This is a genomic window from Aeribacillus sp. SP014 (assembly GCF_054055575.1).
Window position 1 is genome coordinate 3,849,552 of sequence record NZ_JBSRXI010000001.1, and the last position, 57,671, is coordinate 3,907,222.

Sequence of the window (57,671 nt, forward strand, 5' to 3'; positions counted from 1 at the left end):
GCAAACTGTTGAACAGAGGCCATGTCCCAAAGGAGATTCATCCCCCACTTATTTTAGCTTACCCTAAAATAAGTGGGGGCTTCTCCAATCGTTTACGATAATGTTTTCTTGCTTTCACATAGCTTTTGATAGCGTTCGAGAAGTTTTTCATATCGAACCATTCCGGCATCTTTGCTGCCTAGTTCAAAATTTCCATAAAAGCCGTGAAAATCAGATCCTCCTGTTTCGATCAGCTCGAATTGGTCCGCATAATATTTGACAAGTTCTTCGTCCTTAGGTCCATGCAAAGGGTGAACTGCTTCGATGCCTTCTAAGCCAATCTCAACCCACTCGGGGATTGCATCAAAATTGTTGAATTGTTTTGGATGGGCAAGTACCGGCAAACCGCCCGCCTCGCGGATGGCAACAATCGCATCTTCAACATCGACATACTGTATAGGTATGTGCGCTAATCCTTGCGGCTTTCCTTCCCCGCCTTTTGAAAAAAGCTTATTATATAGATCGCCATAGATTTTGTCAGCGTATCCTTTGTTTATTAAAGCATGCATAATATGCTGTTTGTATACCCCTGTGCCGTCTTTGGCGAATTGTTCTACTTCTTCCCATGAAATGTTAAAACCTGCTTTCATAATTCTTTTCGTCATTTCATATGATGCTAGGTGTCTCATCTTTAACAGCGGGCTGCACAGGTTTTCAATCGCTTCGTGATGCGGTTCCACAAAAAAGCCTAAAATATGGGCTCTCCGTTGTCTTTTATAGTCATAAGCCGAAATCTCGATCCCTGGAATAATAGTTACTCCGAGCTGCTCTCCTATATATTTCGCTTCCTTTAATCCTTTTGTCGTATCATGGTCCGTAATTGCCAAATGGGTGATTCCTTTTTCTTTCGCAAGAGAAATCAATTCAAATAGACTCATTGAGCCATCTGATATATTTGAATGACAATGTAAATCAATCATTACGGTCAACACCTGCTTTCACTGTTTTTATAAAATAATTAATGAGTTTCACGCAAATTTACCTTCATTCTTGTCGAAACAAATTCGAAAATGATCGCTAAAACAAGAATGAAGTAAGTAATCATTCCGATTTCCCTTAAATCAAAATAAAATCCGCTCGCCATAAACAAATCAAATCCGATCCCGCCTGCTCCTGCGGCAGCCCCCATCGCAACGGCAACGGAAAAGTTAATCTCAAATCTCATAAACGTCCAAGAAATTAAATACGTCATTGACGAGGGGATTACCGTCTGAAACACAATTTGCCACCAATTGGCCCCGCAGCCCTTTAATGCTTCGATCACACCTTCATCCAACTCTTCGAACGATTCAGAATATGCTTTAATCAAATAGCCAATGGAGTGAAACGTCATGCCAATAACAGCTGCAACACTTCCTAGACCAGCAGCGACGGAAAAAATCAGCACCCACAAAACAGTAGGAACGGCGCGAATAAATGCAACAAATGCTTTAATGGTATTGGAAACAACTTTATTTGATAAATTTTGCGCTGCCAACAGCCCTAGAAAAAGTGCAATAACAGCTCCGAACACTGTCGTCAAAAAAGCAAGCCCCAAAGTTATCAACACTTGATAGATTGCTTCTGTTATAGTTAATCGCGAAAAGCTTGCTTCGAAAAACATTGTTTTAAAATTCGCAAACGTTTCTTTTAATCCAGACATGAAATTTGTATCGCCATAATCAAACACGGTAAAGCCATAAACAGTAATAACGAATAATGCTGTCAATGTCAGCCGGATGGCAATTGCCTGCTTCGTCAACGGTTTCACTTTTATTTTCGAAGAATGCGTTAATTTTCCGCTGTCTTTCAGAGTGCTTCCAGTTTTCATCAACCATTCATTATTCATATCATCACCCTTTCTTCCTTAAATTTTCATTCATCGTTATAAAATGACCCTTCTTATCAAATTCGAAAGATATTCAATGACAAATACCGTCAGTACGATAGTCATGACAACCAAACTCGCTGCACTATAATTGGAGCTTTTATAATACAAGTCAAAAGAAAAACCAATTCCTGTTCCGGTTAAAATTCCAACTAAAGTCGCGCTGCGAATATTCGTTTCAATCTCAAATAATACCCAACTGATCATCTGGGGAAGGCTGGATGGAATGACCGACTGGAAGATGATCGGAAAAAATTGGGCGCCGGTTGCACGCAATGCTTCAACGGAACTATTGCTAACTTCATCGATCGTTTCTATAAATGCTCGCGTTAAAAAACCAAAGGAGGCGAAGAACAAAGCAAAAAATCCGGTAATGGAGCTTTGTCCAAAAGAAAAGAGCAGAATCAATGCCCATGCAGCTACCGGAATATTACGAGAAACAGTTGCAATTCCTCTGCTTATTGCACTTAATAATCCATTCACTTTCGTCGTCTTCGAACCACATATTGCGAAAAAAGTAGCAAAAATAGCTGCAGATGTCGTGGAAGCGACTGATATTAAAACTGTTTCTTGTAATTTACTTAAAATATCCGGAAGCTTTTCCATCGCTTTTGCATCAGGAAAAAAATTTGTCACTCCCCACTCTACTGCCTTTGCGACAGAGGCGAGTCCTTTCACAAGCTGAAAATCTGTTATCAACATAGAAAGATACGTTAACACAATCAACAATAAAAAAAATAAGGAGAAGCTTCTTCTTCTTTTTACAAAGATATCTGCTTGCATGATCTTCACCTACATTAAAGAATCAGATTCTTTACTTCAGACCCATAAATATTGCGAACAATATCTTCCGTTATTTCTTTCGGAGGACCATCGTACACTTTCTTTCCATTATTAATACCGATAATTCGATCAGAGTACTTCAAAGCGACATCGACTTGGTGCAGGTTGACAATACAAGTAATTCCGAGTGTAGAAGAAATATTTTTTAAATGATCCATAATGATTTTGGCTGAATTTGGATCTAAGGAGGCAATCGGCTCATCACACAATAGCATTCTCGGATTTTGAATTAAGGCTCTGGCAATTCCGACGCGCTGTTTTTGTCCGCCGCTTAGCTGATCACACCGTTTATACACTTGATCCTCCAGCCCCAACAATCCGAGAATATGAACCGCCTGCTTTTTCTCCTCCTCGCTGTATAAACCGAATGCTCCTGCCAAAGTTGACTTATAGCCGAGCCTTCCGTGGAGCACGTTTTCAATAACGCTTAATCTAGTGACAAGATTGTAATGCTGAAAGACCATTCCAATGGTTGCTCTCACTTTTCTTAAGCTTTTTTTGCCAAGCTTTAAAATGTCGACACCATCAAATATGATTTCACCGCTAGACGCTTCGATCATGCGGTTAATACACCGGAGGAGGGTTGATTTCCCCGCCCCCGATGGACCAATGATCGAAACGAATTCCCCTTCTTTTACAGAAAAGTTAATGTCTTGAAGTGCCATTGTATTGGTTCCATAACGTTTTGAAACGTTATTTAATGTTAAAATGGCTGTCATCGTTTATCCCTCACCAAATCCTTATTTAGACAATTCTCTGATCGGATCAAACCAAGAATCCTCTACTTCAACGAAACGCTCATTAGCTTTTTTCGTAAACAAACCGCTAAAATCAGAATCCTCCGGCACGAAAATCTTCGTATTGTTGGCTACTTCATCAGAAACAAAAGCTTCCACAAGCTTTTTGCGATCTTCTTCAGATACGGTTTCCGTATTGACAACAAACGGAGCATTCAATACCGGTGTGACTGAAATTAAGACAAATTCCTTTCCAGGCACAGTATGAAACGGCTCAGCAGCATCATTTTTGACTTTATATACCGCTCCCGGTTTATTTTGCTCACCGTCAACTAATTCAATATAGTTGTTCACACATGTGTCGCAAAATGCTGCTACATCTACTTTTCCAGACAGTAAGTTAACCGCAGACCCTTGATGAGAGCCTCCATATTGCACTTCGCTGAAAAACTTGCCCTCGCCGCCTTCTAATAAATCTTCAGCAGTTAAGTCTTTGTACTCTTCTTTTTGGCTAAAGTACGAAACGATTTCGGTCGATGGAACTTTAAAGCCTGATGTGGAGCTGTTAGACACAAATGAAAATTTCTTTCCAGCTATATTATCAATGGAAAACCCGGAGCCGCTTTTGTACTCGTCTTCATCCCCTTTATTTACGGCAAGCCAGCTGTAGTACATGGCATCATCAAGTGTGCCGGATTCACCGCTCGGAACAACGAGAGGAAGCACTTTTTCATTTTTGTCATGAGCCTCTATGTATCCCTGTGCACCCATAAACGCTAAATCAGCATTTCCGTTTGCAATCGCCTCAATGGCAATAATGTAATCAGTTGTCGTCTTATGCTCGACTTTCTTTCCAGTTGCTTCTTCAATCAACTTAGCGATTTCGTCACGTGCCGCTTTCAAATCTTCGCCGGATTCATTCGGGTACCATGCAATTGTAAGCGTATCGTCGCCGTTTTTTTGAGCGGAATCGCTTTCTTTCCCTGCTGATGATGAACAACCTGACAAAAAGATGACCAAGATGAAAGCGATGCTCATAAATCTCAACATTTTTTTCATATTCATTACCCCTTTTCTTGTCAAAATAGATTATTTTTCCATTTATAATTGAATATAAAGGATGAATGTAAAGGCATTGTTAATTCATATCATTGAATTACTAAAGAATTTTTAATGTTTTGTAAAGGGATTTTTTTCAGAATACTTGATGATTTCCCCCTCCAGCATTCGGTATTCTACATCACATAAGTTTTGCATGAACAACATATCATGAAAAATTCCCAGCATTGTTGTCCCTTCGCGAACGAGCTGTTCCATCAATACTCTTACTTTTTCCTTCGATTCATCATCTAAACTTGCCGTCGGTTCATCCAATAAAAGTAGTCTCGGACGCTTTACCATTGCTCTAGCGATGTTCAACCGCAGTTTTTCACCTCCGGAAAAAGTAGCAACATAACTATCCCAAAGCTGCGGATCCAGTTCAAAATGCGTCAATATTTTTTCTGTTTCTTCCTCCGCATACTTATCGTTATGCCCCATTTCTAATATCGCTTGTTTGACTATTTCCCTGGCCGTTATACGCGGCAAAGCATTTAAAAACTGCGATACGTATCCGATCTCATGCTTTCGTAAATAAATCATTTCTCTTTCCGTCGCTTCTCGCAAATTGATTAGGCCAAACTTTTTTGAGTTGTACCAGATGTCTCCACTTTCAGGCAAATATGTGCGATAGATGCATTTTAAAATGGTTGATTTGCCGCTGCCGCTTTTACCGGTAATACCGACAAATTCTCCTTCTTTTACAACAAAGCTAATCTTGTTAATTGCGCGGATTTCCTTGTTTACACTGTGCAATCGAAATGTTTTGGACAGGCTCTCAACCGTTAAAATGTTTTCCACTGAATTCCCTTCTTCCCTCATACTTATCTAGAAATGTTTCAATATGTTGAGACAAGTCGTCGATTCGTTCTTTCAACGTTTCATACGACCAGTCCCACCACTTGATTCGTTCCAATCGTTTAACCGTTTGCTCATCAAATCGGCGCCTTAGCGGTTTGGCTGGTATTCCAGCAACGATTGTATAAGGCTCTACATCCTTTGTCACAATAGCTCCGCTGCCGACTACTGCACCATTGCCGATTTTTACACCAGGCATGATGATGGCCCCATGGCCAATCCATGTGTCATGGCCGATATAGGTGATTTGTGCTTTACGCCATGATAAAAACGCTTCATCGTCATGAGTATCAACTCCATACATTTTTCTCCGATACGTAATATGGTGCAAAGTAGGGCGATTCATCGGGTGAGCGGTTGGACCGATTCGCACCATCGCAGCAATATTGGAAAATTTTCCAACTTCAACATTTTGCAGGATGCAAAACTGCCCTGTATAAGAAAAATCCCCCATTTTTACATTTTCTAAATAATTGTGAGCCCCTATTTCTGTGTATTCACCTAATTCTGTATGAAACAACTGGCAATGTTCATGGATATAAGGTTTTTTTGACAGCTTTTTCTCGATCATAGAAACTCCCTTTCCATCATCTTTAAATTCTATAATTTGTTTTCAAGATTAAACGGCCGTCCACAAAACAAGACGTGATAACCGGAAAATCTAAGTCTATTTTTTCGATGATGACTATATCCGCTTTTTTTCCTTCCTTAATTGATCCAATTTGATCATCCAGTTTGACAGCTTTGGCCGGGTTAATCGTCACAAGCTTAAACATTTCGACTAGGTCGATATCGCTTTTTTCGCTCATTTTAAAAACAGCATGAAGCAGCGATGGAGGATAATAGTCACTACATAAAATATCGATACACCCGTGTTGAATGGCTTCTTGTGCAGATAAATTTCCGCTGTGGGACCCTCCCAAAAGAACGTTCGGAGCCCCGGCCACCGTCAGCATTCCTTTCTTTTTCGCATTTTTAGCAATTTCCAAGGTGATTGGAAATTCACTGATCGAAGCCCCAAAGCTTTGGACAAGCTCAAGTTTTTCCAACGTGTCATCGTCATGAGAAGCGATAGCAATACCTTTTTGTTGTGCCAGCGTTGCAATTTCCTTTATTCCCTCAAGTGTTAATTTTTCCTTATGCTGATGTTTTGTAATGACTCTATCAATCTCTTCATCACTGAGCTCTTGGTAGCCTTTTATCGTTTTTCTGTAAATTTCTAAATCTCTATATTGTCCTTGACCAGGGGTATGATCCATAAACGAAATTAAGTGCACCTTGCTCTCAGCAATGTACGATTTTAAGTTTTCAACTTCTTCGATGCTGTCAATTTCAAACCGTGCATGGAACCGATGTCGTATTAAATGCTTTGTATGATGAGTTTGGTGGATCATTTCAATAAATTTCCGGACATTTTCCGGCTCACGGATCGGTTTATGTGAAAATTCCGAGCTTTTATAAATAGAAAGTGAATGAAACATTGTTGTAATCCCATGGGTGATTAATTCTTTTTCCGCTTCGCGAAGACTTAAATGAAAATTCATTAACGCTGTCGGTCTTGGTGCTGCCATATGTTCAATATAGTCAGAATGAAGATCGATAAACCCAGGAGCGACATATCCGCCCGCCGCATCGATTACTTCCACTCCTTCCTTCCAAGCGATTTTCCCTTTGCCATCAATTTTGCTAATTTTATCTCCTTCAATAAGAAGATCGTAACCATCGAGAATGGTTTCTTCCGTTATAATTCTTCCGTTTGTTATGAGATACACGTTTTTTCCTCCATTCTCACAAGTCCAAAAAATTGATCATAATAATGAATGGACGAGCTGCTGTGTATAAGGATGCTGTGGATCTTCCAAAATTTGATCGGTCAACCCTTGCTCGATAATTTTTCCTTCCAGCATGACGAACGTTCTGTCTGCAAGCATTCTGATAACGCCTAAATCATGGGAAACAACGATCATGCTTATCTTCAGTTCCCTCTGTAAATTCCGTATCAAATCTAAAACATTTGCTTGAACGGACAAATCAAGACCGGTCGTTACTTCATCGAGAAGGAGAATCGGCGGATTATTCGACAATGCTTTGGCGATTTGAACTCTTTGCTGCATGCCCCCCGAAAATTTTTGGGGCTCCTCCTTCATCCTAAATAGCGGAATGTTTACCTCCTCAAGCAGCACTTGTCCTCTTAACACCATCTGTCCAACATTCCTGTTCCCTGCCGCAATTAATTTTTCAGCAATATTGCCGATGGAGGAAAAGTTCATGCGCAAGCCGAGAAGCGGATTTTGGTAAACTTTCCCCATCAGATGGTTGCGAATGTACCGTTTTTGTTGGGAGGACTCGTTTAATACGTTTTTTTTTCCATCATGATAAAATCGGATATACACTTCACCGCTTGTGGCCTCTTGATCAAAATATAGCTGTCTCATTAATGTTGATTTACCGCTGCCGCTTTCACCTACAATGCCTAATACTTCACCGGGATAGAGATCAAACGAAATATCACGGCAAGCATATACCGTACCGCAGACAGGGCAAAAGTTTTTCACCAAAACGGCGGAATCCGCCTTTCCGCATTGGCTGCATCCAGGTCCGAATTGTTTGTTTAACTTTTTGACCGATAATACTGGATTGCTTAAATCATCCATGTTGAACACCTCTTGATTCTGATTGCTCATTTAATCTTGATAAACAATAGCTTGTATCATTGCATTGGTAATAGGTTTCACCTGTTTCCTCATTAAACAATTCATCCAAATATACTCCCGTAGCGCCGCACAGTCTGCAATGTTTATCTTCAAAGCTCTCCACTTCAAACGGATAATCGTCAAACGCAAGTGAAACGACTTTCGTGTATGGTGGTACAGCGTATATCTTCTTTTCACGACCGGCTCCAAGCAAAATTAATGCCTTTGAATAGTGCATTTTCGGATTATCAAACCTTGGTATAGGACTCGGCGCCATGACATACCGATTTTCCACCATCACAGGATGATCAAAATCCGAAGCCATATGCCCGTATTTCATGATTTGTTCAAAAAGCATCAGCCATGCGCCGCTGTATTCTTTCTCCGCATGAAGCCTTTTCGTATTATATTCGCTCGGTTCATAATCGCGCAGCGGTTCAGGCAGTGGTACTTGTAATACAAGTATCTGGCCTTCTGTAAGAGGAATTTCTGGAATTCGATGTCTTGATTGAATGATCGTTGCTTCTTGCGTCTCCTCCGTCGTTTTAATGCCCGCCGTTTTCATCACCAATTTTTTAATGTTTACCGCATTAACGGATTCATCAGAGCCTTGGTCGATTACTTTTAAAACATCATCTTTGCCAATGAGAGAAAGGGTTAATTGCAGTCCACCTGTTCCCCAGCCGCGTGCAATCGGCATTTCTCTTGATGCAAATGGAACTTGATAGCCCGGAATGGCAATTGCTTTTAATGTGGCTCTTCGAATTTCCCGTTTGGAACCTTCATCGAAAAAAGCAAAATTATAATGGATTTGCATGAATTCCTCTCCTTTTTACATTTCTTGCTTGCTTTTTGATTTGCGTACAATATCAAGCTTCGATTGGAAAGTGACATAGTGAGGCAGCTTCAAATGTGAAATAAACCCGGTGGATTCAACCGAATCAATATGATAAAGGACAAATTCCTCGTCTCCTGTCGGATAGTCCCTATTTCCTTTCTCCAAACTATTGTCTAAAATCCCCATTGCGATTGCTTTCGTTTCGTTTTGACCAAAGCAAAGACCATATCCGATTTCAAACTTAATTTCCTTTTTCCCGTCCCCGACCTCAACTGTTTCCGGAATTAACATTTCGACTTCGGTTGCTTTAATTTCCCCAATATAATAAGCATCGTCTTCTCCATTAAATGAATGAAAAGGGCTATCGATGTAAACCGGCAAATAGCCGACACGCAGTTCACCTACTGTTGGATGAAGACTTCCATATCCGCGAATGACGGCATAAGCTAATGAAGTCACCGCCCCTGTCTGGCCTCTCGTTAAAACTTGGAGACGCTGACTGCGGGTGGAAGGAAACGTCAAGCTTTTTCTCGTTACATCATCAGGCTCTGTATTATCCATTACACACTCCGAGAACAAACCTTCTTTTCTTAAGTAATCACTTACTTTTGGCAGTTTGCCAAAATGTTTTTCATCCACTTCATCGAGCGTTTCCTTCTCATAGGCTGAAAGCCAATTTACTGCATCTTCATCTGTTTCCTCCATGAGGTCAAAGTCGAGCAAACGATGAGTGTAGTCAGTTGTAGCTCCTAAAATTTGGCCGCCTGGTATATCTTTAAAACTAGCTGAAATTCTTCTTTCGATACTCATATCCTTTGTATTAACTATTTGCGAATAATGCTTGCGCGGTAAAGTGGATCGATATGCACGAAGCAGAAAAACCGCTTCTTCAAGATTGCCTTCAGCATGTTTGATCGCTAGCGCCGCAAGGGTTTCGTCATATAGACTGCTCTCTGACATCACCTGATCAATCAATCCCCGCAGGCCAGCTTCAATTCTGCCAATGTCAAGAACAACTCCTTTTTTTAACCGCTCATATTTCAGCCGTTTAATCGACTCCTCAATGGCAATTGTTCCGCCTTTCACTGCCACATATCCCATCAAAGCTTCCTCCCTTCTGATAAAATTTGCGTCGTCCTTGGCAGACATAAGAGATTATGATTTTTGTCCACAAAAATTAAATCAACCCCCATTGGAAATTCAGCGTTTTGTTGCTGTCGAACTTCCATCCAATTCCCATTTACTGAAACATTTACATAATTTGCTTCTTCAATGCCCGGACCTGTTAATTTGAAATCGCACCCATCCGTAACAGCATCTGCCTCAACAATAATGGTTGCTGAATCATGGGGATCGATGAGACTGCCGGTTTTTACTCGCTGTAATATTTGCCCAAGTTCATCTTCAGCTTTGTCATAAAGTACAAAAACGAAATCAGCGCGTTCTGCCGCATCAGCTTTTGCATAGGTTAGTTGGTTTATCCAGCGAGTTGTCTCTTCTTCCTTCTCGGAAACTACCTTAAAGGTCACTTCAGTATCTAGAAGCATTGCAGCCAGAACAAGTGTCAAGGGAAAACAGCCAGCCTCAAGATCTACTTTGGCCGCTTCATCTTTTAAATTTGTTATCAATCCAGGCCTAGACATGGAATCAACAACTTTTCGATATGCACGTTGAATATCGTGAATAAAATCTAATTTCATTCAACCTCTGCTCCTTTTAAACATCCATCGTTTCAAAATTTACTTTTGTCTTCAAAATTTTCATGAAGGAGTTCTTTCTTTGCTCATGAATTGCTGCTTCCTCCTTCAACAAAACTTCATTCCATCGTTCCGTTTCTGGCAATTGTGCATTGTAAGCTGCATCGACCACAGCCAAATGGTATGCTAATTCCGGCTCATGTCCTTTTAATATGCCGATGCCGATATACCCGTTAATTTCCACTTTACATTCTGTTACAAAAACTTCTCCTAAGTAGAACAAACTGTTCTTTGCCGTTTCCCGAACCTTTACCATTACTAAACCGTTGTCCGGCTTTTCAATCGTTTTTACCTCATACTTAGCTAAAATTTGTTGTGCTAATGTGGCGGCAACGTTCTTATTTCCGTTGATTAAAATTTCTGTTCTTCGCCTTCTTTCCATTTCCGCCCCTCCATCATGATTTTTTGCTTCCGTTGATTTAAGCATATCTTGTTGCCAAGTGGAAAAAATTTAAAAAAAAGTAAATTCTATTAATTTTTTGCAAACGCATTTTTAAGAAAATGTTAATGAGCACACAAAAAAAGAGAGATTCCTTGAATGAATCTCTCTGCTGCTTTCAATCCAAAATCGAAAGCATATAAAAACAAGCAGAGAAAAACGCATGTTTTCCTCTACTTGTTGGATTTTAGGGACTTATCGGACATACCCGAAAGCAAAAGTTTTTTATATAACAAAGTTAAAGCAATCACTCCGATAAAAAATTTCTGTATGTTCAAGCACCGTTCCGGTTTTTTTATCGATACATCCTGTCTCCAACACTAAAAGCGGAATTAAACTGGTGCATTCAAGAATTTCCCATAGGAATTTAGTCGGAAATAAAACCTTTAACACGCTTGACTTCGATTCAAATTCAGTGAAGCCTTTCTTTTGATAATAATCAAACATGGACGTGATTTCCTTGCCATACAAATCAATATCATCAAATACGGATTTCGCCACGTAGGAAATATGCAAGGCAATTGGTCGATTATTGACAATGCGCAGCCTGCCTATTTTAAATACTCGATCCGTTTCCTCAGCACCGAGAGAATGAAAGATTGCTTTATTATAGCCGATTTCTTCGCAAAAAATGTTTTTCGATCGGAAATGGTGCCCAAGTCTAATCATTTTCCTGCTGAAGCTTTCATCCCCGGAAAGAACAAGCGGAATCTGCATTTGCCGATCTTTTACATAGCTGCCCTTTCCTTGTCTTGAATAAATATATCCCATCTCCTGAAGCCTTTCGTATACTTTGCGGATTGTCATTCGCGGAACGTTAAAATAGTCAGCAAGCTCATTTTCGGATGGTAATTTATCATTGGCCCCATACCTGCCAGAATGAATATCTGATATGATTTTATCAATGATCTCCATTTCTTCTGCCATCTGCATTCTACCCCGCTTTGAAATTGACCTGCTATTTTTTCACACGGCAGTTCAAAAACTGCGCTTTGAAAAATATTTTTTGCTACACTTTCTATTGGTTACATTCAGTATAGTTTAAGTAACTGGAACTGTCCAAGCCCATTTTATAGTCTATAGAGGATCCAACTGCTAATTTGCTTTAGATGCTGATAAATAAAGTTTTGCTGCATTATATTAATCTAATTTGCGAAGATGCTTGCTAATCGACGGCTGACTTATGTCAAACACTTCAAGAAGCTTGCAAACGCAATGTGTAAAACCCTCCTGGAAAGCATTAAGAACGTTTCAATCGAGTTGAAATACGTTCCTTCCATCCATGTTCCATAAAATTCCTTTCTGTTTCTTGTGTAGAGCCGGATCAGTTTTGGAAAATATGAATCAAAAAATACTAAAATTTTCAAGCTCTTTACTAAACCCATTCTATTTAACCCTTATCGGTAAAGGTATTGATCAGTTTTCATCATTTTATTCCACAACTTATCACTATTCTTGAAACAACTTTACTTGATAGTTTTTTATTTCGTTCACCTCTTTGCATATTTTCATATCCAGTATGGTCAACGAATGATTCTATTAGCAAAGAAGCAAAAACTTGAAATAGTTTTTATAAAATATGGTGTTAAAATATTCTGAATTGTTGTATTATTATTTTAACAGCTAGCAAAAAAAGACAACAATGTTTCCAAAATGACGCACTTTTTTCTGTAAAAACCAAGAAGGAGGAATCGAAATGGGGGAGGCCGGGAAAGGAGCGGTTATGGAGACGTCCATTGATCACTTGTTGGTTGAAAAGCTTTCAGATCCGCGAACGATGGAGCAGCTAATCCACTTGCTTGATAAGCTGGAGAATGTAACGTTCCTGCTGGATATGCTGGAAAATTTTCTTCGCCGCGGACCGGAATTTGCTGATTCGATCAATGAACTTGTCGTTCTTTTGCGACAAAGCATATCTAGACCAGAATATGTTACGCGTTTTGAGAATGCTTTAACCGCGTTGCATAAAATGCAAGAATTCCTCGATTCTCCGCAAGTTCAAGAGCTGATCAAGTCCGATGTTTTAGACGTGCGCTCGGTGCAAGTAATTGGAAAGGTGTCGCGTTCATTGTATCAAGCCTCTAAAGAAGCAGCGGAAACGGGAACGAAACGTGTGGGAATTATTGGTCTGATGCGGACATTAAGCGATCCGGAAGTACAGCCTGCACTTAATTTCGTCCTTAATTTTGCACGAAACTTATCGAAGGAGATCAGCGATGCATGAGTTGTCTATTGCCCAAAGCTTAGTTGAATTGGCGGCAGAAGCGGCGGAAAATTCGGGAATAAAGAAAGTTAAAGCGCTGTTTTTAAAGCTTGGAGTATTATCAGGTGTCGTAAAAGAAGCCTTAGAATTTTCTTTTGATGTGGTTGTTCAGGGAACTTCTTTGGAAGGGGCTAAACTCATTATTGAAGATGTCCCCGTGACCATTTTCTGTCCCAACTGCCAAGAAGAACGGATTTTGCCTGAACCGCTTCCTATGCGCTGTCCTACGTGCGGCACAAAAACTGGCCAAGTCCTTGCGGGACGAGAGATGGAATTGTACGCTTTGGAAGGTGGAGAAGAAAATGCATGATTTGACCTTGAATCCTCGAATTGTTGAAATTCGCCAGAATGTTTTGAAGAAAAATGATCTCCTTGCTAGAGAATTAAGAAAGCGGTTTCAAAACGTGGGCGTTTATGTCGTCAATCTCGTTTCCAGTCCTGGAGCGGGAAAAACGACGCTGCTTACAGAAGTGCTTACCCGCCTTGGCAAACGCTATCGAACAGCCGCTTTAGTTGGCGATTTAGCAACTGAAAACGACGCGGACCGCTTGCGGCAAAGTGGAGCAAAAGTACGCCAAATTACTACTGGCACAGTTTGCCATCTGGAAGCGGAAATGATTGAGCGAACGTTGCAAGATTGGGAGTTGGAAACATTTGATTTTCTTTTTATCGAAAATGTTGGAAATCTCGTCTGTCCCGCAAGTTATGACTTGGGAGAAAACCAGCGTGTAGTTCTTTTTTCCGTGACAGAGGGCGAGGATAAACCGGTAAAATATCCGACTATTGTCAACAGTGCTGATACGGCGATTATCACAAAAATTGATTTAGCGGAAGCGGTAGATTTTCAGCGAAAACGATTTTATGAAGCATTGAATGAGGTGCGCCCAGGCATTCGCATTCACGAAGTTTCTGCTCGCACAGGAGAAGGAATTGACGAATGGATTTCACAACTGGAAGCGGATAAATCAGCATTTATTCATTCGTCCGGCTCTCTATAAGCAAAATTTTAGATGAATAGAACGCTGCGAAAGACTATGATTTTGAGTTGTTTGGTTGAAATAGAAAACGATTTGAATCAAGCCGACAAGTCGCCAAACACCAGTGAGACATCTAAACAGGAGAGCGTCTATACGAAGATGTATTTTAAAATATCAGAACCTTCTGACTTAAATCACTCAAGGTATTGAAATTGAAAAATCTTGCCCAAAACTTTTTGGAGGTGGAGAAAATGGTGAATCTCCTTTGGATGCACGGCGGTGCGTGCAATGGAAACACTCAATCATTTTTAAATGCGGAAGAGCCAACGGTCATTGATTTAGTAACCGATTTTGGCATTAACATTTTGTATCACCATTCTTTGTCGATGGAGTTCGGTGAGCAAGTTCGCCGCCTTTATGAGCAAATTCTCAATGACGAAATCCCGCTGGATATCTTGGTGGTAGAAGGGACAATTATTCAGGGACCTGACGGTACAGGGCACTATGATATGCTTATGGACCGTCCGAAAAAAAACTGGATTTGGGATTTCGCCCATAAAGCGCAATACGTTGTCGCAATCGGTGATTGTGCGTGCTGGGGTGGAATTCCGGCGACAAAACCGAATCCGTCTGAATCGATTGGTCTTCAATATATGAAAGAAGAACGCGGGGGATTTCTTGGTACACAGTTCCGTTCGAAAGGTGGACTCCCAGTCATTAACATTCCTGGTTGTCCGGCTCATCCCGACTGGGTGACGCAAATTCTTGTAGCCATTGCTACTGGCCGTTTGGAAGATGTTGTTTTAGACGATCTTCAACGTCCGCAAACGTTCTTTAAAACGTTTACCCAAACGGGCTGTACGCGTGTGCAGTATTTCGAGTGGAAAGAGCCGGTGGAAGAGTTCGGACAAGGTACGCGAAAAGGATGTCTCTTTTATGAGCAAGGCTGTCGAGGTCCAATGACTCATTCGCCATGCAACCGCATTCTTTGGAACCGTCAATCTTCCAAAACTCGGGCAGGAATGCCTTGTATTGGCTGTACGGAGCCTCAGTTCCCGTTCTTTGACCTAGCACCTGGAACAGTTTTTAAAACGCAAAAAGTTCTCGGCTCAATTCCAAAAGAAGTACCACAAGGCACCGATCCGCTCAGCTACTCTGTGAATGCGGCATTGGCACGTGCTGTGGCGCCGAAATGGGCGAAAGAAGATATGTTTGTTCCGTGATATTAACGAAATTCGGATTTTTGTCATCAAGATGAAGTGGAATCAGATATGAGTGAAGCACCAATAAACCGTTTGTGATCTTACTTAACGGAAAAAGTGACATCTCCACAAAGACGTGAAGCTTGTTCCGTGATCATTAACTAAATTCGCAACTTTTGTCATCAAGATGAAGTGGAACCGGATATGAGTGAAGCACCAATAAGCCGTTTGTGATCTTACTTAACGGAAAAAGTGACTATCTACACAAAGACGTGAAGCTTGTTCCATGATCATGATCATTAATGAAAATCACGACTTTTGTCATCAGCATCTAGTGGGAACCGAACATAGGTGAAGCACGAATAAGCCGTTTGTTGATGTTGCTTAACGGAAAAAGTGACCGTCTCGTCTACACAAAGGCATGAAGAAAGTTATTTTGTATGTTTGAAATCGACGATTTCCATTTACTGTGATTCAGATATCTTTTAATGGAAACCATTTTAGAAACGAGGTGCCTAAAGAACATGAAAAAGCAAGAGGCTATTGTAAAAACAAACAAACTGGAAATTAAAGTACATTCCCTCGGTCGTGTAGAAGGAGATTTGGATGTAAAAGTAGCCATTGATGATGGCGTTGTTGTAGATGCTTGGACGGAAGCAACGATGTTCCGCGGTTTCGAGATGATTTTAAAAGGAAAAGATCCGCAGGCCGGTTTGATTGTTACTCCTCGGATCTGCGGCATTTGCGGCGGCAGCCATCTAACGAAAGCAGTTTATGCGCTCGATACGGCTTGGGGGACGGAAGTACCGCCGAATGCTACGCTCATCCGCAATATTGCTCAAGCGGCGGAAACGATTCAAAGCATTCCGCGTTGGTTTTATGCTTTGTTCGCAATTGGTTTAACTCATCGACATTACGCTTCTTCTAAGCTGTACGATGAAGTGGTTCGCCGTTGGGCTCCTTTTGAGGGAGAGCATTATGAGATTGGCGTCACTGTTTCAGCTAAGCCGGTGGAAATTTACGCAATCTTTGGCGGACAATGGCCGCATTCCAGCTTCATGGTTCCGGGAGGCGTTGTCAGCTCGCCGACATTGTCCGATATTACTCGCTCTATCTCGATTTTGGAATATTATCGGGAAAACTGGCTGGAGAAAGTTCTTCTTGGTTGTTCCGCTGAACGCTGGCTGGAAAACAAGACTTGGGACGATGTTCTTGCATGGCTGGATGAGAAGCCGGAACATCGCAATTCTGATCTTGGCTTATTCATTCGCTATAGCATGGAAATCGGATTGGACAAATACGGAGCGGGGCCGGGCCGCTATTTAGCCACTGGAAGCTTTTTTAACCCGCAGCAATACCGCTATCCGACGATTGAAGGACGCAACGCAGCGCTGGTTTCCCGTTCGGGAATATTTGATGGGGAAAATTTCCATGATTTTGATCAAGCACGGATACGCGAGGATCATACCCATTCTTTCTATCGCGGCAGCGGTTCTTACCACCCGTTTGAAGGAGTAACCGATCCGGTGGATCCGATCGAAGGGCAAAAAGAAGGAAAATATACGTTTGCTAAAGCACCGCGGTATGATATTCCAGGCATCGGAGAAACTCCTCTGGAGGTAGGTCCGTTGGCCCGCCAAGTAATTGCTGGCCGCTCTGGTGCTGAGGAGTGGCAAGATTATGATCCTCTCTTTTTGAACTTGATTAAAGAAATCGGGCCAAGTTCGATGGTGCGTGTGTTGGCTCGCCTTCACGAAGCCGCGAAATATTATTTGCGCATGAAGAAGTGGTTGAAGCAAATCGATTTAAACGAAAAATTTTACATCAAGCCGAAAGAATTGCCTGAAGGACGCGGATTCGGAGCTACAGAAGCAGCCCGCGGCGCTTTGGCTGACTGGATTCAAATTAAAGATGGAAAAATTGAAAATTATCAAGTCGTCACTCCGACAGCATGGAACATTGGACCGCGTGATCGTCACGGTCAGCGCGGACCTATCGAAACAGCGATGATCGGCGTACCTATTAAGAATCCTGAAGATCCGGTCGAATTGGCTCATATTGCCCAAAGCTATGATTCATGCCTTGTTTGCACCGTTCATGCTTATGATGCCAAGTCGCATAAAGAGTTAGCCAAATATAAAGTGATAAATATATGCTGATATCTCTAATATGCAACTTTAAGTGACGTGTTTTTCTGCAGTGCAAGCATATCAGCAGACGTTTCATATACAACTGTAAAACTAATAGTCGAGTAAAACAGACAAAGAATGGTAATGGGAACGGTACGCCTGCAGAAGGAGGAATTTTGTATGAACGTTATGATTATTGGATGTGGCAATTTGCTGCGAAGTGATGATGGGGCGGGACCCATGTTGATCCGCAAATTGTGGGAACATGGGGTCCCACCGGGAGTCCGTTTGGCTGATGGCGGAACTGCTGGCATGGATGTAGCTTTTCAAATCGGGGATGCAGAGGAGCTGATTCTAGTAGATGCCTGTAAATCAGGAGATGAACCGGGCACGATTTTTGAAATTCCAGGTGAAGAGGTGGAAACTCCTCCGCTAAAAGATGTTAATCTTCACGATTTCCGCTGGGATCATGCGATTGCCTTAGGCCGATGGCTTTTAAAAAGCCGCTTCCCGAAGAAAGTGACCGTTTTCCTGATCGAAGCCGAAAACATATCGTACGGATTTGGATTGTCTCGAACGGTGGACAATGCCTTAGATCGTTTAGCGGATGAGCTGCTTCAGCGCTTAGGAGGGAAAAAAAGTGAAGCTTGAACTGACACCAACTGGCTATCTTCATATTCCCGCCGAAGAAACGGTGCGGTTTCCTACAGGAACAGCCATCGTTTTAATACGTGACGAAGAACTGTGGGTGATGCCGGTAAGTCATTTGGGAGCGGGCGGATTGCTGTTAAAACTGCGCAATTCTCGTGGAGATCGAAGCATGTTTGTCCAAGAAATTTTGCCTGAAGGTGTGCAGCCGGGAATTCGTGACGCTGTATGGGATGAACGATATGGAGCGCTTCGCATGCCACTTTTTTGTTCCTGTGCGATGTCGGAGAAGTAAAAGTATATAAGCCGCTTCATCCCTTGACTTGAATGGTCATGATGAAGAAACAGTTTTGGACCTGGCCGACAGGACGATAAGATGATATCCATACTAAATGAAACGAGAGTGAGTAATTGCACAATAATCGTTAGTACGTTAGAACATGCCGATCTTAGTTATTTAGAGGTTTCGTTGTTTTTCCAATTACAGTTTTTAAAAGGGGGAATAACAGTGCTGCAGCCACAGCCAATCGGTGTTTTTCCTGGAGCGGCAGGTTTTTTTCTTCTACCACCTGTTCCAAATGCAGATCAATTCATATCCCTTCTTCTCCGCGGACATTTTCCTGATCGTTGGCCGGAGAACTGGCGTTTTTTTGCTGCGGCGATTGAGGGAAAAAGCGAAGACGAGGTGCTAACATTATTGCCGGAAGGACCGGAAGCTGCTTATAACCGATTTATTTTAGATCCACAAACATATACATACACTTTAGCCAAAGAAGTGCTCCCAGACGATTTCTCCTTGCTTTTGGATGCAGCGGCGTGGCGCCTGAAACTGTTTGAAACTCCCCCACCGCTTGGCGATGCGTCAGGAGAAATACGGGCGTTTTTATTGGCGACTCAAGCGTACGACGCGTTTCAACAAAAGGATTGGCCGACTGGGCTTTCGCTTCTTTCCGAAGCCGCCGCTACAGTAGAAAACGTGTCACCTGTTTTTTCCGCTCGCCTTTACGCGGAATATGCGGCGACAAAACAAATGCTTGGTGATCGCGGGAAGGAGACAGTAGAAGGATACCGGAAAGCCCTCTCTCTTTTAGAAACGTCTTCCTTTCAGGAAGCAAGGGCTGAACTGTGGTTTCAATTAGGCACAGTACATCAAACTGGCGCCGATGGACGGAAAGGTTCTCTTCTAGAAGCAGTCAGATGTTATCATGAAGCACTAAAAGTATATCGGAAAGACACTTATCCAGAAGAGTATGCTACCGTTCATATGAATCTTGCTTTAGCGTATTTAGCCATTCCGTCTTTAGACCGCAGCGCCTATTTGCGCACAGCGACAGCGATCCAGTCATTAAGAGAGTCTTTACGCATTTTTAAAAAAGATAAACACCCTGAGCTTTGGGCAAGCGCCACGGTCAATCTAGCCAATGCGCTGCAACATGTAAAATCCTCTCATCTTGAAGATAATCTTTGGGAAGCAGTAGCTCTTTATGAAGATGTGCTCGAAGTACGCCGCTCTAAAGACGATCCAATAGCATATGCCCGCGTTTTAGCTAATCAAGGGAATGCGTTGGCACATCTAGGTGCGTTTTCCCGAGCGGTACCTCGGTTGGAAGAGGCCAGTCAATTGTTTCGTAAATATGGAGAGCATGAGGCAGCGAGTGCCATCGAAGACGTATTAGCGGAAATTGCCCTTAAGCGGAAGCAAGCAGCAGTCAATGAAAAAATGGAACAGTAAAATGTGCGAAAGAGAGGAAGGATTGCATGAATCCCCACGAACAGCAATATTTTAATCTTTTGTTGGGTATGGCGGTTGACCGCTTTTGTGAACGTATCATCCAGCGCAATGAAGGAGCTCAAAAAGCTCTGGAACGGCTTCGCGCAAATCCTCAAAGTGAGGGAATTTGGCTGAACGAATTTGTGGACGCTTTCTTTCGCGATGCCCTTCTTGATAATCCAGCGGGCTCTTGCCTCATTTTGCAGGCTTTAGCCAATCATCGCGTCAATGATTTTATTAACATTGTTGACCGTAATACGGTTGAAGAAATGCTGCAGGAGATGGCCAAACAAACATTTGCCGCTTTATTATATCGGAAAACCGAAGAAGCTCTGGAGCAAACATTGGCTTTTGGAGGTGAGTGATCATGAAAGTTCAGCAGGAAGAGGATTTTCAAGCTTTGGCTGGACGGGTGGATCGCGTGCTGGACTCGATAAAGGGTCTGCCAGAAGACGCTCGGATGAAAGCAATGGAATTGAAAAAAGCCATTGAAGCCTTTCACGAACATGCTCTTAGAAAACTCGTTCGCACGTTTCGTGAAACGGAGGCGGGAAAAGAATTGCTGTTGAAAGCTGCAGAAGACCCTTCTATTTATGCGATGTTTTTGATGCACGGAATCATTAAACAAGATTTATTTACCCGTACCGCCGCCGCGTTAGAAGAAGTGCGTCCTTATATGCGTTCCCACGGAGGTGGCGTGGAGCTAGTTAAAGTGGAAGGAAATACAGTTTATGTCCGCCTTCAAGGAGCTTGTTCCGGTTGCTCGCTATCCGCTATGACGTTGAAAAATGGGATTGAGGAAGCAATTAAAGCCCGCGTTCCAGAAATTGAACATGTTGTCATGGTCGAAGAGGAAGTGACCTCCGGCTACATGCCATTTCACGCTATGAATGATACTGGAAATTTAGAACAAAACGGATGGGTGCAAGGTCCATCCGCTTCGGAACTGGAAGAAGGGAGTCCTGTTCGCTTTTCGCATGAGGAGCTCGATGTTTTGCTGGTTCGCTTAGAAGGAAAAGTAATGGTATTTCGCAATCAATGCCCTCATATGGGGATGTCTCTTGACGGAGGACTGGTGGACAACTCTATTATTACTTGTCCATGGCACGGCTTCCGTTTTGATTTATCCACCGGGGAATGCATGACGGCACCTCACGTGCAGCTAGAACCATTTCCAGTTCGGGTAGAGGATGAAAAAATATGGATACGATTAAGTTAACCGCATATCCCGAACGGTGGTTAGGGGGACCGGCCCCAGGCGGTCTTGTGCTGCCCCCTGCCCATCCAAACAGGATTCATCTTTATGCACCAAGGGGAGTGTATGTAGACGATGATATTGTAGTGGCGGCCGACAGCGGCAACCATCGCGTACTCATTTGGTACAGCTGGCCGGAAAATGATCATGCGCCAGCTGACATCGTTTTAGGTCAGCCTGATTTTGAAACAGAAGGACCAAAGCTGTTTCATCTCCCAACTGGCGTTGCGGTCATTGAAGGAAAGCTATTTGTCGCAGATGCTTGGCACCATCGTCTGCTCATTTGGGAAACATTGCCAAAAATAAATAACCAGCCTCCCGATTATGTCTTGGGACAAGAGGATCTGTCAGGGACATCCCCTAATCGAGGAGGAAAAGTTAGTCCGACTGGATTTTATTGGCCATATAATTTTGCATACATTGATGAATGGTTTTACGTAGCGGATACGGGGAATCGCCGAGTTTTGGGATGGAAAGGTTTACCGGAAGATGGGCGTGTTCCTGATGTCATTCTTGGTCAACCGAATGGTTATGTAAACAGTGAGAATAGGGGAAAAGGCGTAGGAACGGATACGTATCGCTGGCCGCACGCTCTTGCCGGCGACGGAAATACGTTATACGTTGCCGATGCGGGCAATCACCGCATTCTTGGCTATACGCCGCCTCCAGAGACGGACCGCCCAGCTGAGTTAGTTCTCGGTCAACAAGATTTTACTCAGTCATTTGAACTTCCACATGTACCGCAAGGACCCCGGCGCTTCCGGTTTCCTTACGGAATCGCACAATACAACAATTTGCTAGCGGTGGCTGACACGGCAAACAACCGCATCCTTCTTTTTACTGAGTCGCCGCGAAAAGGAGCGTATCATCCTGCTTCGTATGTTATTGGCCAAGCAGATTTCGAAGGAATGGGAGAAAATCGCTGGAAAGCCGTAACAAGGGATTCACTTTGCTGGCCGTACGGGATTTGGTGTCATCAAAATCGTCTGGCAATTGCTGATTCAGGAAATAACCGCGTCATCATTTGGCGCCTTGAATTTACATGATTGTTCTAAAGAATCTCTAACAAAAGTTTCAGTGTTTTAGTGTTCGAATGAACTTCTAGTTTTCTTTACGGACAATAAAATATCTAAATTTTCATATTTATTGCAAATCGGGGGGAGCGATTCATCTATGTGTTTAGCTATTCCAGGCCAAATTGTAGAAATGTTAGATGGTGACCGCCATTATGCTGTGGTGAATGTTTGCGGTGTGCGCCGCAAAATTAACATTGACTTATTAAAAAATGAACATCTCCTTCTTGGAGATTGGGTGCTTATTCATGTGGGATTTGCGATGAGCAAAATCAGTGAAGAACAAGCAAATGAACAATTGAATTTGCTAAGCATGTTAAATGAATCGGATGAAGCGATCGAGGAAGTACAAGGTTACCAATTTGATAACGAAAAAGTTTAAACATGTTAATACACAGCGCTGGAGACTTAAGGCAACAAAAGGCATATGATTGGTCAATCAAAACCCGTTCCGAAAAAGACGATATGCATGCAGGCAGTCGTTGTTGATCTAATTTTAGGAGGTGCAGTTTAATGACGACGATGAAATATGTTGACGAGTTTCGCAATCCGGAATTAATCCGCAAAATATCGGAAGAAATCCACCGTCTCGTCGATCCAGATTATCACTATCGTTTTATGGAGGTTTGCGGAGGACATACCTTTTCGATTTTTCGATTTGGATTGCAGAATCTGCTGCCTGAAAACATTGAGCTTGTCCATGGACCGGGATGCCCTGTCTGTATTCTTCCAATGGGACGTATGGACAATGGACTTTCGATTGCCAAGCAGCAGAACGTCATTTTTACCGCATTCGGTGATGTAATGCGCGTTCCCGGGAAACATGGAACGCCTCTCGAACTAAAAGCTAAAGGGGCTGATATACGTATGGTGTACTCCCCTTTAGATGCTTTAAACATAGCGATGAAGAATCCAGACCGGCAAGTTGTGCTGTTCGCGATTGGCTTTGAAACTACCGCCCCATCAACAGCATTGACGCTCATGCGCGCACGTGAATTGGATGTGCCCAATTTCTCTGTATTTTCCAATCACGTCCTAATTATACCGGCAATGCAGGCAATATTGGATTCTCCGGATATGCGCATTGATGGGTTTATCGGACCTGGTCATGTTTCATCTGTAATCGGCGCCCGTCCTTATGAAAGCATCGCAAAAAAATACCAAAAACCGATAATTATCTCCGGTTTTGAACCGCTCGATTTACTGCAATCGATCCTCATGCTTGTAAAACAAATGCGCGAGGGGCGGTTTGAAGTAGAAAATCAATATAGCCGCGTCGTTCCTTACGAAGGAAATATGTCTGCACTTGATGTAATGAAAGAAGTTTTTGAAGTCCGCTCTCTTTTTGAATGGAGGGGACTTGGGGCTATTCAGCAGTCTGCGCTCAAATTGCGGCCTGAATTCGCCAAGTGGGATGCGGAAGTTCGTTTCCAAGTCGAGGGATCTCGTGTGAGTGATCCGCAAATGGCGCCTTGCGGACAAGTATTAAAAGGTATATTGAAGCCGCATCAATGTCAGCTGTTTGGCAAAGAATGCACTCCGGAACATCCGGTGGGAGCTCTTATGGTGTCGTCAGAAGGGGCATGCGCCGCCTATTATCATTACGTTCATTTGCAAGAAGCAGTGGGTGAATAAAAAAAGAGGAAATTATATAGATTGTTTTCCCTGTTAGGTGAAATACAATGCGTTTCGATTTCGGGCAGTGGCAGGGTTCATCAGCTTACTTTCAGACGTTATATGATTTGGGAGACGCTCACTGAACTTCTTAATTAATCGTTGCATCAGGAAGAAAGGAAGGAACAAGCATGAAGACAGCCAAAGTGAATTTTACTGATTCTTATATCGAATTGGCTCATGGCGCTGGTGGGAAAGCCAGCAGAAGACTGATCGAAGGACTGTTGGTTCCCTATATGATGGGGGACAAACCAGCAGAATTAAATGATGCGGCATATGTTGAGGCAAATGGGAGCCGATTGGCGTTTACTGCAGACAGCTTTGTTGTCAATCCACTCGTCTTCCCAGGGGGATCTATCGGCGAACTTGCCGTCAATGGGACTATAAACGACTTGGCGATGGGAGGAGCAAAGCCGTTGGCTTTGGTGACAACACTTATTATCGAAGCGGGATTGACAACGTCGGAGTTGGAACGGGAGGTGGCGGCTATCGCCAAGGCAGCTCAACGTGTCGGAGTGCCTGTGGTCGGGGGAGATACGAAAGTAGTGGAGCACGGAAAAGCGGACGGTCTGTACATCACGACAGCCGGTATCGGCCTTACCGATCCGCGCGTTTCTCTTTCGTCCAGAAACGTTCAACCGGGTGATCATGTCATTTTGTCTGGTGCAATTGGTGATCATGGGATTACCGTTCTCTTGGCTAGAGGGGAGTTGGATTTAGAAGCTGACCTTACTTCCGATACTCGGGCGGTTTGGCCGTTCGTATCGGCACTTATTGAGGCGGCGGCGCCGGGGCTTAGATGGCTGCGCGATCCAACCCGAGGCGGTGTAGCTACGGCATTAAACGAATTGGCAAGAGACGCTCAAGTAGCTGTTATACTCGATGAAGAGGCAATTCCAGTTCGCCCGGCAGTGCGCGGTGCCTGCGAAATTTTAGGATTGGATCCCCTTCATATTGCCAATGAAGGGCAGTTTCTTGCCGTCATTTCGCCTGAATACGCCGATATCGCATTAAAAACACTTAGAAGCATGCCGGGCGGGGAGAATGCGAAGCGCATTGGTGAAATACAAGCAGAGCCAAAAAAAGCAGTTTTAGCACGTTCTCAATATGGAGGTACACGCTTGATCGATATGCTGATTGGCGATCCGTTGCCTCGCATCTGTTAATCAATCATGAAAATGCTTAATAATAAATCATCTCTTTGGAGGATGAGAAATAATGCTGGAGCTTTATGGTGCGAAAGGATGTCCTTACACGAAGGAATTGCGGGAAAGTTTATTATGGGACGGAAAAGAATTTGTCGAGTATGATGTCGAAGAAGACAAAGCGGCATTGAAGCAGCTTGTTGTTTTGACGGGAGGAGGTACTGTTCCAGTCTTAGTAGAAGACGGGCAGGTCATTCAAATAGGAGTTTCCGGCCGCGGATGCATGGTTGCATTACCGTCCGCAAAGGAGGAGAAGCCGTTTTCTTAAACGGGCGCCCCCTCTCTTCTCTTTAGGTAAGATACGTGCAAAATAAACGGATACATCTCTAGGAAAGTGGAATATGTCGGCATGAAAAGTTCTGTTATGTATACGCCTTCAGTTCAGAATGCGAGAACAAAGCTAAATGCCAGCGCATTAAGTTCAACGGACAATGTTTTCTTATTCAAAGTTCGGACGGTCCACTGAGCTCTATTTATCTGTTCGAAAGCTCGAAAATCTCCCGTTTTATAACGAAAGCAGGTGATTCATCATGAAAATAGCGCAGCGTATTTGCATATATGGTGTTGTGCAAGGGGTCGGTTTTCGTCCTTTTGTCTTTCGTAAAGCAAAGCGGTGGAAGCTCAGCGGATGGGTGCGCAATGGAGAAAGCGGCGTGGAGATTCATGTGGAAGGGGACGCAGATGCCATTCAACAATTTGTTCAAGAAATTACAGATCGATACCCTTCCTCAGCTAAAATAACCAATTTGGAAATTAAAGATGCGCCTTTACAAGAAGCAGCTGATTTCGAAATTTTGGCCAGCACGCTCCATAATCGGCCGACAGTGCAAATTCCTGCTGATCTTGCGGTTTGTCCGAAATGCTTGTCAGAATTGTTTGATCCAGCTAACCGCCGATTCCTTTATCCATACATCAATTGCACGGATTGCGGTCCACGATATACGGTCATTGAGCGGCTGCCGTATGACCGGCCTTATACGACAATGCATATGTGGTCTATGTGTCCGGCTTGTTCAGTGGAATATTATGATCCGGCGGATCGACGGTTTCATGCGCAGCCAACTGCTTGCCCCGATTGCGGTCCTCATTATCATGTGCAGGGACAGGATGGAGAAATACATGGTGATGAAAAAGCAATCAAAAAAACGGCCGAGCTCCTTCGTTCTGGGCGCATCGTTGCGATCAAGGGGCTTGGCGGCTATCTTTTGGCGTGTGATGCTGAAAACGAAGAAGCGGTATGGGAGCTTAGAAGGCGGAAGCGACGCGGGGAAAAGCCGTTTGCCTTAATGGTAAAAGATCTCGAGACAGCAAGGTCGTTTATCGATATATGTGCGGAAGAAGAAAATCTCCTTACATCTTCCGCCCGACCCATCGTGTTGGCACAGGCTCGCCGATTGCTGCCGGGAGTAGCTCCTGATAATTCCGATTTAGGAGTAATGCTTCCATACACCCCTCTCCACCATTTGCTGTTTCATTTCGACGCACCAGAAGTGCTTGTAATGACAAGTGCTAACCGTTCCAGTGAACCGATCATCTATGATGATGAAGAAGCGATCAAGGCACTTGAAGGCATCGCGGACGCATGGCTTATTGGGGAGCGCCCTATTGCCCGCCGCGTCGATGATTCCGTCGTTCGCGTCAGCCCATTTGGCCCTACTGTACTTCGGCGGGCGCGGGGGTATGCGCCGCTTCCTGCTGCCCAATTGCCCAGTGATCGGCCTGTACTTGCGGTTGGAGCTGACCTAAAAAATACCATTACATTAGTGGTCAACGGACAGGCGATCATGAGCCAACATTTAGGAGATTTAATGAAATACGAAGCATATATGTCATTTGAGCAAACGGTCCATGATCTTTTGTCGATGTATGATGTTCGATTGCAAGAAACGATTGTGGCGTACGATCTTCATCCCGACTACCAATCTACCGCCTTTGCCCACAATCTAGAAGCTTATCAACATATTGGCATCCAGCACCACCGCGCTCATGTGGCGTCCGTGCTGGCGGAGCGAAATGCATTGGACAAACGGGTGATCGGAGTGACGTTTGATGGAACAGGTTTTGGCGACGATGGAGCGATCTGGGGCGGCGAGCTGTTTGTCGGAAGCGCTGCGGAAGGTCTAAAACGGCGCGGACATCTTCGTTACGCCATGCTTCCTGGCGGAGATGCGGCGGCACGCATGCCGCTTCAAGCGCTGGCTGGTTTCTTTGTGGATGATCCGAAATGGGCAATAAATGTCGGCAAGCAGCTTTCGTTTCCTGAACGATTTTTCACGGCAGTGAAGATGGTAGAGAAACAATTGCGCACCTTTCCAACAACGTCCGTCGGCCGTTTGTTTGATGCAGCAGCGGCCCTTTTAGGATTTACCGGTCCTATCTCATTTGAAGGACAGGCAGCCATTTGGCTGGAGCATTTAGCACGTACAGCTCCATTAGAGAAGGTATATTCTTTCCCGTGGAATGGAAAAGAGCTAGACTACCGTCCTTTTTTAAAGGAAATGGCAGAAGACCGTCTAAAAGGAAAAGATGCAGCGGTGATTGCTCGCGCATTTCATCGAAGCGTCGCAGAAGGCATATTTAGAAGTGTTCGTTCTTTAGGAGCGGCTTATGAAATTGACACTGTTGTGTTGTCCGGCGGCGTATTTCAAAATTCGCTTTTGTTAGCTGATTTGAAAGAGTTATTTTTTGAAAGCGATATGCATATCTGGGCCGGTGAAGAAGTTCCGCCTAACGACGGCGGCATTAGTCTCGGGCAGGCAGCGCTTGCAGCTGCAGCGCATTCGAATTTATGAGTCGTTATTGCTTCAAAAGCTGTAAATATTGGTCTATCACTTGCTATGTTTTAATTGTTGTACATTCATTTTTCCATTCAATGTATTGTAGACCGCTGACTCGAATTCGAGGAAGCCCAAGTATGACCCCACATCAATTTATGTTTCATTCTTCGCATCGTCTATTAAAAATTTTTTACAAGACATCTTTCGGCGGCTGCACTTAAAGAAGGAAAATTCCTTTTCCGTCCAATTTGTAAAAATGAATAAAAAAGCAGATTCATCAAGGGCTGCTATGCCAAAAATGTGCAGAAAAGCTGTTCAGGCTGCTGCCCTAAACGGATGAATCTGCTTCTTATCTATTTATCTTCCTTTTGCATTAGACCCGTTTAAACACCCATCGAAATATACTTAACTTCTAAATATTCGTCTATTCCATGGTGTCCCCCTTCTCGGCCTATTCCGCTCTCTTTCACGCCTCCAAATGGCGCTTGGGCGACAGCAGGAATCGAATCGTTCAAACCGACGATGCCAAATTCCAATGCTTCCGAAACTCTAACGGCTCGGCTGATATTTTGCGTATAAAAATATGCTGCTAAGCCGTACTCGGTATTATTGGCATATTGAATGACTTCCTCTTCTGTATCAAATGGAATAATCGGAGCGACAGGCCCAAATGTCTCTTCCTTTGTAATCAGCATATCTGTGTTGACTCCAGCTAATACGGTTGGTTCATAGAACAATCCTTCCGACAATTCGCCTCCGATTCTTTGTCCGCCGCAAAGAACGCGGGCTCCTTTTGCCAAAGCATCATGGACATGCTCTTCTACCTTTTCTAACCCTTCAGAGCTTACGAGAGGTCCTACTTGAACGCTTGGATCTAAACTATTTCCAACTTTCAATGCTTGCACCTTTTTCACGAAAATTTCCGAAAACTTGTCTAAAACGGAACGCTGAACGTAAATTCGATTGGCACAAACACAAGTTTGTCCTGTATTTCGAAATTTACTTGCCACTGCACCAGAAGCAGCCGCCTCTAAATCAGCGTCTTCAAAAACGATAAACGGTGCATGCCCGCCCAGCTCGAGCGATAGCCGTTTCAATTGAGAAGCCGACTTTGTCACCAGTAATTTTCCGATCTCAGTCGATCCGGTAAAAGAAATTTTTCTTACAATTGGATTTTCGAAAATTTCATCCGAAATCGGACCCGCGTTGCCTATTACCAGATTGATGACTCCGCGAGGAATCTCTGCCATTTCGACTAATTTGCAAAAAGCAATGGCACTGATTGGAGATTGCTTCGCAGGCTTCACGATTCCTGTGCACCCACTTGCCAAAGCAGGGCCTAGCTTTCTTGTCATCATAGCCAACGGAAAATTCCAAGGGGTAATAGCAGCCACCACACCGATTGGCTGACGGATCACTAGCAATCTTTTATTCGGAACAGATGCAGGAATCGTTTCTCCATAAATCCGGCGGCCCTCTTCAGCAAACCATTCTAAATAGCTGGCGGCAAAAACTACTTCCCCTTTTGCTTCCGTTATCGGTTTTCCCATTTCCAAACTGACGATTTCCGCTAATTCATCTTTGTATTCATGCATCAAATCCCGCAATTTCAGCAAATATTGCGCACGATCGTTTGCAGTTAATTTCGACCAGCTTTTAAAGGCATGCTCTGCCGCTTCAATCGCTTGGCGCGTCTCGAAACGACCGCCATTGGGGACATTCGCTATCGTTTTTCCTGTCGAAGGATTCATAACTGAAATGGTCTTTCCGTCTTTTGCCTCTATCCATTCGCCGTTCACATACATTTTTAGATCTGTTAAATCAACTAAAGAATTAGTTTTTAACACGGTTAACCCTCCTTATGATTGCAAATTAAAGCTTAAGTTTGCAGCAGTGGAATTTTTCCATTCTGTACTTGTTTTTCACCAACTATTAAGTGAAACTCAAACCTAAAAGAGTTGCCATTTCAAATAAACTCATCATCATTTTCTCTGTGTATTTTTTGTCCTTTATGAAGAGCCACCCCAATCAAGCTTGTTCATTTATCACAAAGCTGTGCTTTACATCGATGCTTCAACAATTTTCTAAAACAACACATAGAGAACACATTCGTTCTGCGGCTAATGTATAAGAAGGTCATAGAATCCTTTGAACTTCTTTTTTGGAGCTTTAAGATTGAAGTTTGGAGGTTTGAAAAAGATTCAAACTCCCGATGATTTCGCAAAATGAGAATAATCGATTTTTAGACAACAGAAAATCGCAACCATTCGATTTTTACAATGCCTTTATTCCCTGTTTAAGAAGCAGCTAGACGACATGAACCACTAAGGCTGCTATTTTCCACTATACCCATCACATCAATTTTTCCATTGACAATTGACAATCTGTGTAACTAGGATTTCAGCAAAATATACTAGAAAGTCCACATCAAATAATCCGCTTCGCGACAACGAAGAAGATTGAAAAGCATCCATGCGCCGGAAGTCCGTTTCTCCGCATTACATAAAAGCATGAAATATGATGATAAGAAACCTGATTTTGTAAACTAAATCGTTTATTCTCTCTATTATTAGAACTCTTCTAAAATACCGTCATAAGCTCTCTCAATGATTAATTGAATGTCGGCCGGCCTTGTCAGTCTAGGATTTACATGCACATTTCCACTTCTCATCGAATCCTCCACTAATTTCGGAATCAATTCTTTTGATACACCCAGGTCTTTTATATTGAGTGGAATTTTCATCGTTCGATTCATTTCAATGACAGCGTTTATTGCTTCTTCAGCGGCCTCAATAGTAGATAAACCGGTAACATCCTTCCCTAAAGCGGCCGCTATATCTTTGAACTTTTCTGGACACGCAGGCAAATTGAATTTCATCACAAAAGGTAAAAGCACTGCGTTTGCAATTCCATGCGGAATATTAAAAACTCCTCCAAAAGTATGTGAAATCGCATGCACATTTCCTAACCGAGACTGCGCAAAGGCTATTCCAGCAATCATGGATGCAACCAGCATGTTTTCTCTACTTTTTATATCTGTTCCCACAAAGTAGGCTTTCGTTAAATTTTCGCCAATCATTTTAACAGCGTGAATAGCTAATGCTTGGCTTACAGGATTGGCTGCCTTGGATGTATACGATTCAATCGCATGAGTTAACGCATCCATGCCAGTTGCTGCAGTAATTTCCTGAGGCAGATTGAGTGTAAGAGCCGGATCCAGTATAGCTAATTTTGGATATAAATAAGGACTAATGACTGCTAATTTAAATAATGTTTCTTTATTGGTCACAACGGTTGAGGCCGTTACTTCACTTCCAGTACCTGCCGTAGTCGGTATAGCTGCGATTGGAAGCGGCGGAATGGCAATCTTTCCTACCCCTTCATAATCAAAGATATGGCCGGGATTTTTCGCCATCACTGCGATGCCTTTGGCAGTGTCAATACTGCTTCCGCCGCCTACAGCCAAAACGGCATCATTTTGATACTGCTTCAGATATTCAGTGCCTTTATGAATCGTTTCATCAGACGGATTCGGCTCTACCTCATCATAAATTTCATAATTCACGTTTGCAGCATGGAGCGACTTTTCAATTCCTTCTAAAAGGTTGGCTGCTCTTACCCCTTTATCAGTTACAATGAGTACATTTTTAACGCCTAATTCCTTTATCATTTCTCCCGTTTTTTCAGATATTCCATTACCACATTCTACTCGTGTAGGCATAAAATACGTATAAGGCATTAAAGACATTGCTGATAACTTCCTTTCTACAAGTCTTTCCTGATTTCAAAACTTTTTTTAGTTCATGTTTTTAATCCATTCACTATAAAATGAATTGTTTATTGGCCTTCAGCTAACATTTCATATTGTCAAATTTCATGCAAATATCAAGATTAAACATCAGCTATAGTGTGCGAGCGGCTGGGATTTTTTAATTAGAAATCACTACCTAATTTTGATCTACATTTATGTCACGGGACAATTGGCCCGCATGTTCCTTCCGCATTGCAAATAGCAGAATGCTTGGAATCAAAAGCGAAGCGCTTAAAAAGAACAAGGCAACGTTTACGCTTCCGGTAGCATCTTGAATCATCCCGATCGCATAAGGGCCTGCAAAGCCGCTTAAGTTTCCAATTGAGTTTATGGCAGCAATTCCCACAGCTGCAACAGACGAACTTAAGAATTGAGTCGCTAAAGACCAAAAAGGACCATAGAAGCTGTACATTCCCGCAACTGCTACTGACATCATTAAAATCGACAAGAAAGGAGATGACATCATTCCCGACCCAAACAATCCCACACATCCGACGATTAGAGCAATCGCTGCGTGAATACGTCTCTCTCCTAAGCGATCAGAGCGGCGAGACCAAATATTCATAGCAATTGCACCGAATATATAAGGAATCATCGTCAGTAATCCAATTTGTGTGTTTGATAATACATCTGATAGTGATTTTATAATTTGCGGCAGCCAGAACCCGATTCCATACAAACCGATGTTGAACGTAAAGTAAATGACAGCCAAATACCATACTCTAGGATTAGTCAAGGCATATTTAAATCCATGATGGTTTGAGTTTGCCTCAGCATTAGCCTCTCTGTCTTTCTTTAATTCTGCAATTAACCAATTCTTCTCATCATTCGTAAGCCACTTTGCTTGTTCAGGGCTGTCCGTTAAATAGAAGAGCGTTAAAATTCCTAAAATAACGGCCGGTATACCTTCAAGGATGAACATCCAACGCCATCCGTCCAACCCGAGCCAATTTATATTGTCCAAAATCCATGTTGAGACAGGAGCCCCAATAATATAAGAAACTGCGATAGCTGTCATAAACATGGCAATTGTTTTGGCCCTTTCTTTAGCTCTAAACCAGTAAGTAAGATACAAAATTATGCCTGGGAAAAATCCTGCTTCAAACGCTCCGAGCAAAAATCTGAGTATATATAGATGGATGGCGTTTTCAACAAATCCGGTTAAGACCACAACAATTCCCCACGTTATGAGAATACGGGCAATCCATTTGCGCGCCCCAACACGTTCCAGCATTATATTGCTTGGCACTTCAAATAGAAAATAACTAATGAAGAAAACGCCGGAAGCAATTCCAAACATTTGGCTCGTCAGCCCAAGTGCATCGTTCATATCCAAAGCAGCATAGCCTAAATTCGCCCTGTCAATGAACGCAATAATATACAATAGAATAATAAACGGAACAATTCGCATAGTTACTTTTCGCACTGTTTGCTTTTCCAAAGACACTGCGTCATTCATCATACCCACTCCCCCTAAATTTAAAATGAATATAGAAAAAACTGTATAGATTGAATGAAGTAAATGTTCCGAAAATTATTGAAACGAAATTACTTCACTTTATTTACAATTAGGAATCAACACACCTTAAAGTACACAGGCTGAAGGCCAAAAAATCTTATAAAATGTAAGTGTTTACATTTTCAGACTAGAATAAAGGGTCCCTATTTTGTGTTGGATCCTAATGTAAATAACATGTTCTAACAACTTGTTATTTGTAATACAAATTAGTAATACAAATTTCACTGTATATCTTGTGTTTTTTATTTTTTTTGATTATTATAATCATAAAATAGCGTGTTGTAAATTAAAATTTCAAAAAAATTATTATAAATTTGTTATATAAATCAATAAATTTGTTATACAAATTTCGTCCATTCCCTATTTTAGAACTACGAAAGGAGAGGGAGTCATGGCCAAAAAAGAAAAAGTTTCGCAAATGATATCTCGTGAATTATTGAAACAAATTGAAATCGGAAAATTTCCACCAGGCTCTAAGCTGCCGACAGAAATGGAGTTGGCTGCTCAATTCGGTGTAAGTAGAGTACCTATTCGCGAGGCTTTAAGTATGCTGCGTGCAGCAGGTGTCATTTCCTCGCGTCAAGGCGGCGGGAGTTATGTAGAAGAATCAACAAATTCATCATTATTACAGCGTATTCGAATTGAGAGCGATGATGTGGACAGCATTAAATATTTATTTGAAATGAGAAAAATTTTGGAGCCGGAAGCAGCATATTTAGCAGCACTCCGACGTACACCTGAACAGCTAGAGCAAATGAAACGAATTTTAAAAACAATGGAAAATGAATCTTTAGAAGAAGGAGACATTTCAACAGAGGCCGATATCGAATTCCATCGTTCGATTATTTTGGCTACACATAATCCAGTTTTAATTCAAACACTTGAAAATCTATCCTCTCTTTATGAAAAAACATTAAAGATTACGTTGCGACCTAACGTGGAGTTAAAACAAAAACGAAAAGCTGTATATCAAGAACATTACAATATTTTACAAGCAATCGAAGCAGAAGAACCGGACCTCGCCAAAATCCAATGTCTCATCCATTTAAAAAATGCTGAGAAAAAATTAAGTCTGCTTTTAAGAGATTATACGATATAGAAAATTGGAAAGTGAGAGATTCATATGAAGGTAGTTACACCGAGTCATATTGAAGAGATTAAATCAATAGTTAAAACCGGTAAAGTACTCACTGATGAGAGCGACCGTTTCAGCTATTCATTCGACGGCTCTTTCGGAACATTTCTGCCGGATGTGGTCATTCAAACAAAGAGCGTGGAAGAATTAGCATCCCTTGTGAAGCTTGCCAATCGCGAGAAAATCCCAGTTTATCCTCGCGGTCAAGCCACATCATTAAGCGGTGGCCCGCTGCCTGTCAAAGGCGGTATGGTATTGGATTTATCGGTATTAGATGATGTACTTGAAATTCATGAAGAAGACTTAATCGCCGTTGTATCCCCGGGAGTATTAACAGCGGATATTCACAAAGCAGCCGAGAAAAAAGGATTAATGTATCCTCCAGATCCAAGCAGTTCACATGTGTCTACTATTGGCGGAAATTTAGCTGAGAACTCTGGAGGTCCAAGAGGATTAAAATACGGAGTAACGAAAGATTATGTGATTGGTTTGGAGGTTATCACTCCTGAGGGTGAAATCATTCATACTGGCGGACGCACTGTAAAAAATGTAACCGGTTATGATTTAACAAAACTCATTGTCGGATCAGAAGGAACCTTAGGCATCATTACAAAAGCAATTTTGCGCCTTCTTCCAAAGCCGCCCGCTTCCGAAACCATTATGGCGGTATTTGACAGCCTTGTTGATGCGGGAAGCGCCATTTCAAAAATTTTATCGTCAGGTATTTTGCCTGCCAAAATGGAGTTAATGGATCAAGCTTCGATTGTGGCGGTCGAAAATTACGAGCCTTTAGGCCTGCCTGTAGATGCAGAAGCGATTATTCTCATTGAGCTCGACGGCCATCCTTTAGCTTTAAAGGATGAGATCAAACAAGCAGCGGAACTATGTTATCTTGTCGGAGCAAGAGCTGTTCGCATTCCAAAAAATGAAGCGGAAAAAGCGGAGATCTGGAAAGCTCGAAAGCTGGTATCTCCTGCTATCGTACGTATAAAACCGACCAAAATTTCAGAAGATGCCACCGTACCACGAAGCAAAATACCTCAAATGTGCGCAAGATTGCAGGAAATTCGAGATAAATATAATATTCACCTCGTCGTATTCGGTCACGCAGGTGATGGCAACCTGCATCCAAACATTATTTGCGACAAAAACGACAAAGAAGAAATGCGCCGCGTAGAACAAGCTGTCGCTGAAATTTTCACAGCAGCAGTTGAACTTGGCGGAACGCTTTCAGGCGAACACGGCATCGGAACTATGAAGGCTCCTTTTATGGAAATGGAATTAGGACCAGTCGGTCTGGATATGATGAAGCGGATTAAAAAAGTTTGGGATCCAAATAACATCATGAATCCAGGAAAAATTTTCCCCGAAAAGGGGCAGAAATTGGAGTTGAGTTAACATGAAAGAATCTCTTGAAGAACTAAGGGAAGAATTTCAATATAATAAAACGAACAGCTGTGTACAGTGCGGTTATTGTCTGCCCGTCTGCCCGACATATGTAACTATGCGAATAGAAACACATTCACCGCGCGGACGTATTAATTTAGTCAAAATGGTTGGCGAAGGAAAAATCACGGATCTATCAGTGCTTGAAGAGCCGCTGGATTTATGCCTTGGATGCCGGGCTTGTGAAACGGCTTGTCCGACTGGAGTGGAATATGGTTCCATCCTTGAATCAGCAAGGGCTGCACTTGTGAAACGCAAGAAATTTAAAGCTCCTGTTCGTCTGCTGAGAAAGACAATGTTTCAGAACGTATTCCCTAGTAAAACAGCCATGAATGTGATCGGCAATACGTTTTGGCTCTATGAAAAAAGCGGATTGCAAAAAGCGATGCGCAAAACTGGTATTATGAAAAAGCTGCCTTATCATTTAGGTGAATTCGAAGCGACAATGTCTCAGGCAGTTTCACCAGCAGAACGTAAACAAGCTCCTTCCAGAGTGAAAGCAAAAGGTGAAAAAAAATATACAGTTGCATTTTTCACCGGATGTGTCATGGATGCTATGTTCCATCGCATTAACCGGTTGTCTGTACAGCTGCTTGCAGAAGCGGGTTGTGATGTCATTGTCATCCCTAATCAGACATGCTGCGGTGCACTGCATGCGCACTCTGGTGAAATAGAGGAAGCCAAGCGTCTCGCAAAACAAAACATCGCCGCATTTGAACAAGAGAACGTTGATTTTATTGTGAATAATGCCGGAGGATGCGGCGCTATGCTGCATGAATATGACCACCTGCTCGCAGATGATCAAGAATGGGCTGATAGAGCGGCTGCGTTCACTGCAAAATCAAGAGATATCAGCCAAGTGCTAGTCGCTTGCGGCGGACTGCCTAATCTTCGATCAAATCCGGAAGAACGAGTCACATATCAGCCTTCATGTCATATGACCAATGTTCAAAAAGTGACTGAGGAGCCTTTAAACCTTCTAAAAAGTATTTCAGGAATTAATTTTGTTGAGATGGAGCAAGCAAACATGTGCTGCGGTTCAGCAGGAATCTATAATATCATTAACTATGATGCCTCAATGGACATCCTTGATGAGAAAATGAAGCATACGAAAGCGACCGGAGCATCAGTCGTGATTACGACCAACCCAGGATGTCTCATACAGATGAAGCTTGGTATCGAACGCGAAAAACTGTCTGATTCTGTGCGAGCATTGCATCTAGTCGAATATTTGGCCGAAGCTGCCGGAATTTCATAAATTTTGCTTACACTTATGCTGGATACGTGTTTATTGTACATTTGACAGAAGCATTAAAAATGACATTCCGCACCTGAAAGGAAAACTTCCATCTTTTTTTCAGGTGCGTTTTTTAAAAGTTTTCACTTATCATTTAATTCCTTTTTAATCGACTTCTTCCATCTTCATTCTTTTTTCGATAATTTCCATCGATCATCTATTTTACCTGTTCCGACACACGGATGGAAAGGAAAGATTATAGCCAGCCTCAAGTTCAAATAACCCTTTTGATTGTTAGCCGATGTAATCAAGTCAGCCGGAAAAAAATTCGATCCGCTAATACAATCGGATTTTCTTCACGCTGAAAATCTCCAAAATGTGTCCAGTTACATTGAATTGGACGATGTTTCAGAGCAACGTTTTTCGTATTGGGATAGAGAATCTGTCTGTAAAAGTAAGAACATGAAGCTTTATATGACGTTTTATTAACGTTTCTGTTTATTCATATAGGTTTGTAAATTCCGCATATCCGAGAACAGCCAAGTACGATTAATTACGAAGTCATAAACACCTTGATATTGCCATTCTCAGCCAAAGAATCCCTAGTTTGGTAACAAACTAAACCGGATATCCGGCAACAAATCCTTTAGCCGTTTGTAAATACGACCATACGCCAAATATTTCTCCGTAGTGCATTGGCTCTTCTTTTGGATTATCGCTTAAAATTCCCATAATAAACCTCCTTTAGATAAGATGGATTGATTTATAGGATTTTTGTACGAAGGAATGAACAAAAAAGTTTGTGTAATGCATGGATTAGCTCATCAAATTTAGTTAAATTTTCAATCCTTCTAACAGTACTTTTCGATAGGAAATTTGACTACAAAAAAGGACTACCTCCTTTCTTCTTAGTAAGGAAGTAGTCCTCACTTATTCTATAGACCAGTTCTCAAAAAAGTGGTCAAATTTTATTACATGCACCCTACATATCCTTTTATTGTAATAATTTTACAGTTCCCTTTGACTTTCTTGCATTTTGATTTTAGAGGGCAATGACTACAGTCTTCACATTCAAGATTTTGAAGCTTTGCTCATAACCAGACGGGTCCTTTTTGTTTTGGTATTTTTTAAACGCAACTCTTCTTCCATTTGGGCAGATAAAACAATTATCTTGCTCACAATACGTCCAGTTTTTCGCATTTTTGTGTCCTTTTTGTATTTGTGTGTTGTTCTTGTACATAGGTTCCATAAGGAATCAGAAAATCAAATCGAGGCTCTTTCTCAACACCAACTGCATATAGTTTTCTTCACTGCCATATCCTGCATCCGCAATGACTGCTTTCGGCTTGGGTAAAGAAAATTTGCCAGTTTCTCCATATTTTCTTGGATGAGCTTTTCGATTCCCCGGCAGGAATAAATCTTTTGGGAATAAGCGTACAGAAAACTATATTTTTTGCATCAATTTTTCTATTCGATTGGAGCTTCCGAAAATCTCAATATGGTATTTGACATTTTCATATGCGGCACGGATAACATCTTGATGAAACACAAAATAATCTGTATAGCAAGAAGATTGGACATTTTTATTTATATGATTGATAACATTGTTGAAGGTTGAAGTAGCAACATTAATTTTTCTAATTCCTAACTTAATGCATTCTTTAAAATCATTCTCTTCGATTCCCGATCCACCGTGCAATACAAGCGGTATTTCAACTCGCTCATCAATTTCCTTCAAACGGTCAAACCGCAAATTTGGTTCACCTTTATATACGCCGTGGGCGTTCCCGATTGCAATTGCTAATGCATCTACTTTTGTTTCTTCCGCAAATTTCTCAGCTTCTTCAACCCCTGTAATAGTTATTTCGATATCTTCTGACCCATCTTCGCTTCCTCCGACTCTTCCAATCTCAGCTTCAACGGTTGCACCGTAGAAGTTCGCCAGTTTAACAATTTCTTTTGTCTTTTCTATATTTTCTTTTAAAGGTAAATGTGATCCATCATACATGACAGATGTAAAGCCGATATCAAGTGCCTGCTTGATTTTTTCATAAGTTAAACCGTGATCAAAATGAACTGCTACTGGGACAACAGATTGTTTCGCAGCTTCAACCATTAATGGGCCGATTAAATGAAGTGGAGAATGCTTCAAACGAACTTCGGCAATTTGCAATATAATGGGCGATCTTAATTCCTCTGCCGCTTGGATCGCCCCCATAACCATTTCCATATTTGCAACACTAAATGCACCGATTCCAAAATTATCCTCTTCTGCACTTGCGAAAATCTCTCGCATTGTCACTAAAGGCATTTATTCATCATCCTTTTCCTATACCGACTATTTTCTGGGGAAAATCTGTACTTGCTATTACGTTTTCTATACAAAATGTTCAATGAAAAACAACGAATTTTTTTCTTAAATGGTTTGTTAAAACTCGACTTTCACCGGTACTCCTTTTTCAAATGACTCTTGCGCAGCTTTGGCAATTCTTTGTGCTTGCAAGCCATCAAATCCACTGCACAAAACAGATTCATTATCCATGCAAGCATGAACAAATTGCTTAACTTCTTCAATATAGGCTTCGGAATAACGTTCAAGAAAGAAATAGAGCGGTTTATCCTTCACAACATGGTCAGATGTTGATAATTCAACTGTTGTCGGCCGGCAATTATCAGCAGTTGCCGCCCCTTTATCTCCAAAAATTTCTACTCTCTGATCATATCCATAAACGGCCTGTCTGCTATTATCAATGACACCTAATGCACCATTTTCAAATTTTAGTGTTACAACCGCCGTGTCGATATCACCGGCTTTGCCAATTTCTGAATCTATTAAAACGGCTCCTTGAGCAAAAACTTCAACTACTTCACTGTTTACAATATAACGAGCCATATCGAAATCGTGGATCATCATATCCATAAATAAACCGCCTGAAGTCCGCACGTAATCAATGGTTGGCGGTTTTGGATCCCTTGAAGTAATTTTTAAAATATGAGGTGTTCCAATTTGTCCTTGTTGAACAAGATCGTGTAGCCTTTTAAAATTCGGATCAAAGCGTCTGTTAAATCCTACTTGAAATTTGACGCCAGCCTTTTCAACTTCATTAATTACCTCTACTGTTTCTTCAACTGAAAAACTAACCGGTTTTTCACAAAAGATATGCTTACCGGCCGCCGCAGCCTTTTTAATAATTTCGGCATGCGTAGAAGTTGGAGAGCAAACAAAAATGGCATGGATTTCCGGATCACGTAAAAGATCCTCATAATTATCCGTAACTATTGAAATGTTCTTTTCTTTTGCCCAATCTTCCATTTGAGCAATCATTACATCCGATATTCCTTTAATCTTTACATTTGGTATATGCTGCATGTTTTCTGCATGCAGCCGCCCGATTCTCCCTGCTCCAATAATTCCAATGTTTATCATGTTCCGATCTCCTCCATTTTCACCAAGAAAATGACCATCATTTGGCATGATGAAATCTGCTTGCTCATCATTAAAAGTTTTTTATTTAAGTAAATAAAGGATCATTATATTAATGAGCTCGAGCTAAAGAAGCTCGAGCTATTTAATGGTTTTACGTGTCCGACACACTTGTTGTTGCGAACAACCATCTTTTCATCAGTTAACAAAAATTTATTCTTTCGTAATGCTTTTCAAGAATTCTAATTTTTCTTGCGCATTTTCTTTTGTGATGACATCAATGCCGCTGTCAATTCTTTTTTCAACTTTTTCACCTTTTATAGCTTTAATTGCATTTTCAACTCCTAAATATCCCATGTCATAAGGGCTTTGAGCAATTGTTCCGGCTAATTTTCCGGCTATAATCGATTCAACAGCTTCAACTGTACCGTCTGTGCCAATGACCGGGATTTTCATTCCTTTAGCTTCAACTGCCCGGAGCACTCCAAGTGCCATATCATCGTTTGCAGCAAATACACCTTTAATATTTTTATTGTTCTGTAATATATTCTCCATTACTGACATCGCTTTTGATTTATCACTATCTGCCGGTTGTTCAGCTACTACTTTCATCCCAGCATCTTCTAAAGCCTTTTTGGCTCCTTTTATACGCTCATCCGTTGCAGTGTTCCCAAGAGCACCGCTAATAAGAGCTACTTCATCCCCTTTATTCAACATTGATGCAAGCAATTTTCCAGCTTCCTGACCAGCTGTGAAGTTTTCTGTTCCAATAAATGTTGTTTTATCTTTCAGTTCTGCGTCTGTATCAATGAGCAATACAGGAATGCCCTGTTGTGTAGCCTGTTCTAGTGAAGGAACAACAGTTGAAGGCTGAGTTGGCGAAACAACTAATGCCCCCGGCGATTGATTGATTTGGTCCTCAATCATATTTACTTGTTCGATCACTTGAGACTCTGAAGCTGGTCCTACAACATTTACTTCAACACCCAATTCTTTTCCAGCTGCTTTCGCACCAGCCTCTACATATTTCCAATATGGGCTGCTTAACGTTTTTAAAACGACTGATATTGTTTTACCTTCTAAATCGTTGCCTTCTTTCTCACTACTTCCCCCTGAAGATTTTTCACCCCCACATCCAGATGCAATAATCATGCTAGCAGCCATTGCTACAACACCTAAAGATTTCACCCATTTTTTCATAAAATCATCCCCCTTGAATTTATAAATAAATTTTAAATATTAACACTATTTTTAAAAAAGTTAGTCTTTCTTGCTTTTTCTCTGTCTAATCACATCTACATAAACAGCCGCTATAATAACAAATCCTATGACTGCCATTTGAAAATCGGCTGAAACATTCAATAAGTTAAGGCCATTTCTCAACACAGCAATAATTAAAGCTCCTATCAGAGTTCCCCAAACTGTTCCAACTCCACCAAAAAAGCTTGCTCCGCCAATAATTACCGCTGCAATGGCATCCAACTCATATGATAAACCTGCAAGCGGGAAGGCAGAATTTACTCTTCCTACCATAACTAATCCTGCCAGCGATGCCATAAAACCACTGATTGTATAAACAATGACAAGAACACGATCAACATTGATTCCAGATAAATGAGCTGCTTCTTTATTTCCTCCAATTGCATAAATATATCTTCCGGTTTTTGTTCTAGTTAAAAATATATGGAAAATGATATACATCACGATAACTAGCAAAAAGCTCACAGGAATTGGACCGACAAATTCTCTCCCCAAAAATTGAATTTAAATACGGAAATCCGGCAATTGGTGCAGCTGCTGTTACAATCAGCGCTAAACCACGTGCTATGTTCATTGTTCCAAGAGTAGAAATAAACGGATGAGGCAATTTAAGCTTTGTCAGCAATATTCCGTTTAACCACCCAAAAAAACACCCAACTAATAAGCATACAAGAATTCCTAAAATGGGATGCATGCCCATATTAACGGAAACAATCCCCATTAACATGATTGAAATAGCTAAAATGGATCCGACCGATAAGTCGATACCTGCAGTCAAAATCGGCAAGAGCATCCCTAAAGCCAACAATGCATTAATGGATGACTGTCTGGCGATATTCATGATGTTGTTGATGGTTAAAAACTTATCCGATAGAATCGTGAGAACTGTACATAAAATGATAAGCCCGATCAGAGCGCCAAACTTACTAAGATAATGCTTGACAGATTTCTTTTCAACATTCGTTTCCGAGCTGTTCACCGCTAACTCTCTCATCAATTACTCCCTCCTGTAGCCGCTTTCATGATCTTCTCTTGCGAAGCTTCATTAATAGGAAAGTCTGCTGTTATTTTTCCTTCAGACATCACCAGTACGCGATCGCACATTCCCAAAATTTCCGGCAAATCAGACGAAATCATTAAAACGATGGCTCCATTTTCAACTAATTGATTCATCAACCGATATACTTCCACTTTAGCGCCAACGTCGATACCACGTGTCGGTTCATCAAATATAAAGACTTTCGCTTTTGTACAAAGCCATTTGGCTATAACGACTTTTTGCTGGTTTCCTCCGCTCAGCTTTCTTGCATTCAGTTCAATATTTCCCGGGCGGATTTTCAATTCTTTTACATAGTCCATGGCTCCCTGCTTGATTTTTTTCAAATCTATTAATTTGCTCTTTTTTCTAAAGTTATCCATATTAGCAAGGACAATGTTCATGTATAACGGTTGATCCAGCAGCAAACCTTCACTTTTTCTATCCTCTGTAATAAAGGCTATTCCGGCAGAGATGGCGTCCCTAGGTGATTTAATGTCGACTAATTTTCCGTCAACATAGATCTTGCCTTTTTCCTTTTTATCTGCACCAAAAATGGCTCTTGCCAGCTCCGTTCTGCCGGCACCAACAAGTCCGGAAATACCGACAATTTCGCCGCGGCGAATACTAAAGCTGACAGGTTCTTTAAAGCCGCTAACTTTTAAATCTTCGACTCTAAAGCCTTCTTCCCCTAACGTAAAGGTTTGTTTTGGATATTTTTCTTCAAGAGTTCTACCTACCATCAGTTCAATCCAATGATCCGTGCTCGTTGTCTTTACTGGAAGTGTATCGATTTTAAAGCCGTCTCTTAAAATAGTGATTCGATCGCCAATTCGTTTAATTTCTTCAAGTCTATGAGAAATAAATATGATAGCAATTCCTTTTTCTTTTAATTGTTCGACCGTTTTATATAACTGTTCTACCTCCGACTGGCTCAAACTCGCTGTTGGTTCGTCCATGATAATTAATTTCGCATCTAAAGTAAGAGCTTTCGCAATTTCGACTAGCTGCTGCTGACCTATTCCTAAGTAACCGAGCGGCTGCTCTGCAATAGCTGGATCTTGTCCAAGCATCTGCAAAAATTGCTTCGCGCTTTCTTTCATTTGTTTGTGGTTGATAAATGAAAGTTTTCCATTCCCTTTAATTTCCCGGCCTAAAAATATATTTTCATAGACTTTCAGCTCTGGAATCACGTTTAGTTCTTGGTATATCGTTGCTATTCCAAGCTGCATGGCATCCAAAGGTGAGCTGATTTGAACCGGCTGGCCTTCCCAATAAATTTCTCCTTCATCTTTTTGATAGGCTCCCGTCAAAATTTTAATCAACGTTGATTTACCAGCCCCATTTTCACCTAACAGCACATGAACTTCCCCAGGTTTCACTTCAAAATCAATGCCCTTCAAAACATGATTATTTGAAAAGCTTTTTTTAATGCCCTTCATCACCAGTAGGCTTCCTTCAGCACTAGCCAATGTTTTTTCCTCCTTTCTCTGCGTATAGGAACTAATCTATTAAGAGAATCAACAGCTATTCTGAAGACAAAATCATAATATTTTAGATGTTTTCAAGGAAACTTTTTCTTGCTTAAAAAACGATTCTTGTGCCGCAACAGCAATTTCTTGAGCTTTTACTCCATCTTCAACAGTTACTTTAGGTTGATACCCCTCTAGTAAAGCATTAAAAAAGTCTTCCAGCTCGAGATAATAGGCGTCTTTAAATCTAGTCGGAAAATCTTGAACAATATCATGAACTGCGCCAGAACTGGTCAAAACTTGAATGTTATGTTGACGCAAGCCGCCAATAAAAATAGTTCCTTCCGTACCTATTACTTCCGCACGTATATCATAGCCATAATGGGCATTTCTGCTGGATTCAACGTCACCAACGGCTCCCGATTCAAATTCTAAATAACAGAGAGATTGATCCACATCTTGATATTTGGACATAAACGGATATTTTAAAACTTTGCCGTGAGCTGATACTGCTTCAACGTCTGATTCCATTAAATACCTTGCAATGTCAAAATCATGAATGGCCATATCAATAAATATACCGCCGCTATTTTTTATAAATTCTTCAGGAGGCGATGCTGGATCGCGGGAAATTCCCCGAAAATAAATTGGTTTTCCGATATCTCCTCTTAAAATTCTTTTTTTGGCTTCAGCGTACGCTGGATCGAACCGTCTCATAAAGCCGACCTGACAAATTGTGCTATGCCGCTTCATTATTTCAAAAATTTCTTTCGCTTCGTCTAAATTGCTGACAAGCGGTTTTTCAACAAAAACTGCTTTATTGCTAAAAGCTGCTTCCTTCAACAGTTCAAAATGCGTACTCGTAGGAGAAGCAATGATAACAGCCTCAATCCGATCATTTGAAAAAATATCACTTGGATTTGTAGTGAAGTTAGGAACATCTAATTCTATGGAAACTTTTTTGGCAAGCTCTTCATTTCTATCACAAATGTATACTAGTTCGGCGGATTGGATTTTTGTCTTAACGTTTACAGCATGCCAATACCCAAGACGTCCTAGCCCGATCACTGCACAGCGAATTTTTCTGTTCATTTTCATTACCTTCCTAAAATTTATTTAGACTTGTTACTACGGATTGATTGCGCAAAGATTCATAACCTTTTTCTATATAATGAATAACTTGAATAGAATTTCGGATTCCATAAACTGGTTGTTTTCCGTTGATAATGCAATCATTTACATGCTCCACTTGATTGAAATACTGATTATCTTTATATGTTTCAAACAGTATTATTTCGTTATTATCATCTTTTACAATTACTTTGCCCTTTTGATCTGATGACACATCAGGCCGAAAAGAGGAATCTACTAAAATGGTTCCACGCTCTCCTATAATTTCATACCGATTAATAAATGGCAGCTTCATGCTGGCGGTAATTTCGGCTGTTCTTCCAAACTCATCTACAAAAATACAAGTTGATAACATATCCACTTTATGTTCAGGGTCAACTTCCCCCAACATAACAACTTTCTCTGGTTTTATTCCGATGATCTGGCTCATCGCATGAACTCCGTAACACCCGACATCCCACATAGCTCCTCCGCCTAATGCGGGGTTTAAACGAATATCATCCCGGTCTTGCAAACTCCAAGAAAAATGTGATTTTACATGCAATATGCTTCCGATCATCCCCGAAGCCAATAAATCCTTTACACGTGCATGTTGTTTATGGAATTGATACATAAAGGCTTCCATAAAAATTACGTTGTTTTGCTCTACAGCTTCCTGAACCTTCAATAATTCTTTCGTACTAACAGCTGCAGGCTTTTCTACTAAAATATGCTTTCCCTTCTGTGCAGCTTTTATTGCCCATTCGGCGTGCAGGGCATTTGGAAGAGGAATATAAACTACATCAATCGATTCATCTTCTAACAATTGATCGTAATCACTATAAACCTTTGGAATATTGAATCGGGCGACTTTTTCTTTGCTTCTGCTCGCAATCGCTACAACTTCGGAACGAGAGGATTGTCTCAGGGCAGGAAGAAGCTGCTCGTAAGCAATATTAGCTGCACTCATAATTCCCCACTTTACTTTTTCCATTTTGATCACCTTTCACAAAATTTTCTGAACGGCAAAGGTAAAATCATGACCGCCCAGCATCCCATTACAATCAAAGTTACGAATCGATTGTTTCGATTAACGGGTGACATTTTTTTAAAGAGCGAAACTGTTGTTTGTTTCATCCTCCATGCCCTGCTTAAGAGTTGTTTAATAATTTTTCATTTATATACTTACGAGCAATTAAAGCGTATTCCAATGGATGGGCTATTGACGGATCTTGTTCGGCTTCAACGATAATCCATCCTTTGTATTGATGGTCCAATAGTTTTTGATAAAGTACGGTAAAATCAATGCAGCCGTCCCCTGGTACCGTAAAGATTCCGCTTAAGAAGGAATTCATGAATGATTTTCCTTCTTTTTTGCACTCCTCCATTATCTTTTTTCTTACATCTTTAAAGTGCACGTGTTTTATGCGGTCAATATGCTTGTTTAATAGCTGCTGGCAATCTTCATCGGAAACATAGATGTGGCCTGTGTCATAGAGCAGGTGCACGTAGTTTGCATCAGTGTTTTCCATTAACCGATCAATCTCCGGAAGGGTTTGAACCCCCGTTCCCATATGATGGTGATAAACTAATTTCAAACCGTACTGCACAGCGATTTTTCCCAGTTCGTTCAGGCCTTCGCATAATTGGGTCCACTCGGCATCTGTAAAGTGCGGCTTTTCGGAAAAAACATTTTTATCGGTACCTTGAATGCTGTAAGTCTGCTCAGAAACTACTGCCACATCTGCATGAACTTCATACAAGTATTGACAATGCTGATGGAAAGCCCGTTTAGCTTCTTCTATGCCGTCGCGGATAATAAAACTGCTAAACCACCGTCCTGCTATTTTTAAGTTTCGCAGCTTCAATTCCTTGTTTAACACTTTCGGCTCAGGGAAAAAGCCGCCAACTTCGGTGCCTTCAAAACCTGCGACAACAATGTCGCTTAAAAGGTGCTGCAACGTATTTTCAGCTCCGATTTCCGGTATATCATCATTTCTCCAGCCGATCGGCGAAATTCCCCATAAGATGTCTTGCTCTCCCATTGTTTGTCTCCTTCTTTAATATTGTTTGGCAGTTTTTAAATTTTCTTGTTTTTCTTTAAATGCTTTTTGCACACTTTCCTTTTCAGAGACTTCCGCAACCCCGACATGCCACCAGCTTTCATAGCCATTTGTCATGGTCTTTGGAAGCACTTTCATTTCTATTAAAGTAGATACATTTTGTTTCTTGGCATCTTCTAATGCTGCTTTCAATTCTTCGACTGTATTGGCACGGTAAGTTTTGGCTCCGTAGCCTTCAGCCACTTTTGCATAATCAATGTTCATGATTTGATTGTCATGTGTTCGGAATTCGCAATAATAGCTTCCCATTCCATTGCCCATTTGCAGGTTGCTAATACAGCCAAATCCTGAGTTGTCAAACAGCAAAATATTAATTTTATGATTATATTGAATGGCTGTAACCAATTCAGAATGCAGCATGAGGAAGCTGCCGTCGCCCACCATGGCATAAACTTCTTTGTCAGGCTGCGCAAGCTTGATTCCTAAAGCACCCGACACTTCATATCCCATACACGAATACCCGTATTCCATATGGTATGTGTTAGGTTCTGTTGAATGCCATAAGCGTTGAAGATCTCCAGGCAATGAACCAGCTGAACCGATGATGATACTGTCAGGCGAAACCGCTTCATTAATCGCCAATAATGCAGTGGTCTGCGCCAATTCTGTATTTAACGCATCTGCATATTCATTCAGCACTTCTTGGGAAAACTGATCTTTTATTTCCGGTGTAAAGTTTTCCCTGTCAAACACTATCTTGCTTAAACGGTCGCGCTCTCTCAGCCACTCCTCTTTTAATTCGACAATTTGATCTCCGAATTCGCTTTTATACCCGTCCAACAGCGGGAATAACAGCTCCAAAGTTGTTTTGGCGTCTGCGACTACTTGAAAACCATCCATTTTATAGGCCTGCAAACGGCTGACATTAATGTTCAAAAACTTTGCCTGTTCAAAATTGAACGCTGTTTTCGACGAAGTCGTAAAATCTGTATATCTTGTTCCCACTCCAATAATCAAATCCGCTTCTTTAGCCGCTTTATTGGCAGCTAATGTTCCGGTTACTCCGATTCCGCCCAAATTATTTTTAAATGTTGATTCGACTGTCGATTTTCCGGCTTGCGTTTCGACAAGCGGAATATCGTGCTTCTCGGAAAGCTTGATTAAAATATCCCTCGCTTGGGAGTATTTTGCACCGCCGCCCACAATGATAAGTGGTTTTTTGCTTGATTTTATTAATTCTGCAGCTCCCTTTAGCTCTCGATCAGTCGGCAATTTGCGGTCAAGATAGTGCACCCGTTTTTCAAAAAATTTCTCATCAAAATCAAACGCTTCCCCTTCGGCATCTTGCGAAATGCAGATGGTCGCAGGACCCGCTTTGGCCGGATCTGTCATCACTTCAAAAGCTCTGATTAAACTTGACATCAACTGTTCAGGGCGTGTGATCCGATCCCAATATCTTGATACGGGCTTGAGCGCATCATTGGTTGTCACCGCCGTACTATATTCATGTTCCACTTGCTGCAAAACAGGATCAGGCTGGCGGGTTGCAAAGGAATCTGCAGGGAGCAGAAGGACGGGAATATTATTGGAAAGAGCTGTACCCGCTGCCGCGACCAAGTTGGCCGACCCCGGTCCAACCGACGTGGTGACGGCAAATATTTTTTGCCGAAGCATTTGTTTGCTGTAAGCAATGGCTGCATGCGCCATTCCTTGTTCATTTTTCCCTTGAATTACTTTTAAATGGCCGGGATCTTGCTCAAGCGCCTGACCAATTCCTAAAACATTGCCATGTCCGAACACATTGAAGATTCCTTCCACAAAGGGAAATTCTTTACCATCAACGTGAATGTATTGTTGGTTTAAAAATTTGATTAAAGCTTGAGCTGTTGTGAGCCGGATAGTTCCCATCTTTTTCACCCCTGATCGTATTCAATTATGATCTTTCGGCAATGAGTTGTTCGATTTCTTCCGCTTTCGGCATTGCATCAGAAGAGCTGTGTCTGCTGACGACAATAGCGGCTGAGGCGCTCCCGTATTTTAAAGCCGTCTCAATGTCCTTGCCTGTAATTAGCGCATACAAGAAGGCTGAAGCGTATGCATCCCCTGCACCGAACGTTTTTAATACTTTTGTCCGATAAGCATTCGCTTGAAATGTTTCACCTGATTTCGCATACGCATAAGAGCCTTCAACGCCATGCTTAATGATAATCAGGTCGGGCGAATGCTGAAACAAATAGCGAACGGTCTCCTCGTTTTTCCCGTCTTTTGTTCCTTCCATGATATCGTATTCGTCGCGGGTGCCGATCACAACGTCTGCCTTTTCCCGCCACCAATGAATAATAAACAGAAGTTTCATCAGTAGATATCCAAGTGTACGGGCGATAATCCAATTCAAATATGACTTTCACATCATGTTTTTTCGCCAGAGAGATCGCTTTCAAAACAGCTTCTCTCGAAGGGCTTTTAGATAGCGCCGTACCGGAAACAAGCAAAATTTTGGATCTTTTGATATATTCCTCATCTACCTCGGACGGTTTCAAATAGAGGTCTGCTACATTTTCACGATACATTAAGATGCTGCAGTCTTCCGGACTTTTAATTTCTGTAAAAGCCAATCCGGTTTTATGCCCCTCCTGATCAACGACCATATGGGATGTGTCAACCCCAACATTGCGCATATATTGCTCAATAAAACGGCCATGCTGATCGTCTGAAATTTTTCCGATGAATCCAGCCTTCAGCCCTAATTTTGAACAGCCAATGGCAATATTAGCCGGAGAGCCTCCAACATATTTTGTAAAAGTCATCGTTTCTTCCATCGGACGGTTGTATTCCACAGCGTTTAAATCAATGCATGCACGGCCAATTGCAATGATGTCAAATTCTCTGTCGGTATTGAAATCATATCTCATCTTTGATAAACAGCTCCTTGTATTTTTTAACGTTTCAATATCCATTCATGATCAGGGTCATTGTAAAATTTCCAAATCCGTTTCGGGCCTGCCATAACATTTAAATAATAAGAGGTATAACCGTCTGGTACGCCGACCGGATGATATCCTTTCGGCACGATGACAACATCACCGTTTTCAACTGTCATCGTTTCATCTAGTGAACGATCGTCCGTATAAACTCGCTGAAAAACGAATCCTTGAGGCGGATCCATTTCATGATAATAGGTCTCTTCCAATAGCGACTCATTTGGTAAGTTATCACGGTCATGCTTATGCGGAGGATAGCTTGACCAATTGCCGCTTTCCGTAAACACTTCCACCACTAAAAGACTATTCGCACTTGGATCTGAATCAGGCAAAATATTGTGGACAAAACGTTTATTGTTAAGTATCCCCCTATGCTCGATTCCTACATTTTCTGCTTTAATCCATTTCGTAGGCAGCTGACGTTCAGACGGGGAATAGCATAAGGCAACGCGCGCTTTTGTTACTCCTTCAACCTCAAAATGGCGCTGATTGGAAACATATACGCTGTCCGTCGGGATCTTTTCAAAAACACTTTCCCGCGTACCTAAATTTTTGAAATTTTCATCACCGACTGAAACATTAATTTTTCCCGTTAAGGCGACGATGCAGCATTCTTGGTTTCCTAATAATTCCGAATATTTTGCGTTCGGATCTAAATCGATGACTTTAAATCCCACATATTCCAAAGGAGAGTTTTCTGATGTTACTTCATGAACAACTATTACTCCCTTTTCGATTTCTTTCTTGTTCGGTTTTCGCAGCAAATGACTCATATATACCTCCCTCACATGGCGGCGGTTTTCTTTTTCTTAAAGGAAAGAAAACCGAAAAAACAATTGTTTTCTTAAAGCTTTTGACAAAGCCGTCGCGCTCTCTTTTCCGATTCATTTTCAGGCTCATGAAGCTGAATAATGAGCCTGAAGGATGAATCTTCTATCACATTACCAATCTATTATTCAAAACTTGGCGTTTTATAGCGCGCTGTGACAACCTTTTTGCGCGTATAAAAATCAACGCTGTCTTTTCCGTTGGCGTGCAATGTTCCAAAGAACGAAGACTTCCATCCGGAGAACGGGAAGAACGCCATTGGAGCCGGCACTCCTAAGTTAACGCCTAGCATACCTGCATCAATATTTTCGCGGAAATAGCGAATGGCTTGAGCGTTCGTTGTAAAAATACATGCGCCGTTGGCAAACTCAGATCTATTTGCAATTTCGATCGCTTCTTTTAAATGTTTCACCCGAATGATCGATAAGACAGGTGCAAAAATTTCGTCCTTCCAAATGGTCATATCGGTTGTAACATTGTCAAAAATCGTAGGTCCGATAAAAAACCCGTCGTCAGTTGCGCGATTGCGTCCGTCACATACCAAGGTTGCGCCTTCTTCAACACCCTTTTCAATATAACGGATCGTGCGTTTTTTATTTTCTTCTCGGATGACCGGTCCTAGCAAGACACCGTCATCAAGGCCGTTGCCCATTTTAATATTTTCTGTTTCTTCTTTTAACTTGGCGATAAATTGATCAGCAATTTCTTCCTCCACCGTCACAACTGAACATGCCATGCATCGTTCTCCTGCTGATCCGAATGCTGAAGAAATAATGTTGGTAACAGCATCATCCAAGTTGGCATCCTTTAACACAATCGTATGGTTTTTCGCTCCAGTCAACGCCTGAACACGTTTTAAATTTTCACTAGCCCGTTTATAAACGTATTCGCCAACCGGCTTGGAGCCAACGAACGAAATCGCTTTGATATCCGGATGATCCAAAATTCCATTGACAACATCATGCGCTCCATTTACCACATTTAATACACCTTTTGGAAGACCCGCTTCTGTAAACAAGTTGACTAATTTTTCGATTAAGAGCGGTGTTCTTTCAGATGGTTTTAATATAAAAGTATTGCCAAGCGCTATTGCCATTGGGAACATCCAGCAAGGCACCATCATCGGGAAGTTAAACGGAGTAATCCCGCCGACCACGCCGATCGGATAGCGGTAATTGGTCGCCTCAATATCAGTCGCAATCGTTGATAAGGAATCCCCCATCATTAAAGTAGGCGCTCCTGCCGCAAACTCTACATTTTCTATTCCGCGCTGGACTTCTCCTAATGCTTCAGAATAACTTTTTCCATTTTCAATCGTAATGATCCGCGCTAATTCTTCCCTATGCTTTATTAACAGCTGCTGAAAATTAAATAGGATTCTTGCACGGCGAGGAACAGGGACGTTTTTCCATTCCTCAAAAGCTTTTTTGGCAACTTCTACAGCTTCATCCACTTCCTCTTTTGTAGAAAGAGGAACTTGGCCAATTACTTCTTTAGTAGCAGGATTGTAAACATCTTCATATTTTGTTGCTTTACTTTCAACCCATTCGCCATTAATGTAATTTTTTAATTTTAATGCGTTAGACATTTTCTGTCCCCCTTAATTCATCAACACTAGTTGATCATAAATAGTTGGTATGTTTTTAAAAAAATTGATGATATTATTGTTATATATTAGTTATATTTTGGTTATATCTCGATTTTTATGATAATATTAAAAGCGTTTTCAGTCAACAAAAATTTAAAAATATTTCTGCGACTAATCGGCTAAATCTTCATTATTATTGAACTTATAGGGTAATATAGATATAATTAACGTTGATGGTTAAGTTTTGGTTAACTTTATAATTTGTTTCAAATATTAGCCAGTGAAAACTAAAGAAAGCAAGAGGGATCCACATGTTAAAATCTAAACGAATAGAACAAATAGAAAAATATGTTTTTGAACATCAAACCGTTTCGTTGGACGAACTTGTTAAGGAATTCAATGTGTCAAAAAACACCATCCGGCGCGATGTTCAACAATTAGTTGAACGGGGAACGATCAAAAAGGTGTACGGAGGAGTTGCTGTTAATCATACAACATTAGAATCATTTACGGTCAGACAAACCCGCAATCAAAAGCAGAAAAAAGCCGTTGCCAAAGCAGCCGCAAAATATGTTGAGGACGGCGATATTATTTATATTGATTCGGGAACAACAACATTGGAAATGGTGGAATATTTGCAAACAAAACAGGTTACGATCATCACAAACAATTTGGACTTTATTATAAATTCGTACCCTTATCCAAACTTAAACGTTCTGACAACAGGTGGAGTATTTGAACGTAAAACGAAATCGTTCGTCAGTCTCAAAAATATGGATATATTACAAAGCTACAATATTAATAAAGCTTTCATGGCATCAACCGGCATCTCCATTTCAAATGGCGTAACGAACTCTTCCCCGCTTGAAAGCGAAATAAAACAAACAATTGTCAGAAGAAGTGAACAAGTTTATTTATTGGTAGATCATGATAAATTTGATAAATACGCTTTAATGACTTATTGCCGTCTTGATGAGGTTGATTATATTATTACGGACACTGCTCCGAGTGAGCAATACCAGGAATTTGCCAAAAAACACAATATCCAGCTTGTCATTGCTGATAATGAAAATTAAACATAAAACATCGTTGACAAGCGGCTAGCAGCTTTTTCTTTTGTCAAATTGTTTTTGAGGTGACTGAATCCTTGTTCTCATCATGATTTCCTCAAGCTTGTTCACCTTTAACGATGGAGACATATTTTAATAGATTTTCGAAATCGTTCCTGCTATTCTATGGAACAGGAAGAAATTGATTCATTCAGTAGATAAGTGTAAATGTTTTTATTTTAACGGACACAACAGAGTGAAAGCCATTCGATTATTCTATTTTCAAGCTGCTGGTCGAACCAATTGGCAAAAAGGATTTAAACCTGCGGCTACAATTGGACAATTTGCAAACAAAGAAGCCCTCCCTTCAACACCGCTTGATCAAAAATCAACTTAGTTATGCAAAAACCCCCGCCTTTTTTTCGTTTTGGGAACTAACTGTTGCAAAGTATGTATAAAGATTTTTAAGGCAAATCATGAAAACCTCCTTCGGCAAACATAAAACCCTTGGACAAATCCTTTTACTGGATTGCCCAAGGGTTTAAGAATATTTGCGAAACGAATTCATGAGTTGAGGAGCTACACCACATGTCGCTCACCGCCGCATATTTGCTTAGCAAGTTCTTCCTGAAACATTCTTCCGGTGATTATACCCCAACAGCTTACGAAGCAATGTTTCCAACCACCTTTTCCTCATCTAAGAGATGGTTTCAACAAAAAAAGAGAATTGCCATAAGATTTCTATAATCAGGAACTGTATCATACGACTGGAATTTTTAGTAAATCCTCAAAACAAAACCTATCAAAGGAAAAATACCTCCTTTAAAGGCTCTGCCTTAGAAAAGGCTGGGACCATAAGATGCGAATGGGTAATTATAAGGGTAATGATGGTAATGATGGATATAATTTGGATTTTGGCGGGTCGAGCTAGTTTGATCATTTTCATATTTCTTACGTTTACAGTTTTTATGTGGGCCGATAAATGTGTTCGGTTGAATAGGAGCTATAGTTTTCTTCCATTCCTGTTCATTCAGGCAATAAGTATGCGCCATGATATTTGACGGAGTAAGCTTTAAGATATCTGAACCTAAAATCACCTCAGGAGTCGGGGCATCAAATATTGCCAGAAGGTGTGTATTATCCTTGGTTGCTACTTCGTAATGCCACCATGCTTGCGGAATATTTACCACCTGCCCCGGCTTAATTGGATAGTTATGAATTTGTTTTGTAAATGGGTTCAACATCGAGACAGTGGCAGCACCGGAAATACAATAGACCAGCTCAGCTGCATTTTGATGATAGTGAGGTTCTATAACATTATTTTTGCTTAAAAAAATATCCAATAAAGATATGTTTTCTAATGTGTTTAACTGTTTAATTCCCAAGATATTTATAAAGTTGTGTTTATCCTTTGTGAACGATCTACTCTTGTTGACATCGAAGGTGAATTGCGTTTTAGGTGATGTGTAATCCAAATATGCAACCATGTGCACTCATCCTTTGTGTTTAAATATTTCACCATAATCTATGCAGACACGTATTAGTAGTGCAAGTACCTAAATAAAAAAGCCAAAGATCTCCCTGTACCTAAAATATGGGCGATAAAAAATTAGGGATAATCTTTTCCGAAAGGGTAATATGCCGAAACTTCCTTGAGCTTTCTCGCAGCCAAAGGCAATTTTCCCCTTGACCGATTCGCTATATATGCAGGATGGAATTTTGTCATGAAGACGTACACATTAATCGGAGCGAAATAGTTGAACTTTTATCGTTGCAAAAACATCAGGCAGCTCAATATCAACGTCATCTCTATTTTGTGATTTGGCCAGTTATTTTTCAGTCAAAATCATTTTTGAAAACAATAATGACTTTGTTTTAATTCGAAAATAGTTGCACAACTGACCAATGTAAGACTATACTTTTTGGGATAAGCAAATCACATACTGCCTAAGCCTTCCTTGGTCAATGGTTATAAATTCAGCATTCTGTTTGAGAGAAGAGTACTTCCTAATTGTAAAAAATAAAATGTTAAACAATAACTAATTTACCAATATTCCAAACCATACTAACTTGATACTTGGTTTATTCATAATATTCATTTATATACCCCTCGTAAGAAGATGATTTATTAAAAAAAATGAGAGTATAAAAAGAAACAGAAATTCAAAGCCCCAAAAAATGAATTTTAACATTTTATTGTTTATCTTTCCTCCTAATTGCCAAGCAAGAATAAACATAGACAAAATTAAGGGGAATAAACCTAAATATAGATTTTTAGTTAGTACTATAACGATCAATGCTAAGAAAAAAAGAGCAGTTGATAGAAAATTTGCAAATTTTGCACTCATGACATGACCTCCAATATTATAATGGGGTTATATACCATTCTATTATTGCTGCCAATGTAAGGAAAATTAATATTATACTGGTTAATAGGGCTATTTCAAATAACGTCTGTTTTATTAGCTGTTTTGTACTTAAAGAAGTACGGAAAAATTCAATAATAATTGATACGCCTTTTAATCCAATGATTCCACTTATTAATATCGCAGGTATCTCAAATATTCCATGCGGGATTAGCTTTACAAAAATACTTGAAATAGACAATCCAAGCTCCAATTGCTGCTGAATAGAGGAACCGACTATTAACCCATTGGTTATCAAAAATATAACAGTAGGAATACCTAGAGAAAGTAATCCCGAAGCAATAACTAGTGATGCCTTTATATTATTAAAAAGTAAGTTTTCTACATCAGAAGCCTGTATATAGTTTAAGTCTCCTCTTACTGCATCTATTCTAAACAAATACCCCCCTGCCATCCCCCCAAAAAATAAAAGTAAAGAAATGACAAACAATATTTTGTTATTAGATACAAGCTTACGAACAACATCTTTTATACCCCTTCCCTGAAAATTCATTTGCTCATCATTTCTCCAGAATTTTTACCTAAGTAAACTGATGTAATACGCTTTTCTATTGAATCGAGACTTAATTTATTGGTTGAAAATTCCTCGACAATTTTACCTTTATGTAAAATCCCTATTTTATCGCATAGAGAATGTGCCAATTCAAGTAAATGTGTCGTTAGAATAACTGTTTTATCTGCTTTTACAAACTTTTTTATATGTTGTCTTATAATATGTGAATTGATTAAATCGATTCCTGTCAAAGGTTCATCTAATAGTAATATATCTGGATCGTTCAATAATGCTGATGCAATAGATACCTTTTGTTTCATTCCGTGGCTATATGTCTTAATCAATTCATCTTTTGCTGATGTTAAATTGAAGAGGTCAATTAAATAAGAAACTTTATCTTTTCGCAACTCTTTCGGAACATCTAAAATAGATGCAAAGAACAAAAGATATTCTTCCCCGCTTAAATATTCATATAAAGCAGCAGAATCAGGAACAAAACTTATTTTTTTATTGCTTTTATTACCAACAGGATTCATATTATCAATGTATATTTCACCATTATCTGGTTTGGATAAACCTGCAAGGATACGTAGAAAGGTAGTTTTCCCAACACCATTCGTACCAACAATCCCATAGATACAACCCGTATC

General features: G+C 41.1%; 51 protein-coding genes and 4 pseudogenes (1 of these 55 only partly in view). 21 read left to right on the forward strand and 34 right to left on the reverse strand.

What is annotated here, in order from left to right; all coding sequences use genetic code 11:
- Positions 1-92: 92 nt before the first annotated feature.
- The 15 genes and pseudogenes from ACVIJU_RS18750 to ACVIJU_RS18820 form a co-directional block, all read right to left on the reverse strand.
- Positions 93-959 (reverse strand): PHP domain-containing protein, encoded by an 867-nt coding sequence (locus tag ACVIJU_RS18750; protein ID WP_327873431.1) that lies wholly within the window; start codon positions 957-959, stop codon positions 93-95.
- 38 nt (positions 960-997) lie between these two features.
- Positions 998-1,849 (reverse strand): PhnE/PtxC family ABC transporter permease, encoded by an 852-nt coding sequence (locus ACVIJU_RS18755; protein WP_117017264.1) that lies wholly within the window; start codon positions 1,847-1,849, stop codon positions 998-1,000.
- 54 nt (positions 1,850-1,903) lie between these two features.
- Positions 1,904-2,689, reverse strand: coding sequence for a PhnE/PtxC family ABC transporter permease (locus ACVIJU_RS18760; RefSeq protein ID WP_117017248.1), 786 nt, complete (start codon positions 2,687-2,689; stop codon positions 1,904-1,906).
- Positions 2,690-2,703: 14 nt separating this feature from the next.
- Positions 2,704-3,468: a phosphonate ABC transporter ATP-binding protein gene (gene phnC, locus ACVIJU_RS18765; RefSeq protein ID WP_117017249.1), complete on the reverse strand. Its 765-nt coding sequence runs from the start codon at positions 3,466-3,468 to the stop codon at positions 2,704-2,706.
- Between the two features lie 21 nt (positions 3,469-3,489).
- On the reverse strand, positions 3,490-4,545 hold the full coding sequence (phnD, locus tag ACVIJU_RS18770; RefSeq protein ID WP_117017250.1) for a phosphate/phosphite/phosphonate ABC transporter substrate-binding protein: 1,056 nt from the start codon (positions 4,543-4,545) through the stop codon (positions 3,490-3,492).
- A gap of 111 nt (positions 4,546-4,656) precedes the next feature.
- Positions 4,657-5,385: a phosphonate C-P lyase system protein PhnL gene (locus ACVIJU_RS18775; protein ID WP_117017251.1), complete on the reverse strand. Its 729-nt coding sequence runs from the start codon at positions 5,383-5,385 to the stop codon at positions 4,657-4,659.
- Positions 5,363-6,013 (reverse strand): DapH/DapD/GlmU-related protein, encoded by a 651-nt coding sequence (locus ACVIJU_RS18780; protein ID WP_162877053.1) that lies wholly within the window; start codon positions 6,011-6,013, stop codon positions 5,363-5,365. Before ACVIJU_RS18780 ends, ACVIJU_RS18775 begins: the two co-directional genes overlap by 23 nt.
- Positions 6,014-6,035: 22 nt before the next feature.
- Positions 6,036-7,214: a phosphonate metabolism protein PhnM gene (gene phnM, locus ACVIJU_RS18785; RefSeq protein WP_117017252.1), complete on the reverse strand. Its 1,179-nt coding sequence runs from the start codon at positions 7,212-7,214 to the stop codon at positions 6,036-6,038.
- A gap of 36 nt (positions 7,215-7,250) precedes the next feature.
- Positions 7,251-8,096 (reverse strand): ATP-binding cassette domain-containing protein, encoded by an 846-nt coding sequence (locus ACVIJU_RS18790; protein ID WP_063387914.1) that lies wholly within the window; start codon positions 8,094-8,096, stop codon positions 7,251-7,253.
- The gene (locus tag ACVIJU_RS18795) at positions 8,089-8,952 is read right to left on the reverse strand and encodes an alpha-D-ribose 1-methylphosphonate 5-phosphate C-P-lyase PhnJ (protein WP_063387915.1); all 864 of its coding nucleotides are present in this window, start codon (positions 8,950-8,952) and stop codon (positions 8,089-8,091) included. The genes ACVIJU_RS18790 and ACVIJU_RS18795 overlap by 8 nt, the downstream gene beginning before the upstream one ends.
- Before the next feature lie 15 nt (positions 8,953-8,967).
- On the reverse strand, positions 8,968-10,074 hold the full coding sequence (locus tag ACVIJU_RS18800) for a carbon-phosphorus lyase complex subunit PhnI (protein ID WP_117017253.1): 1,107 nt from the start codon (positions 10,072-10,074) through the stop codon (positions 8,968-8,970).
- The gene (phnH, locus tag ACVIJU_RS18805) at positions 10,074-10,673 is read right to left on the reverse strand and encodes a phosphonate C-P lyase system protein PhnH (protein ID WP_117017254.1); all 600 of its coding nucleotides are present in this window, start codon (positions 10,671-10,673) and stop codon (positions 10,074-10,076) included. Before phnH ends, ACVIJU_RS18800 begins: the two co-directional genes overlap by 1 nt.
- Before the next feature lie 16 nt (positions 10,674-10,689).
- Positions 10,690-11,112: a phosphonate C-P lyase system protein PhnG gene (phnG, locus tag ACVIJU_RS18810; protein ID WP_117017255.1), complete on the reverse strand. Its 423-nt coding sequence runs from the start codon at positions 11,110-11,112 to the stop codon at positions 10,690-10,692.
- A gap of 282 nt (positions 11,113-11,394) precedes the next feature.
- Complete coding sequence (locus ACVIJU_RS18815) at positions 11,395-12,096, reverse strand: GntR family transcriptional regulator (RefSeq protein WP_117017256.1); 702 nt, start codon at positions 12,094-12,096, stop codon at positions 11,395-11,397.
- A 213-nt stretch (positions 12,097-12,309) separates the two neighbouring features.
- Positions 12,310-12,405 (reverse strand): annotated as a pseudogene (locus ACVIJU_RS18820) (ArsR family transcriptional regulator); the annotation flags it as partial.
- 460 nt (positions 12,406-12,865) lie between these two features.
- Between ACVIJU_RS18820 and ACVIJU_RS18825 the strand changes: the two are divergent.
- From ACVIJU_RS18825 to hypF, 16 genes are all read left to right on the forward strand, one after another.
- On the forward strand, positions 12,866-13,393 hold the full coding sequence (locus ACVIJU_RS18825) for a DUF1641 domain-containing protein (protein WP_117017258.1): 528 nt from the start codon (positions 12,866-12,868) through the stop codon (positions 13,391-13,393).
- Positions 13,386-13,742, forward strand: a complete 357-nt coding sequence (hypA, locus tag ACVIJU_RS18830) for a hydrogenase maturation nickel metallochaperone HypA (protein WP_063387609.1) — start codon at positions 13,386-13,388, stop codon at positions 13,740-13,742. The genes ACVIJU_RS18825 and hypA overlap by 8 nt, the downstream gene beginning before the upstream one ends.
- Positions 13,735-14,430: a hydrogenase nickel incorporation protein HypB gene (gene hypB, locus ACVIJU_RS18835; protein ID WP_063387610.1), complete on the forward strand. Its 696-nt coding sequence runs from the start codon at positions 13,735-13,737 to the stop codon at positions 14,428-14,430. The genes hypA and hypB overlap by 8 nt, the downstream gene beginning before the upstream one ends.
- A 230-nt stretch (positions 14,431-14,660) precedes the next feature.
- Positions 14,661-15,632 carry an NADH-quinone oxidoreductase subunit B family protein gene (locus ACVIJU_RS18840; RefSeq protein ID WP_117017259.1) on the forward strand — a complete coding sequence of 324 codons (972 nt, stop codon included), beginning with the start codon at positions 14,661-14,663 and terminating at the stop codon, positions 15,630-15,632.
- 503 nt (positions 15,633-16,135) lie between these two features.
- Positions 16,136-17,770, forward strand: coding sequence for a nickel-dependent hydrogenase large subunit (locus ACVIJU_RS18845; RefSeq protein WP_066248150.1), 1,635 nt, complete (start codon positions 16,136-16,138; stop codon positions 17,768-17,770).
- A 150-nt stretch (positions 17,771-17,920) separates the two neighbouring features.
- Positions 17,921-18,391: a hydrogenase maturation protease gene (locus ACVIJU_RS18850; RefSeq protein ID WP_063387612.1), complete on the forward strand. Its 471-nt coding sequence runs from the start codon at positions 17,921-17,923 to the stop codon at positions 18,389-18,391.
- Positions 18,381-18,683, forward strand: coding sequence for a hypothetical protein (locus ACVIJU_RS18855; RefSeq protein ID WP_063387613.1), 303 nt, complete (start codon positions 18,381-18,383; stop codon positions 18,681-18,683). The genes ACVIJU_RS18850 and ACVIJU_RS18855 overlap by 11 nt, the downstream gene beginning before the upstream one ends.
- A gap of 213 nt (positions 18,684-18,896) precedes the next feature.
- A complete protein-coding gene (locus ACVIJU_RS18860) occupies positions 18,897-20,120 on the forward strand; it encodes a tetratricopeptide repeat protein (protein WP_240326800.1) in 1,224 nt (407 codons plus the stop codon).
- Between the two features lie 26 nt (positions 20,121-20,146).
- Positions 20,147-20,524 carry a hypothetical protein gene (locus ACVIJU_RS18865; RefSeq protein WP_066248148.1) on the forward strand — a complete coding sequence of 126 codons (378 nt, stop codon included), beginning with the start codon at positions 20,147-20,149 and terminating at the stop codon, positions 20,522-20,524.
- Positions 20,525-20,526: 2 nt separating this feature from the next.
- Entirely contained in the window at positions 20,527-21,378 is an 852-nt protein-coding gene (locus ACVIJU_RS18870) for a NifU family protein (RefSeq protein ID WP_117017260.1), read from the forward strand.
- Positions 21,360-22,460 carry an NHL repeat-containing protein gene (locus ACVIJU_RS18875; RefSeq protein WP_117017261.1) on the forward strand — a complete coding sequence of 367 codons (1,101 nt, stop codon included), beginning with the start codon at positions 21,360-21,362 and terminating at the stop codon, positions 22,458-22,460. Before ACVIJU_RS18870 ends, ACVIJU_RS18875 begins: the two co-directional genes overlap by 19 nt.
- 127 nt (positions 22,461-22,587) lie before the next feature.
- Positions 22,588-22,869: a HypC/HybG/HupF family hydrogenase formation chaperone gene (locus ACVIJU_RS18880; protein WP_063387617.1), complete on the forward strand. Its 282-nt coding sequence runs from the start codon at positions 22,588-22,590 to the stop codon at positions 22,867-22,869.
- Positions 22,870-23,000: 131 nt separating this feature from the next.
- Positions 23,001-24,122, forward strand: coding sequence for a hydrogenase formation protein HypD (gene hypD / locus ACVIJU_RS18885; RefSeq protein ID WP_327873440.1), 1,122 nt, complete (start codon positions 23,001-23,003; stop codon positions 24,120-24,122).
- A gap of 170 nt (positions 24,123-24,292) precedes the next feature.
- Positions 24,293-25,327, forward strand: coding sequence for a hydrogenase expression/formation protein HypE (gene hypE, locus ACVIJU_RS18890; protein WP_063387618.1), 1,035 nt, complete (start codon positions 24,293-24,295; stop codon positions 25,325-25,327).
- A 52-nt stretch (positions 25,328-25,379) separates the two neighbouring features.
- Positions 25,380-25,634, forward strand: a complete 255-nt coding sequence (locus ACVIJU_RS18895) for a Uxx-star family glutaredoxin-like (seleno)protein (protein WP_117017262.1) — start codon at positions 25,380-25,382, stop codon at positions 25,632-25,634.
- A 262-nt stretch (positions 25,635-25,896) separates the two neighbouring features.
- Positions 25,897-28,158: a carbamoyltransferase HypF gene (gene hypF, locus ACVIJU_RS18900; RefSeq protein WP_117017263.1), complete on the forward strand. Its 2,262-nt coding sequence runs from the start codon at positions 25,897-25,899 to the stop codon at positions 28,156-28,158.
- 368 nt (positions 28,159-28,526) lie between these two features.
- On the opposite strand, the gene ACVIJU_RS18905 is transcribed toward hypF, so the two are convergent.
- From ACVIJU_RS18905 to ACVIJU_RS18915, 3 genes are all read right to left on the reverse strand, one after another.
- Positions 28,527-29,990 (reverse strand): NAD-dependent succinate-semialdehyde dehydrogenase, encoded by a 1,464-nt coding sequence (locus ACVIJU_RS18905; protein WP_456687902.1) that lies wholly within the window; start codon positions 29,988-29,990, stop codon positions 28,527-28,529.
- 722 nt (positions 29,991-30,712) lie between these two features.
- Positions 30,713-31,891: an iron-containing alcohol dehydrogenase gene (locus ACVIJU_RS18910; RefSeq protein WP_063387621.1), complete on the reverse strand. Its 1,179-nt coding sequence runs from the start codon at positions 31,889-31,891 to the stop codon at positions 30,713-30,715.
- 199 nt (positions 31,892-32,090) lie between these two features.
- Positions 32,091-33,416 carry an MFS transporter gene (locus ACVIJU_RS18915; protein ID WP_063387622.1) on the reverse strand — a complete coding sequence of 442 codons (1,326 nt, stop codon included), beginning with the start codon at positions 33,414-33,416 and terminating at the stop codon, positions 32,091-32,093.
- Positions 33,417-33,864: 448 nt separating this feature from the next.
- On the opposite strand from ACVIJU_RS18915, the gene ACVIJU_RS18920 reads away from it, so the two are divergent.
- Genes ACVIJU_RS18920 through ACVIJU_RS18930 form a run of 3 tightly spaced genes read left to right on the forward strand, consistent with a single transcriptional unit; the run spans position 33,865 to position 37,312 of the window.
- Positions 33,865-34,572, forward strand: coding sequence for a FadR/GntR family transcriptional regulator (locus tag ACVIJU_RS18920; RefSeq protein ID WP_063387623.1), 708 nt, complete (start codon positions 33,865-33,867; stop codon positions 34,570-34,572).
- A 24-nt stretch (positions 34,573-34,596) separates the two neighbouring features.
- Positions 34,597-36,006: an FAD-binding oxidoreductase gene (locus ACVIJU_RS18925; protein ID WP_339229733.1), complete on the forward strand. Its 1,410-nt coding sequence runs from the start codon at positions 34,597-34,599 to the stop codon at positions 36,004-36,006.
- Position 36,007: 1 nt separating this feature from the next.
- On the forward strand, positions 36,008-37,312 hold the full coding sequence (locus tag ACVIJU_RS18930; RefSeq protein WP_327863430.1) for a (Fe-S)-binding protein: 1,305 nt from the start codon (positions 36,008-36,010) through the stop codon (positions 37,310-37,312).
- 606 nt (positions 37,313-37,918) lie between these two features.
- Here ACVIJU_RS18930 and ACVIJU_RS18935 read toward each other — a convergent pair.
- The 13 genes and pseudogenes from ACVIJU_RS18935 to iolA all read right to left on the reverse strand — a co-directional run.
- A pseudogene (locus ACVIJU_RS18935) lies at positions 37,919-38,023 on the reverse strand (DUF3231 family protein); the annotation flags it as partial.
- 712 nt (positions 38,024-38,735) lie between these two features.
- Positions 38,736-39,602, reverse strand: coding sequence for a class II fructose-bisphosphate aldolase (locus ACVIJU_RS18940; RefSeq protein ID WP_063387626.1), 867 nt, complete (start codon positions 39,600-39,602; stop codon positions 38,736-38,738).
- A 117-nt stretch (positions 39,603-39,719) separates the two neighbouring features.
- Positions 39,720-40,718: an inositol 2-dehydrogenase gene (gene iolG / locus ACVIJU_RS18945; RefSeq protein WP_242009336.1), complete on the reverse strand. Its 999-nt coding sequence runs from the start codon at positions 40,716-40,718 to the stop codon at positions 39,720-39,722.
- A 210-nt stretch (positions 40,719-40,928) separates the two neighbouring features.
- On the reverse strand, positions 40,929-41,915 hold the full coding sequence (locus ACVIJU_RS18950) for a sugar ABC transporter substrate-binding protein (RefSeq protein WP_063387627.1): 987 nt from the start codon (positions 41,913-41,915) through the stop codon (positions 40,929-40,931).
- A 60-nt stretch (positions 41,916-41,975) separates the two neighbouring features.
- Positions 41,976-42,969, reverse strand: a pseudogene (locus tag ACVIJU_RS18955) (ABC transporter permease).
- On the reverse strand, positions 42,969-44,453 hold the full coding sequence (locus ACVIJU_RS18960) for a sugar ABC transporter ATP-binding protein (protein WP_327873450.1): 1,485 nt from the start codon (positions 44,451-44,453) through the stop codon (positions 42,969-42,971). The pseudogene ACVIJU_RS18955 and the gene ACVIJU_RS18960 overlap by 1 nt, the downstream one beginning before the upstream one ends.
- A 102-nt stretch (positions 44,454-44,555) precedes the next feature.
- Positions 44,556-45,575 (reverse strand): inositol 2-dehydrogenase, encoded by a 1,020-nt coding sequence (gene iolG, locus ACVIJU_RS18965; RefSeq protein WP_063387629.1) that lies wholly within the window; start codon positions 45,573-45,575, stop codon positions 44,556-44,558.
- A gap of 13 nt (positions 45,576-45,588) precedes the next feature.
- Positions 45,589-46,587, reverse strand: coding sequence for a Gfo/Idh/MocA family protein (locus ACVIJU_RS18970; RefSeq protein WP_117017313.1), 999 nt, complete (start codon positions 46,585-46,587; stop codon positions 45,589-45,591).
- Positions 46,588-46,744: 157 nt separating this feature from the next.
- On the reverse strand, positions 46,745-47,638 hold the full coding sequence (gene iolE / locus ACVIJU_RS18975; RefSeq protein ID WP_063387631.1) for a myo-inosose-2 dehydratase: 894 nt from the start codon (positions 47,636-47,638) through the stop codon (positions 46,745-46,747).
- Positions 47,639-47,653: 15 nt separating this feature from the next.
- On the reverse strand, positions 47,654-49,564 hold the full coding sequence (gene iolD / locus ACVIJU_RS18980) for a 3D-(3,5/4)-trihydroxycyclohexane-1,2-dione acylhydrolase (decyclizing) (RefSeq protein WP_456687903.1): 1,911 nt from the start codon (positions 49,562-49,564) through the stop codon (positions 47,654-47,656).
- Positions 49,565-49,589: 25 nt separating this feature from the next.
- Positions 49,590-50,568, reverse strand: a pseudogene (iolC, locus tag ACVIJU_RS18985) (5-dehydro-2-deoxygluconokinase).
- Positions 50,569-50,594: 26 nt separating this feature from the next.
- Positions 50,595-51,410 carry a 5-deoxy-glucuronate isomerase gene (iolB, locus tag ACVIJU_RS18990; protein ID WP_063387634.1) on the reverse strand — a complete coding sequence of 272 codons (816 nt, stop codon included), beginning with the start codon at positions 51,408-51,410 and terminating at the stop codon, positions 50,595-50,597.
- A 179-nt stretch (positions 51,411-51,589) separates the two neighbouring features.
- Positions 51,590-53,053: a methylmalonate-semialdehyde dehydrogenase gene (gene iolA / locus ACVIJU_RS18995; protein WP_063387635.1), complete on the reverse strand. Its 1,464-nt coding sequence runs from the start codon at positions 53,051-53,053 to the stop codon at positions 51,590-51,592.
- Positions 53,054-53,364: 311 nt separating this feature from the next.
- Between iolA and ACVIJU_RS19000 the strand changes: the two genes are divergently transcribed.
- Both ACVIJU_RS19000 and ACVIJU_RS19005 read left to right on the forward strand, forming a co-directional pair.
- Positions 53,365-54,129, forward strand: coding sequence for a DeoR/GlpR family DNA-binding transcription regulator (locus tag ACVIJU_RS19000; protein WP_456687904.1), 765 nt, complete (start codon positions 53,365-53,367; stop codon positions 54,127-54,129).
- Positions 54,130-54,358: 229 nt separating this feature from the next.
- On the forward strand, positions 54,359-54,499 hold the full coding sequence (locus ACVIJU_RS19005; RefSeq protein ID WP_327863433.1) for a hypothetical protein: 141 nt from the start codon (positions 54,359-54,361) through the stop codon (positions 54,497-54,499).
- A 439-nt stretch (positions 54,500-54,938) separates the two neighbouring features.
- Here ACVIJU_RS19005 and ACVIJU_RS19010 read toward each other — a convergent pair whose 3' ends face one another.
- From ACVIJU_RS19010 to ACVIJU_RS19020, 3 genes are all read right to left on the reverse strand, one after another.
- Positions 54,939-55,589 (reverse strand): cupin domain-containing protein, encoded by a 651-nt coding sequence (locus ACVIJU_RS19010; RefSeq protein ID WP_327863434.1) that lies wholly within the window; start codon positions 55,587-55,589, stop codon positions 54,939-54,941.
- A gap of 877 nt (positions 55,590-56,466) precedes the next feature.
- Positions 56,467-57,021, reverse strand: coding sequence for a stage II sporulation protein M (locus tag ACVIJU_RS19015; protein WP_327847886.1), 555 nt, complete (start codon positions 57,019-57,021; stop codon positions 56,467-56,469).
- On the reverse strand, positions 57,018-57,671 hold the 3' portion of the coding sequence (locus ACVIJU_RS19020) for an ABC transporter ATP-binding protein (protein WP_327863435.1). 72 nt of this gene lie beyond the right edge of the window; only the last 654 of its 726 coding nucleotides appear in the window; the start codon falls outside the window, past its right edge; its stop codon occupies positions 57,018-57,020. The genes ACVIJU_RS19015 and ACVIJU_RS19020 overlap by 4 nt, the downstream gene beginning before the upstream one ends.

Excerpts from the sequence above, each read along its gene's own strand:
- ACVIJU_RS18750 (WP_327873431.1), bottom strand. The coding sequence starts at position 959 with ATGATTGATTTACATTGTCATTCAAATATATCAGATGGCTCAATGAGT.
- ACVIJU_RS18755 (WP_117017264.1), bottom strand. The coding sequence starts at position 1,849 with ATGAAAACTGGAAGCACTCTGAAAGACAGCGGAAAATTAACGCATTCT.
- ACVIJU_RS18760 (WP_117017248.1), bottom strand. The coding sequence starts at position 2,689 with ATGCAAGCAGATATCTTTGTAAAAAGAAGAAGAAGCTTCTCCTTATTT.
- phnC (WP_117017249.1), bottom strand. The coding sequence starts at position 3,468 with ATGACAGCCATTTTAACATTAAATAACGTTTCAAAACGTTATGGAACC.
- phnD (WP_117017250.1), bottom strand. The coding sequence starts at position 4,545 with ATGAAAAAAATGTTGAGATTTATGAGCATCGCTTTCATCTTGGTCATC.
- ACVIJU_RS18780 (WP_162877053.1), bottom strand. The coding sequence starts at position 6,013 with ATGATCGAGAAAAAGCTGTCAAAAAAACCTTATATCCATGAACATTGC.
- ACVIJU_RS18790 (WP_063387914.1), bottom strand. The coding sequence starts at position 8,096 with ATGGATGATTTAAGCAATCCAGTATTATCGGTCAAAAAGTTAAACAAA.
- ACVIJU_RS18795 (WP_063387915.1), bottom strand. The coding sequence starts at position 8,952 with ATGCAAATCCATTATAATTTTGCTTTTTTCGATGAAGGTTCCAAACGG.
- ACVIJU_RS18800 (WP_117017253.1), bottom strand. The coding sequence starts at position 10,074 with ATGGGATATGTGGCAGTGAAAGGCGGAACAATTGCCATTGAGGAGTCG.
- phnH (WP_117017254.1), bottom strand. The coding sequence starts at position 10,673 with ATGAAATTAGATTTTATTCACGATATTCAACGTGCATATCGAAAAGTT.
- phnG (WP_117017255.1), bottom strand. The coding sequence starts at position 11,112 with ATGGAAAGAAGGCGAAGAACAGAAATTTTAATCAACGGAAATAAGAAC.
- ACVIJU_RS18815 (WP_117017256.1), bottom strand. The coding sequence starts at position 12,096 with ATGGCAGAAGAAATGGAGATCATTGATAAAATCATATCAGATATTCAT.
- ACVIJU_RS18825 (WP_117017258.1), top strand. The coding sequence starts at position 12,866 with ATGGGGGAGGCCGGGAAAGGAGCGGTTATGGAGACGTCCATTGATCAC.
- hypA (WP_063387609.1), top strand. The coding sequence starts at position 13,386 with ATGCATGAGTTGTCTATTGCCCAAAGCTTAGTTGAATTGGCGGCAGAA.
- hypB (WP_063387610.1), top strand. The coding sequence starts at position 13,735 with ATGCATGATTTGACCTTGAATCCTCGAATTGTTGAAATTCGCCAGAAT.
- ACVIJU_RS18840 (WP_117017259.1), top strand. The coding sequence starts at position 14,661 with ATGGTGAATCTCCTTTGGATGCACGGCGGTGCGTGCAATGGAAACACT.
- ACVIJU_RS18845 (WP_066248150.1), top strand. The coding sequence starts at position 16,136 with ATGAAAAAGCAAGAGGCTATTGTAAAAACAAACAAACTGGAAATTAAA.
- ACVIJU_RS18850 (WP_063387612.1), top strand. The coding sequence starts at position 17,921 with ATGAACGTTATGATTATTGGATGTGGCAATTTGCTGCGAAGTGATGAT.
- ACVIJU_RS18865 (WP_066248148.1), top strand. The coding sequence starts at position 20,147 with ATGAATCCCCACGAACAGCAATATTTTAATCTTTTGTTGGGTATGGCG.
- ACVIJU_RS18870 (WP_117017260.1), top strand. The coding sequence starts at position 20,527 with ATGAAAGTTCAGCAGGAAGAGGATTTTCAAGCTTTGGCTGGACGGGTG.
- ACVIJU_RS18875 (WP_117017261.1), top strand. The coding sequence starts at position 21,360 with ATGGATACGATTAAGTTAACCGCATATCCCGAACGGTGGTTAGGGGGA.
- ACVIJU_RS18880 (WP_063387617.1), top strand. The coding sequence starts at position 22,588 with ATGTGTTTAGCTATTCCAGGCCAAATTGTAGAAATGTTAGATGGTGAC.
- hypD (WP_327873440.1), top strand. The coding sequence starts at position 23,001 with ATGACGACGATGAAATATGTTGACGAGTTTCGCAATCCGGAATTAATC.
- hypE (WP_063387618.1), top strand. The coding sequence starts at position 24,293 with ATGAAGACAGCCAAAGTGAATTTTACTGATTCTTATATCGAATTGGCT.
- ACVIJU_RS18895 (WP_117017262.1), top strand. The coding sequence starts at position 25,380 with ATGCTGGAGCTTTATGGTGCGAAAGGATGTCCTTACACGAAGGAATTG.
- hypF (WP_117017263.1), top strand. The coding sequence starts at position 25,897 with ATGAAAATAGCGCAGCGTATTTGCATATATGGTGTTGTGCAAGGGGTC.
- ACVIJU_RS18910 (WP_063387621.1), bottom strand. The coding sequence starts at position 31,891 with ATGTCTTTAATGCCTTATACGTATTTTATGCCTACACGAGTAGAATGT.
- ACVIJU_RS18915 (WP_063387622.1), bottom strand. The coding sequence starts at position 33,416 with ATGATGAATGACGCAGTGTCTTTGGAAAAGCAAACAGTGCGAAAAGTA.
- ACVIJU_RS18920 (WP_063387623.1), top strand. The coding sequence starts at position 33,865 with ATGGCCAAAAAAGAAAAAGTTTCGCAAATGATATCTCGTGAATTATTG.
- ACVIJU_RS18925 (WP_339229733.1), top strand. The coding sequence starts at position 34,597 with ATGAAGGTAGTTACACCGAGTCATATTGAAGAGATTAAATCAATAGTT.
- ACVIJU_RS18930 (WP_327863430.1), top strand. The coding sequence starts at position 36,008 with ATGAAAGAATCTCTTGAAGAACTAAGGGAAGAATTTCAATATAATAAA.
- ACVIJU_RS18940 (WP_063387626.1), bottom strand. The coding sequence starts at position 39,602 with ATGCCTTTAGTGACAATGCGAGAGATTTTCGCAAGTGCAGAAGAGGAT.
- iolG (WP_242009336.1), bottom strand. The coding sequence starts at position 40,718 with ATGATAAACATTGGAATTATTGGAGCAGGGAGAATCGGGCGGCTGCAT.
- ACVIJU_RS18950 (WP_063387627.1), bottom strand. The coding sequence starts at position 41,915 with ATGAAAAAATGGGTGAAATCTTTAGGTGTTGTAGCAATGGCTGCTAGC.
- ACVIJU_RS18960 (WP_327873450.1), bottom strand. The coding sequence starts at position 44,453 with ATGAAGGGCATTAAAAAAAGCTTTTCAAATAATCATGTTTTGAAGGGC.
- iolG (WP_063387629.1), bottom strand. The coding sequence starts at position 45,575 with ATGAACAGAAAAATTCGCTGTGCAGTGATCGGGCTAGGACGTCTTGGG.
- ACVIJU_RS18970 (WP_117017313.1), bottom strand. The coding sequence starts at position 46,587 with ATGGAAAAAGTAAAGTGGGGAATTATGAGTGCAGCTAATATTGCTTAC.
- iolE (WP_063387631.1), bottom strand. The coding sequence starts at position 47,638 with ATGGGAGAGCAAGACATCTTATGGGGAATTTCGCCGATCGGCTGGAGA.
- iolD (WP_456687903.1), bottom strand. The coding sequence starts at position 49,564 with ATGGGAACTATCCGGCTCACAACAGCTCAAGCTTTAATCAAATTTTTA.
- iolB (WP_063387634.1), bottom strand. The coding sequence starts at position 51,410 with ATGAGTCATTTGCTGCGAAAACCGAACAAGAAAGAAATCGAAAAGGGA.
- iolA (WP_063387635.1), bottom strand. The coding sequence starts at position 53,053 with ATGTCTAACGCATTAAAATTAAAAAATTACATTAATGGCGAATGGGTT.
- ACVIJU_RS19000 (WP_456687904.1), top strand. The coding sequence starts at position 53,365 with ATGTTAAAATCTAAACGAATAGAACAAATAGAAAAATATGTTTTTGAA.
- ACVIJU_RS19010 (WP_327863434.1), bottom strand. The coding sequence starts at position 55,589 with ATGGTTGCATATTTGGATTACACATCACCTAAAACGCAATTCACCTTC.
- ACVIJU_RS19015 (WP_327847886.1), bottom strand. The coding sequence starts at position 57,021 with ATGAATTTTCAGGGAAGGGGTATAAAAGATGTTGTTCGTAAGCTTGTA.